The sequence below is a fragment of the Nakamurella sp. GG22 genome (assembly GCF_052976845.2).
The window spans coordinates 1-57421 of the sequence record NZ_JBRIIO020000006.1; the positions used below are offsets into that span (position 1 = coordinate 1).

Annotated in this window: 50 protein-coding genes and 1 pseudogene (1 of these 51 cut by a window edge); 21 read left to right on the forward strand and 30 right to left on the reverse strand. The window is 68.4% G+C overall.

Annotated features, from left to right (window positions below; genetic code table 11):
• A pseudogene (locus ACVBEQ_RS08505) lies at positions 1-196 on the forward strand (hypothetical protein); the annotation flags it as partial.
• Complete coding sequence (locus tag ACVBEQ_RS08510; protein WP_447152504.1) at positions 193-912, forward strand: CPBP family intramembrane glutamic endopeptidase; 720 nt, start codon at positions 193-195, stop codon at positions 910-912. The pseudogene ACVBEQ_RS08505 and the gene ACVBEQ_RS08510, both read left to right, overlap by 4 nt.
• A 104-nt stretch (positions 913-1016) precedes the next feature.
• Here ACVBEQ_RS08510 and ACVBEQ_RS08515 read toward each other — a convergent pair whose 3' ends face one another.
• Together ACVBEQ_RS08515 and ACVBEQ_RS08520 are read right to left on the reverse strand one after the other, a co-directional pair.
• Positions 1017-1811 carry a hypothetical protein gene (locus ACVBEQ_RS08515; protein ID WP_447152505.1) on the reverse strand — a complete coding sequence of 265 codons (795 nt, stop codon included), beginning with the start codon at positions 1809-1811 and terminating at the stop codon, positions 1017-1019.
• A gap of 393 nt (positions 1812-2204) precedes the next feature.
• Entirely contained in the window at positions 2205-3134 is a 930-nt protein-coding gene (locus ACVBEQ_RS08520; protein ID WP_447152506.1) for a transglycosylase family protein, read from the reverse strand.
• A 759-nt stretch (positions 3135-3893) separates the two neighbouring features.
• Here ACVBEQ_RS08520 and ACVBEQ_RS08525 point away from each other — a divergent pair.
• Positions 3894-4883, forward strand: a complete 990-nt coding sequence (locus ACVBEQ_RS08525; RefSeq protein WP_447152507.1) for a DMT family transporter — start codon at positions 3894-3896, stop codon at positions 4881-4883.
• A gap of 69 nt (positions 4884-4952) precedes the next feature.
• On the opposite strand, the gene fbaA is transcribed toward ACVBEQ_RS08525, so the two are convergent.
• The 5 genes from fbaA to ACVBEQ_RS08550 form a co-directional block, all read right to left on the reverse strand.
• Complete coding sequence (gene fbaA, locus ACVBEQ_RS08530; RefSeq protein ID WP_447152508.1) at positions 4953-5987, reverse strand: class II fructose-bisphosphate aldolase; 1035 nt, start codon at positions 5985-5987, stop codon at positions 4953-4955.
• 194 nt (positions 5988-6181) lie between these two features.
• On the reverse strand, positions 6182-7333 hold the full coding sequence (locus tag ACVBEQ_RS08535) for a LacI family DNA-binding transcriptional regulator (RefSeq protein ID WP_447152509.1): 1152 nt from the start codon (positions 7331-7333) through the stop codon (positions 6182-6184).
• Between the two features lie 25 nt (positions 7334-7358).
• Complete coding sequence (locus tag ACVBEQ_RS08540) at positions 7359-8303, reverse strand: carbohydrate ABC transporter permease (protein ID WP_447152510.1); 945 nt, start codon at positions 8301-8303, stop codon at positions 7359-7361.
• Complete coding sequence (locus ACVBEQ_RS08545) at positions 8300-9343, reverse strand: carbohydrate ABC transporter permease (protein ID WP_447152511.1); 1044 nt, start codon at positions 9341-9343, stop codon at positions 8300-8302. Before ACVBEQ_RS08545 ends, ACVBEQ_RS08540 begins: the two co-directional genes overlap by 4 nt.
• Positions 9344-9451: 108 nt before the next feature.
• The gene (locus ACVBEQ_RS08550; RefSeq protein WP_447152512.1) at positions 9452-10630 is read right to left on the reverse strand and encodes an ABC transporter substrate-binding protein; all 1179 of its coding nucleotides are present in this window, start codon (positions 10628-10630) and stop codon (positions 9452-9454) included.
• A 43-nt stretch (positions 10631-10673) separates the two neighbouring features.
• Between ACVBEQ_RS08550 and ACVBEQ_RS08555 the strand changes: the two genes are divergently transcribed.
• From ACVBEQ_RS08555 to ACVBEQ_RS08575, 5 genes are all read left to right on the forward strand, one after another.
• Entirely contained in the window at positions 10674-10934 is a 261-nt protein-coding gene (locus ACVBEQ_RS08555) for a hypothetical protein (RefSeq protein ID WP_447152513.1), read from the forward strand.
• A gap of 333 nt (positions 10935-11267) precedes the next feature.
• A complete protein-coding gene (locus ACVBEQ_RS08560) occupies positions 11268-11861 on the forward strand; it encodes a SigE family RNA polymerase sigma factor (RefSeq protein ID WP_447152514.1) in 594 nt (197 codons plus the stop codon).
• Positions 11858-12187 carry a hypothetical protein gene (locus tag ACVBEQ_RS08565; protein WP_447152515.1) on the forward strand — a complete coding sequence of 110 codons (330 nt, stop codon included), beginning with the start codon at positions 11858-11860 and terminating at the stop codon, positions 12185-12187. The genes ACVBEQ_RS08560 and ACVBEQ_RS08565 overlap by 4 nt, the downstream gene beginning before the upstream one ends.
• A gap of 138 nt (positions 12188-12325) precedes the next feature.
• Complete coding sequence (locus ACVBEQ_RS08570; RefSeq protein WP_447152516.1) at positions 12326-13300, forward strand: hypothetical protein; 975 nt, start codon at positions 12326-12328, stop codon at positions 13298-13300.
• Positions 13301-13595: 295 nt separating this feature from the next.
• Positions 13596-14285, forward strand: a complete 690-nt coding sequence (locus tag ACVBEQ_RS08575) for a DedA family protein (RefSeq protein ID WP_447152517.1) — start codon at positions 13596-13598, stop codon at positions 14283-14285.
• A gap of 88 nt (positions 14286-14373) precedes the next feature.
• Here ACVBEQ_RS08575 and ACVBEQ_RS08580 read toward each other — a convergent pair whose 3' ends face one another.
• The 4 genes from ACVBEQ_RS08580 to ACVBEQ_RS08595 all read right to left on the reverse strand — a co-directional run bounded on the left by ACVBEQ_RS08580 (position 14374) and on the right by ACVBEQ_RS08595 (position 16432).
• The gene (locus ACVBEQ_RS08580; protein ID WP_447152518.1) at positions 14374-14646 is read right to left on the reverse strand and encodes a hypothetical protein; all 273 of its coding nucleotides are present in this window, start codon (positions 14644-14646) and stop codon (positions 14374-14376) included.
• Positions 14647-14844: 198 nt separating this feature from the next.
• Positions 14845-15486, reverse strand: coding sequence for a TrmH family RNA methyltransferase (locus ACVBEQ_RS08585; RefSeq protein ID WP_447152691.1), 642 nt, complete (start codon positions 15484-15486; stop codon positions 14845-14847).
• 92 nt (positions 15487-15578) lie between these two features.
• Positions 15579-16127 (reverse strand): orotate phosphoribosyltransferase, encoded by a 549-nt coding sequence (pyrE, locus tag ACVBEQ_RS08590; RefSeq protein WP_447152692.1) that lies wholly within the window; start codon positions 16125-16127, stop codon positions 15579-15581.
• Between the two features lie 161 nt (positions 16128-16288).
• Positions 16289-16432, reverse strand: a complete 144-nt coding sequence (locus ACVBEQ_RS08595; protein WP_447152519.1) for a GPGG-motif small membrane protein — start codon at positions 16430-16432, stop codon at positions 16289-16291.
• Between the two features lie 168 nt (positions 16433-16600).
• On the opposite strand from ACVBEQ_RS08595, the gene ACVBEQ_RS08600 reads away from it, so the two are divergent.
• Complete coding sequence (locus ACVBEQ_RS08600; RefSeq protein ID WP_447152520.1) at positions 16601-16786, forward strand: CsbD family protein; 186 nt, start codon at positions 16601-16603, stop codon at positions 16784-16786.
• Positions 16787-16915: 129 nt separating this feature from the next.
• On the opposite strand, the gene ACVBEQ_RS08605 is transcribed toward ACVBEQ_RS08600, so the two are convergent.
• Positions 16916-17479 (reverse strand): TetR/AcrR family transcriptional regulator, encoded by a 564-nt coding sequence (locus ACVBEQ_RS08605; protein ID WP_447152521.1) that lies wholly within the window; start codon positions 17477-17479, stop codon positions 16916-16918.
• A gap of 138 nt (positions 17480-17617) precedes the next feature.
• Between ACVBEQ_RS08605 and ACVBEQ_RS08610 the strand changes: the two genes are divergently transcribed.
• On the forward strand, positions 17618-18661 hold the full coding sequence (locus ACVBEQ_RS08610; RefSeq protein WP_447152522.1) for a medium chain dehydrogenase/reductase family protein: 1044 nt from the start codon (positions 17618-17620) through the stop codon (positions 18659-18661).
• A gap of 10 nt (positions 18662-18671) precedes the next feature.
• Here ACVBEQ_RS08610 and ACVBEQ_RS08615 read toward each other — a convergent pair whose 3' ends face one another.
• Positions 18672-19451 (reverse strand): SDR family NAD(P)-dependent oxidoreductase, encoded by a 780-nt coding sequence (locus tag ACVBEQ_RS08615; protein WP_447152523.1) that lies wholly within the window; start codon positions 19449-19451, stop codon positions 18672-18674.
• Between the two features lie 109 nt (positions 19452-19560).
• The gene (locus ACVBEQ_RS08620) at positions 19561-20391 is read right to left on the reverse strand and encodes a hypothetical protein (protein ID WP_447152524.1); all 831 of its coding nucleotides are present in this window, start codon (positions 20389-20391) and stop codon (positions 19561-19563) included.
• A gap of 165 nt (positions 20392-20556) precedes the next feature.
• Here ACVBEQ_RS08620 and ACVBEQ_RS08625 point away from each other — a divergent pair, with 165 nt between their 5' ends.
• From ACVBEQ_RS08625 to ACVBEQ_RS08635, 3 genes are all read left to right on the forward strand, one after another.
• Positions 20557-22104, forward strand: coding sequence for a cellulase family glycosylhydrolase (locus ACVBEQ_RS08625; RefSeq protein WP_447152693.1), 1548 nt, complete (start codon positions 20557-20559; stop codon positions 22102-22104).
• Between the two features lie 114 nt (positions 22105-22218).
• Positions 22219-22710 carry an RNA polymerase sigma factor gene (locus ACVBEQ_RS08630; RefSeq protein WP_447152525.1) on the forward strand — a complete coding sequence of 164 codons (492 nt, stop codon included), beginning with the start codon at positions 22219-22221 and terminating at the stop codon, positions 22708-22710.
• A gap of 14 nt (positions 22711-22724) precedes the next feature.
• Positions 22725-23339, forward strand: coding sequence for a methylated-DNA--[protein]-cysteine S-methyltransferase (locus ACVBEQ_RS08635; protein WP_447152694.1), 615 nt, complete (start codon positions 22725-22727; stop codon positions 23337-23339).
• A gap of 6 nt (positions 23340-23345) precedes the next feature.
• Here the strand turns inward: ACVBEQ_RS08635 and ACVBEQ_RS08640 are convergent, their stop codons facing one another.
• From ACVBEQ_RS08640 to ACVBEQ_RS08665, 6 genes are all read right to left on the reverse strand, one after another.
• Positions 23346-24164: a hypothetical protein gene (locus tag ACVBEQ_RS08640; RefSeq protein ID WP_447152526.1), complete on the reverse strand. Its 819-nt coding sequence runs from the start codon at positions 24162-24164 to the stop codon at positions 23346-23348.
• 213 nt (positions 24165-24377) lie between these two features.
• Positions 24378-24824, reverse strand: coding sequence for a pyridoxamine 5'-phosphate oxidase family protein (locus ACVBEQ_RS08645; protein WP_447152527.1), 447 nt, complete (start codon positions 24822-24824; stop codon positions 24378-24380).
• 125 nt (positions 24825-24949) lie between these two features.
• On the reverse strand, positions 24950-26728 hold the full coding sequence (locus ACVBEQ_RS08650; RefSeq protein WP_447152528.1) for a GAF domain-containing sensor histidine kinase: 1779 nt from the start codon (positions 26726-26728) through the stop codon (positions 24950-24952).
• 177 nt (positions 26729-26905) lie between these two features.
• Positions 26906-29611, reverse strand: coding sequence for a GNAT family N-acetyltransferase (locus ACVBEQ_RS08655; protein WP_447152529.1), 2706 nt, complete (start codon positions 29609-29611; stop codon positions 26906-26908).
• Between the two features lie 14 nt (positions 29612-29625).
• A complete protein-coding gene (locus ACVBEQ_RS08660) occupies positions 29626-30138 on the reverse strand; it encodes a flavodoxin domain-containing protein (RefSeq protein WP_447152530.1) in 513 nt (170 codons plus the stop codon).
• A 160-nt stretch (positions 30139-30298) separates the two neighbouring features.
• Positions 30299-31153 (reverse strand): CPBP family intramembrane glutamic endopeptidase, encoded by an 855-nt coding sequence (locus ACVBEQ_RS08665; protein ID WP_447152531.1) that lies wholly within the window; start codon positions 31151-31153, stop codon positions 30299-30301.
• A 300-nt stretch (positions 31154-31453) separates the two neighbouring features.
• Between ACVBEQ_RS08665 and ACVBEQ_RS08670 the strand changes: the two genes are divergently transcribed.
• From ACVBEQ_RS08670 to ACVBEQ_RS08680, 3 genes are all read left to right on the forward strand, one after another.
• Positions 31454-33061 (forward strand): AMP-binding protein, encoded by a 1608-nt coding sequence (locus ACVBEQ_RS08670; protein WP_447152532.1) that lies wholly within the window; start codon positions 31454-31456, stop codon positions 33059-33061.
• The gene (locus tag ACVBEQ_RS08675) at positions 33061-34338 is read left to right on the forward strand and encodes an acyl-CoA dehydrogenase family protein (protein ID WP_447152533.1); all 1278 of its coding nucleotides are present in this window, start codon (positions 33061-33063) and stop codon (positions 34336-34338) included. The genes ACVBEQ_RS08670 and ACVBEQ_RS08675 overlap by 1 nt, the downstream gene beginning before the upstream one ends.
• Before the next feature lie 108 nt (positions 34339-34446).
• Entirely contained in the window at positions 34447-35139 is a 693-nt protein-coding gene (locus tag ACVBEQ_RS08680; RefSeq protein WP_447152534.1) for an acetate uptake transporter, read from the forward strand.
• A gap of 145 nt (positions 35140-35284) precedes the next feature.
• Here the strand turns inward: ACVBEQ_RS08680 and scpA are convergent, their stop codons facing one another.
• The gene (gene scpA / locus ACVBEQ_RS08685; protein WP_447152535.1) at positions 35285-37480 is read right to left on the reverse strand and encodes a methylmalonyl-CoA mutase; all 2196 of its coding nucleotides are present in this window, start codon (positions 37478-37480) and stop codon (positions 35285-35287) included.
• On the reverse strand, positions 37477-39330 hold the full coding sequence (locus ACVBEQ_RS08690) for a methylmalonyl-CoA mutase family protein (protein ID WP_447152536.1): 1854 nt from the start codon (positions 39328-39330) through the stop codon (positions 37477-37479). The genes scpA and ACVBEQ_RS08690 overlap by 4 nt, the downstream gene beginning before the upstream one ends.
• A 216-nt stretch (positions 39331-39546) precedes the next feature.
• On the opposite strand from ACVBEQ_RS08690, the gene ACVBEQ_RS08695 reads away from it, so the two are divergent.
• Entirely contained in the window at positions 39547-39759 is a 213-nt protein-coding gene (locus ACVBEQ_RS08695) for a hypothetical protein (protein WP_447152537.1), read from the forward strand.
• On the opposite strand, the gene ACVBEQ_RS08700 is transcribed toward ACVBEQ_RS08695, so the two are convergent.
• On the reverse strand, positions 39753-40538 hold the full coding sequence (locus tag ACVBEQ_RS08700; protein WP_447152538.1) for a maleylpyruvate isomerase family mycothiol-dependent enzyme: 786 nt from the start codon (positions 40536-40538) through the stop codon (positions 39753-39755). The genes ACVBEQ_RS08695 and ACVBEQ_RS08700 overlap by 7 nt on opposite strands.
• Positions 40539-40703: 165 nt before the next feature.
• Between ACVBEQ_RS08700 and ACVBEQ_RS08705 the strand changes: the two genes are divergently transcribed.
• Together ACVBEQ_RS08705 and ACVBEQ_RS08710 are read left to right on the forward strand one after the other, a co-directional pair.
• Positions 40704-42920 (forward strand): MMPL family transporter, encoded by a 2217-nt coding sequence (locus tag ACVBEQ_RS08705; protein ID WP_447152539.1) that lies wholly within the window; start codon positions 40704-40706, stop codon positions 42918-42920.
• 441 nt (positions 42921-43361) lie between these two features.
• Positions 43362-44651: an Ig-like domain-containing protein gene (locus ACVBEQ_RS08710; protein WP_447152540.1), complete on the forward strand. Its 1290-nt coding sequence runs from the start codon at positions 43362-43364 to the stop codon at positions 44649-44651.
• 48 nt (positions 44652-44699) lie between these two features.
• Here the strand turns inward: ACVBEQ_RS08710 and ACVBEQ_RS08715 are convergent, their stop codons facing one another.
• The 3 genes from ACVBEQ_RS08715 to ACVBEQ_RS08725 all read right to left on the reverse strand — a co-directional run bounded on the left by ACVBEQ_RS08715 (position 44700) and on the right by ACVBEQ_RS08725 (position 50048).
• On the reverse strand, positions 44700-46223 hold the full coding sequence (locus ACVBEQ_RS08715; RefSeq protein WP_447152541.1) for a LysM peptidoglycan-binding domain-containing protein: 1524 nt from the start codon (positions 46221-46223) through the stop codon (positions 44700-44702).
• Between the two features lie 385 nt (positions 46224-46608).
• Positions 46609-47514 carry a universal stress protein gene (locus ACVBEQ_RS08720; RefSeq protein WP_447152542.1) on the reverse strand — a complete coding sequence of 302 codons (906 nt, stop codon included), beginning with the start codon at positions 47512-47514 and terminating at the stop codon, positions 46609-46611.
• A gap of 140 nt (positions 47515-47654) precedes the next feature.
• Entirely contained in the window at positions 47655-50048 is a 2394-nt protein-coding gene (locus ACVBEQ_RS08725; RefSeq protein ID WP_447152543.1) for an MMPL family transporter, read from the reverse strand.
• A 213-nt stretch (positions 50049-50261) separates the two neighbouring features.
• Here ACVBEQ_RS08725 and ACVBEQ_RS08730 point away from each other — a divergent pair, with 213 nt between their 5' ends.
• Complete coding sequence (locus ACVBEQ_RS08730) at positions 50262-50741, forward strand: MarR family winged helix-turn-helix transcriptional regulator (protein ID WP_447152544.1); 480 nt, start codon at positions 50262-50264, stop codon at positions 50739-50741.
• Positions 50742-50766: 25 nt separating this feature from the next.
• Here the strand turns inward: ACVBEQ_RS08730 and ACVBEQ_RS08735 are convergent, their stop codons facing one another.
• The 3 genes from ACVBEQ_RS08735 to ACVBEQ_RS08745 form a co-directional block, all read right to left on the reverse strand.
• The gene (locus ACVBEQ_RS08735) at positions 50767-51234 is read right to left on the reverse strand and encodes an RDD family protein (protein ID WP_447152545.1); all 468 of its coding nucleotides are present in this window, start codon (positions 51232-51234) and stop codon (positions 50767-50769) included.
• A complete protein-coding gene (locus ACVBEQ_RS08740) occupies positions 51231-52235 on the reverse strand; it encodes a hypothetical protein (protein ID WP_447152546.1) in 1005 nt (334 codons plus the stop codon). Before ACVBEQ_RS08740 ends, ACVBEQ_RS08735 begins: the two co-directional genes overlap by 4 nt.
• Positions 52236-52600: 365 nt before the next feature.
• Positions 52601-54265, reverse strand: a complete 1665-nt coding sequence (locus tag ACVBEQ_RS08745) for a S1C family serine protease (RefSeq protein ID WP_447152547.1) — start codon at positions 54263-54265, stop codon at positions 52601-52603.
• A 213-nt stretch (positions 54266-54478) separates the two neighbouring features.
• Between ACVBEQ_RS08745 and ACVBEQ_RS08750 the strand changes: the two genes are divergently transcribed.
• A complete protein-coding gene (locus ACVBEQ_RS08750; RefSeq protein WP_447152548.1) occupies positions 54479-54790 on the forward strand; it encodes a YciI family protein in 312 nt (103 codons plus the stop codon).
• Positions 54791-54877: 87 nt separating this feature from the next.
• Here ACVBEQ_RS08750 and clpB read toward each other — a convergent pair whose 3' ends face one another.
• On the reverse strand, positions 54878-57421 hold the 3' portion of the coding sequence (gene clpB, locus ACVBEQ_RS08755) for an ATP-dependent chaperone ClpB (protein ID WP_447152695.1). The gene runs 93 nt beyond the window's last position; 2544 of the gene's 2637 nt are visible here — the last part of the coding sequence; the start codon falls outside the window, past its right edge; the stop codon is at positions 54878-54880.

Below are 57421 nucleotides of genomic sequence, written 5' to 3' on the forward strand. Positions count from 1 at the left end.
GGCACAGCATTCCGACAAGGCACAGCCCGCGGGCGGGCACTCAGAAGGCGCGGTGCCTAAGAACGGCGCGGCGGCTGAGAACGGTGCGGTGCCTGAGAACGGTGCGGCGTCTGAGAACGGCACGGCTTCCGGCAACGGCTTTGACCACCACCAGGGGGCGGATCCCCGACCCGGACAGGACATTCCGCACCGATGAGGATCTGGCCCGAGCGCTTGGAGAGCGCGCTGCGCCCGGTGCTGGTCGACAAGGTAGAACGCGACCATCGACAGAGCGATGCCGAATTCCTGCGCCGGCGGATCGTCGTCGGCGTCACCCTGGTGGTCGGGGCGACGCTGCTGGGCGTCTCGCTCAACGTGCCGCCGGGCAGCCAGTGGTTCTACCCGCTGACCATCGCGCTCGCCTTCACCTGGGTGATCGGCGGTTTCGCATCGGGTCCCCTGCACCTGGGACGAATCAATTTCCGGGGCGAACTGCGCCGTCCCATCCTGATCCCGATCCTCTTCGGGCTGGCCACGGCCGCCGTCTTCATCGTCGGGTCTGTCATCGTCCGGGAGATCGAGCCACTGCGGGACCTCACCGAGAACGTGCTCGCTTTCGCGCGGTACGGCTCGCTGCCGCTGGTCGCGCTGGTCACGTTGATGAACGGCATCGCGGAGGAGATCTTCTTCCGGGGCGCACTCTTCGCGGCGATCGGCACGCGCCATCCGGTTGCGATCTCGACCGCGATCTATGCTTTGACCACCCTCGCCACCGGCAACCCGATGCTGGTGTTCGCCGCCGTCATGCTGGGGGTGCTGCTCGGACTGCAACGTCGGGCGACGGGTGGAATTCTAGGGCCCATCCTCACCCACTGCACCTGGTCGATGACGATGCTGCTGGTGCTGCCATCGGTCTTCGCCGCGGCGGGTTGACGGCAGGCTGAGCGACTCCCGGTCAGATCTCTCCTGCTCCGGACCGCGGCCGGCCAGGTCGCTCGAGCTCTCCATGGTTCCCACGCCCCGCGCTCCCTGACTCGTCAGGGCTGGTACCGATCGATCCGGACGAAGTCGATGTTGATCTTCACGGAGCACGTCGCGCAGGGCGCCGTCCACGACGCGGACCCGGTCTGGATCACCTGGTGCAGGCTCGCGGTCGGAACGTTGACACCGCTGGTCGCGCCGTAGCGCTTGCCGTCCATCCACATCTCCAGCGTGGTCGGGGTCCAGACCACCATCGTCTCGTGCCAGACGTTCAGCCAGGGTTGAAAGGTGTTGACGTTGATGCCGCACTTCTCCCACGGCTCCCGGCCCGTCGCGGCTACACAGTGGTTGTAGCCCAGGACATTCGGCGACGTTCCGCCGTAGATCTCCGGCCAGTCGACTTCCCCGTCGGCCCAGTCGTTGGAGTCGGGCCACAGCAACGAGGCCCACCCCCATCCCTGGGCGCCGGCGCTGTACGGGACCGCCTTCCACTTCATCACCCACCGGCCGTACGACTGGGACACGTGACCACCGCTCCGCTGCGGCATGAGGGCGGCGGAATAGGCCTGGCCGGCGACGGTTCGCAGATCGATGGTCAGGTAGCCGTTGGCGACCGAGACGGTCCGGTCGGCGTCGTACTTAGCGATCTTGTGGATGTCACCGAAGCCGTCCCGGTCGGTGTGCCAAGCCCGCCACGTGGTGCCGTACGCAGCACCCGGGAACTGTCCCTTCGGCACCGCGGTGACGAAGTTGTCGTAGAAGACGGTGCGCCATCCGGCCGCTGACACACCGGTGGCCGGCGCCACCAACCCCGCGATCACCAGCAGGACCACGAGCAGGTGTCTTCTCATGACCGCAGCACCCTTCGAATGCAGAGCGTCGCGAACAGCACCCGCGTTGGCCTCCGACGCAACCCCGATGTCTCGATCTCCCCGATCAGGCCACCTGGCATGACCGACGGTGAGGACATTGTCGTCCGCGGCGACCGGATCGGTACGCGCCGGCGGGAGATGTGACCACCCCGACACATCCCGCCGACAAGTGGGCCGGACATGCAGAGAGGCCCGGAGCGGCATGCTCCGGGCCTCTCTGTGCACCGCCCCACACGTGCATCGCGCGGGGCGGGCGCGGGCGGAACCGATCAAGTTCCTATCGATGACGTCGTCGCCCGCGCCGAACGTGTTACAGATCTCATTCGACTTGGGGAAAGCGTTACCTAACGTGCCGTCGATGGTCCCAACGGGCTACTTTCCTTCCCATGCGGCCACCCACGTCCGCGCGCCCACGATTCCCGACGGATTGATGCCGTTGCGCTTCTGGAGTTTCACGACGGCGGCCTTGGTGGCGGGACCGTAGAAACCGGTCCCCACGAGGCCGTAGCCCCTGCTGCCGAGCTGCTTCTGGAAGCACTGCAGTTTCGCGTCGGTGTCGCCCTCGACGAACTGCCGCGCCGGCAAGGCGGGTGCCGTGGCACGGCCCACCCCGCAGGACTGGTTGGTCGCCGGGGCAGCCGGTTTGGGTGCAGCAGGTTTCGGTGCCGGTTTCGGTGCCGGGGTGGAGGGCTTGGCGCTGGAGGACCACGCTGCCGCCCAGGTCTTCGGCCCGATGTAGCCGACGACGTTCAGACCCGCCTTGGCCTGCAGATCAAGGACGGCCGCCTTGGTCTTCGGCCCGAAGAAGCCGGTCCCGGTCAGCCCGTACCCGCGCTTGCCCATCTGCTTCTGCCAGGCCTTCAGGGCTTCCGACGAGTCTCCTTCGGCGAACTGACGGCCGGGGTAGGCCGGCGCGCCGCCGGACGGGGCCGGCGCGGGAGTTCCCTCGTCACCACCGGGGCGTCCCTGATTGCCCGGCACCGGCGGGGCGACCCGACTGCGGGCGTCGGAGTCCTCGCTCAGCCCGACCAGGCGCGCGCAGACCCAAGGTCCCCAACCGCGGTTGCGGTAGAGGATCAGCGCCCGGTAGTCCTGTTCCGCGGCCGACGCCTGATGCGGGTATCCGTTGCCGCCGACCGAACGCCAGGTGGACAGATCGAACTGATAGGCGCCGTAGTAGCCGTTCCCGGTGTTGATGTTGTAGCGATTCGTCGACTCACACATCCGGAGCCGGTACCAGTCGTTGGACGAGGGATCGGCCGCCGCTGAACCGGCGAACAACAGAATCCCAGAGGTGAACATGGTCGCGATGGTGGCCGCGATGGCCAGAGCACGCCGCACAGGCGCCCTTCCCCGGTCGACGTCACAGCGCGCGCGCCACCAAGGGCGTGCGTGCGATGCCGGCGGCGGGCATGCCGAAGCCGGTATCGGTTGCGATGCCTCTTCCCCTTGCACGACATCGCGACCAGTTGCGCCCCGCTCGACCATTGCTCGCGTGCGCACGCCGGACTGGAGCGGAGCGGGGAGCCACGCCGTCAGGCGGGCCTCGATGGACGGGACCCGAGCTCACCGTAGTTCACGAGTCACAACTGTCACAAGAGTCCCAGCACATACATACTGTCCCTCTGATGTTCACTGGTAGCGCCGACACGCCGAGTGAGTCACGGATCGGCCGACGTTCGGCCGGACGTTCGGCCCCACAACCGCCCCGATCGACGTCCCCACCGACGCCAGCCGCACGACACGAACCGGCCCGGAACCCGCCCCACCTCGGGGAAGGATCAGCCGAACTGCACGTTCCCGTGCAGAACTTCTCGCCGGTTGCGATCGCTGTGGCGGAAGCGGCCGCCGCAGCACGGTGTTCGAATGAGGCAGTGTTTGACCGCGGTAAGGGCTTGAAAGAGGCAGTGCTTGAACCAGGCCGTGTTTGAACGAGCCGGTTTGAACGAGCCGGTTTGAACGAGCCGTGTTTGAACGAAGCAGGGCCTGAGCGATGCGAACCGGCGGGAACTCCGGTCTGCACGACGACGGCGACGAGCAGAGCACGAAGGACGGGGACACATGACGAGACGTGGTTGGGTGCTGTTCTCCGCGCTCAGCGTGATCTGGGGTATCCCGTATCTGCTGATCAAGGTCGCGGCGACGGACGTCGACCCACTGATCGTCGCGTTCGGTCGCACCTTCATCGCGTCCGTGCTGCTGCTGCCGATCGTGCTCTACCGGCGCCAGTTGATGCCGGTCTTCCGCCGGTGGAAGTGGCTGCTGCTGTACACGGTGATCGAGATCAGCGGTCCCTGGCTGCTTCTCGGGCACGCTGAGACGCGGTTGAACAGTTCCACGGCGGGGCTGCTCATCGCGGTGGTCCCGATGATCGCGGCGATCGTGCTGACGCTCTCCGGCCAGGACCGGCTCGACGGCCGCCGGATCACCGGGCTGGCGATCGGGTTCGCCGGGGTGGCCGCGCTGGTCGGACTGGACATCCAGGTCGACGATCTGGCGGCGGCCGGCGCCCTGCTGCTGGTCGCGGTCGGCTACGCGATCGGGCCGATCATCATCAACCGCAAGCTGGCGGACCTTCCCCCGATGGGCGTCATCGCCGCGTCGCTGATCGTGGCCACCGTGATCTATGCGCCGTTCAGCGTGCCCGTGTGGCCGGACAGCATCACCGCCCCCGCGGTGTGGTCCATCGTCGGACTCGCCGTCGTCTGTACGGCCGTGGCGTTCGTGGTGTTCTTCGCGCTCATCGCGGAGGCCGGGCCGGCGCGGGCGACCGTCATCACCTACATCAACCCCGCTGTGGCCATCACCCTTGGTGTGTTGTTGCTCGACGAGCCGCTGACCATCGGCATGGCGGTCGGTTTCCCGCTGGTGATCATCGGCTCGGTGCTGGCGACCTCGCGACGGCGTGCCCGGTCAACGGTGGAGCCGGCCAGCGCGGCGACCGCCGCCGTACCCGCAGCACCCGCCGTCCCGACGGCACCCGCCGTGCCGGCAGCGCCCGCCGTCCCGGCTGCGCATCGAACCGCCGACGCCGACGGTGCCCGGCCGTGACCTGGCCGGGCGCCGTCGAGGTGGTGTCGTGACCCCGTCACCGGCGTTGGAGCCGGGGACGGGTGGGGATCAGGCAGAAAGCGACTTGCCGGCCGAACCCAACTGCTGGCACGCCTCGACAACCCGGTCGCCCATGGCGATCTCGCCGAGCTTGTTGTACGCGCGGGGATCGTAGGCCTTCTTGTTGCCGACCTCGCCGTCGATCTTCAGCACACCGTCGTAGTGCTTGAAGAAGTGGTCGGCGAGCGGCCGGGTGAAGGCGTACTGGGTGTCGGTGTCGACGTTCATCTTGATCACGCCGTAGGACACCGCCTCCGCGATCTCCTCCGCCGACGAACCGGAGCCGCCGTGGAACACCAGCGAGAACGGCTTCGAACCGGCTGCGAGACCCAGCTTTTCGGCGAGCGCCGCCTGGCCCTCCTTGAGCACCTTCGGCCGGAGCGTCACGCCGCCCGGCTTGTACACACCGTGCACGTTGCCGAAGGTTGCGGCGACGATGTAGGAGTTGTTCTCCGGCAGGCCCAGGGCGTCGAGGGTTGCGATGAAGTCCGCGGGGGTCGTGTACAGCTTCTCGTTGATCTCTGCGACGACGCCGTCCTCCTCGCCGCCGACCACGCCCACCTCGATCTCGAGGATGATGTTCGCCGCCTTGGTCAGCTCCAGCAGCTCCTGGGCGATCTTCAGGTTCTCGTCCAGCGGCACAGCCGAGCCGTCCCACATGTGCGACTGGAACAGCGGCAGGCCGCCGGCCTTGACCCTCTCGGTCGAGATCGCGATGAGCGGCTTGACGTAGGTGTCGAGCTTGTCCTTCGGGCAGTGATCGGTGTGCAGGGCCACGGTGATGCCGTACTTGTCGGCCACCACCTTGGTGTATTCGGCCAGTGCGACCGCACCGGTGACCATGTCCTTGACCTTGGTTCCGGAGGCGAACTCGGCTCCGCCGGTCGATGCCTGGATGATGCCGTCGCTGCCTGCCTCGGCGAAGCCGCGCAGAGCGGCGTTGATGGTGATCGAGGAGGTGATGTTGATCGCCGGGTAGGCGAAGCCGCCCTCCTTCGCGCGATCGAGCATCGCTGCGTAGGTCTCCGGGGTTGCGAGGGGCATGTCTGTTGGTCCTTCCACTGACGTTGATCCGGCGGTGCGGCCGGCTGTCCAATACCGATGTGGCGGCGTCCGGGCCCGGTACCCGCAGAAACGGACCAGCCCGCGGCACAGTATTCCGCATGGCGCAGTTTTGCGGTGGTTTAGGCCGGTCCTGCCTGCACAGCCGGAGAGCTCGCGCGAGAAGCCATGCAAGGTCAGGGATTTGCCCGGACGACGTGCTCGTTCATCTCCCGTTCACCCTCGTCTTCGACGACGACGGGTTTCGGCGGCCGTTTGCCGGTCGATTTGGCCGCCGGTCGGGTGACAACCCGGACCGGTCCGGTCGTACCCCGCCGGATCAGCCCCGAGCCGACAGAGACGACCGACGGCGGGCGCGGCGGAGTGGTGTTGACCTGCTCGAGCAGTAACCGGGCGGCAATCCGCCCCTGGTCACGCACCGGCTGGCTGATCGTCGTCAGGTCGAACAGGTAGGCGAAATCATGCCCGTCCACGCCGATCACCGACAGGTCCCGCGGGATCTTGAGCCCGTGCTCGCGGGCGGCGTACAGGACGCCCATCGCCACCTCGTCGCTGACGGCGAAGATGGCGGTCGGCAGCTCCCGGCCGTTGCGATGGTCGCCGAACAGGCGGTGCACCGCGGCCTCGCCGCCGTCGGTGGAGAAACCCGTGCGTTCGACGAGGGACGGGTCGGGCTCGATGCCGGCGTTCTGCAGCGTCAGGTCGTACCCCCGGTGCCGGTCGACGGCGGCGGTGAAGCCGTGCAGTTCGTCCAAGTCGTCGCCGAAGAACGCGATGCGTCGGTGGCCGAGGTCGAGCAGATGCTGGGTCGCGAGCCGGCCGACCTCGACGTTGTCGACCAGCACCCCGGACATGCCCTCGACGGCGGTGCCGACGGTGACCACCGGAACGCGCAGATCACGGATCGAGACGATCGATTTGTCGGCGAGCGGGACGTTCAGGGCGAGCAGGCCGTCGACCCGCTTGTTCAGGGATCGGGTGTCCAACCCGCCGGCGCGCCGGCCGCCTGCGACACCGATGGGATACAGCAGCAGGTCGTAGCCCTGGGCACTGAGCACCTCCTGGGCGCCTTCGACCACAGCCGAGAAGAACCAGCGGGACACCCACGGGGCGATGACGCCGATCGCGTTCGTCCGGCCGGTGGTCAGCGCCGCCGCGGATGGCGAGGGGAAGTAACCGAGGGCACTCGCGGCCTGCTCGACGGCAAGCCGTGTCGTCGCGGACACCCCGGGGAGTCCCCGGAGTGCCCGCGACACGGTTGCGGGCGAGAATCCCGACAACGCCGCAACCTCGACGATGCCGGCGGGCTCGACACCGGGACCGGACACCGAATTCACTCCGATCCGGCCGACATCAGCCCTTCACGCCTCCGGCCAGGAGGCCACGGACGAAGTAGCGCTGGAGGCCGATGAAGACTGCCAACGGCACCACGATGGAGATGAAGGCGCCGGCCGAGAGCAGCTCCCACTGGGAGCCCTTCGTGCCGGACAGTTCGGCGACAGCGGCCGTGATGGGTCGCAGGTTGGGTGACGGCGCGAACACCGTCGCGACCAGGAGGTCGTTCCAGACCCACAGGAACTGGAAGATCCCGAACGCGGCGATGGCCGGGACGAGCAGCGGCATGAGCACGACGAAGAAGATCTTGACGTGCCCGGCGCCGTCCACCCTGGCCGCCTCCACGATGGAAGCCGGAACTTCCTTCATGAAGTTGTGCAGCAGGAAGATCGCCAGCGGGAGCCCGAAGATCGTGTGCGAGATCCACACCGGCCAGAACGAGTTCTGCAGGCCGAAGCTGACGAAGATCGTCTGCAGCGGGATCAGGGTGACCTGGATCGGGACGATCTGCAGGGCGAACACCGCGACGAACAAGGCGTTCCTGAACGGGAACTCCACCCAGGCGAAGCAGTACGCCGCGAGCAGCGCCAGGCTGATCGGGATGATCACCGCGGGGAAGACGATCACGAACGAGTTGATGAAGAAGTTGCCCAGGCCGCCGGCTGAGTTCGACCAGGCGTTGGTGTAGTTCTCGAACGTGATGCCGGGGTTGGCGAAGAAGGTCCACCACCCGGAGGTCTGGATCTCCGAGACCGGTCGGAACGAGGTCACGAACAGGCCGAAGGTGGGGATCGTCCACAGGATGGCGAGGATGATCGCGATGCCGGACGCCCACGGCGACGACAGTTTCGTCTTCGCGTCCTGCAGCCGGAGCTGCTTCTTCAGCTGTCTCGGAGTGAGCCGTTCCTCCGGAGTCGCATCCGTGGTGATCGGCAGCTCGACAGCACTACCCGACATGCTCATCGCATTTCCTCCGAAAGCCGCATCTGCCGAACGTTGTAGACGATCACCGGGACGATGATGATGAACAGGATCACCGCGAGAGCGGCACCGACCCCGACACCGGCTTCGCCCTGGCGGAACGACTGGGTGTAGAACTCGTTCGCCACGACCGAGGTGCCGAAGTTACCGCCGGTCATCGTCCGGACGATGTCGAACGCCTTGAGCGAGCCCATCGCGATGGTGGTCAGCACGACCACCACGGCGGGACGGATGGTGGGCACGGTGACCTTGCGGAACAGCTTGAATCCGGTGGCACCGTCGATCTGCGCGGCCTCGACGATGTCGTCGGGGACCGACTTGATGGCGGCGGACAGCACGGTCATCGCGAAGCCGGCGTTGATCCAGATCATCACGGCGATCAGGAAGAACGTGTTCCACGGCTCGGTGATGATGAATTGATAGGGGTCCAGTCCGACCCACACCAATATCTGGTTGAGCAGGCCGATCTGCGGGGAGCCTTCCTGCCGGTACTCGTACATGAACTTCCAGATGATGGAAGCGCCGACCATCGAGATCGCCATCGGCAGGAAGACCAGCGCCTTGGCGAGCTTCTCACCGCGGGTGCGGTCCACCAGAACGGCGTAGATCAGCCCGAAGCCGGTGGCAACGACAGGAACCAGGATCACCCACCACACGGTGTTGATGAGGACCTTCTGGAATCCGGGGTCGGTGAAGACCTTGCTGTAGTTGGCGAGGCTGAAGACGAGCTCGCTGGATCTTTGACCTGTCTGCGGGTTGATGACGGGTTTGCCGTCAGGCCCGACCGCCGCCTGCGAGACCTGGAACGACCGGTACGCCGTACTCAGCGCCGGATAGAACAGGCCGATCGCCAACGCAATGGTCACCGGTCCCAAGAACCCGACGACCACCAACCAGTTCGGCACATTCGGCCGGTCGATGATCCAGAGGATCAGCGACATGATCGCGACGAACAGCACGATCGCCACGATCATCACGAGGAACTTGTCGAAGATCGACTCAGGCCTCAGAAACCAGTCCACTGCAGCTCCCTTTCCTGCGTTCTGGCGCTGCCCCCGCGGTAGGCGCGGCAGACCGGCCGGAGCCGGTCGACCGCGCCACCACGGGGTCAGACGTCGAGGGTCATACCGTCAGCTTGCGGGCCAGGCGGCATCGATGTTGGCCAGGGTTGTTGCATCGTCCTGACCGGTGATCCATGCGGTGAACTGCTTCCATTCCGCGTCCGAACCGACCGCGGCCGGCATCAGATCGGAGGCGTCGAACCGGACCACCGTGTCCGGGTTCTGGAACACGGTCAGTGCGGTCTTCTGGATCGGGCTCGCCACGCTGGAGGCCTCCAGACCGAGGTTGGAGGAAATCCAGCTACCGGCCTGCGCGCGGGTGTTCGCGAAGTCCGGGGTTGCCAGGTAGTACATGAACGCGGCCACCTCGGGACGGTCGGCGAAGGCCGCCCAGAAGGTGCCGCCGCCGAGGACGACCTGACCGAAGTCGGTCGTGATCGGCGGGAAGTAGAACGCGTTGATGTCGCCGTCCGGACCGAGCTTCTTACCCTTGAAGTTCGAGTCGAAGTTCGCGGCCTGGCGGGACATCGTGCATTCCCCGTTGATCAGCAGCGGTGCCACGTCGTTGAACTCGGTCGAGGCGATCGTCGCCACGTCACCCAGGCCGGCGTTGACGTACTTCGGGTTCTTGATCAGCTCACCGACCTGCTTGAGGGCGTCGGCAATCTGCGGATCGCTGAACTTGACCTCGTGGCTGACCCACTGGTCGTAGACATCAGGTCCGGCAAGACGGAGGACGTACTCCTCCAGCCAGTCGGTGATCTGCCAGCCGGTGGCCTCACCGGACTTGATGCCGATGCACCACGGCTTCTCACCGGTCGCGCCGATCTTCTCGGTCAGCGCGGTCAATTCCTCCCAGTTCGTGGGAATCTCGTAGCCCTTTTCCTCGAAGGTCTTCGGCGAATACCACACCAGCGACTTGAAGTCCGCATTGTTCGGGATCGCGAACTGGATGTCGTTGACGGTGCCGTACGTCATCCAGTCTTCCGGGAAGTACTCGTTGCCCAGCGTCTTGGCATCCTCGGCGAGCGGTTTGACCGAGCCGGTCGAGTTGACGATCTGGCTGAGCAGGCCCGGCTGCGGGAAGATTGCGACGTCCGGCGGGTTACCGCTCTGGATGCGAACGATGACCTGGGCTTCGAACTCCTTGGAGCCCTCGTAGTTCACCGCCGCGCCGGTGCACTCGGTGAACGGCTTGAACGAGTCGACGTAGGGCTGGTCCTCGGGCGCGACGATGGTTGCGTACACCCCGACCGTCTTGCCGGTCAGGTCGCCGTAGGTGGACTTGAGGGTGTCGCACCATGGGATCGACGCCGGCTTGGCACTGCCGCCGGGGGCGGCGCTTCCGGAGGCTCCGGACGCTGCGCTGGATGCCGCGCTCGACGCACTCGACGGAGCACTGGAAGCCGCGGTATCGGCGGCGCTGCTGGCCGCCGGTGCCGCACTGCTACTGGACGTACCACTGTCAGAACTGCTACCGCACGCCGTCAGCACCAGCGCGATGGCGCTGACACCGACGATGGTCGCCGTGAACTTCTTTGCCGGTCTGTAGGTCACTCGGCCGACCTCCGTTTCTATGTGTAGACGTGTGAGGGCGCTCACACACCAAAGGAATGGAAGCGTTTTCAACGGTTTTTCGCAAGTGCAGAATGCGTCCCGGTCGTAACGATTGAGTAACCCACCTGTGACGCCCACGGAGCGACGACCAGAGCCATCCGGGGGATGCCTCCGTCCCGAACAGTCCATATGGTCCCTGCGCCACAGCTTCGCGCGGCGGCGGTCCCCGCCCCCGACCCGTCCGTGCCAGGATCGTGCGAAGGGTGTCACCCATGGGTGGCATCGCCACCCAGCCATCGCCTGGCCCGACGAACGGAGCGACCGCAGGATGACGGAACGGGTCGAACCGGAGTCCGAGGTCGAGCGGACGCTCGGCACTCTCGCGAGCCTCAACCCCGCGTACGTCACCGATCACAGCGACGAACCCGCCCCCGCGCCGATCACCATCGACGACCTGTACCGCACGCACCGCATGCAGATGGTCCGGCTGGCCATCCTGCTGGTGGATGACATGGCCAGTGCCGAGGACGTCGTGCAGGAGGCCTTCGCGGGCCTGTACAGGAACTGGGGTGGTCTGCGGGACCGGAACGCGGCCATCGGTTACCTGCGCACCGCGGTCGTCAACGGATCGCGGTCGATGCTCCGCCGCCGGCGGACCGCCCGGGCGTACGTTCCGCCGGACCCCGGCACCGCACGGTCGGCGGAATCGCTCGCCATGCTGTCGACCGAGCACCAGGCGGTCGTGACGGCGCTGGGCGATCTCGCCCCGCGGCAACGCGAGGTACTGGTGCTGCGGTACTACGGCGGCCTGTCCGAGGCCGAGATCGCCGAAGCGACAGGACTTTCCAAGGGCACGGTAAAATCAACCGCGAGCCGTGCGGTCGCCAAGCTGGGCGACATCATGCGGACAACGCATTCGTGAGCGACGACCCCGCCGGCGCCCGGGGCAGCGCCGGTCAGCCTGAAGCCTCCGCCGGTCGGAAGGCTCAGGAAAGCGCCTCCGAGGACTCGCACGCCGAGCAGGTGCTGTCCCAGGCGTTGCGGCTGATGGCCGGCGGAGAGGCCGGCCGTTCGGGGACGCCGGGCATTGAGTTGGGCGCTGCGCCCGGCTCGCCGTCCGCCGCCTCGTCCTCCGCTCCGTCCGCCGACTCACGCCGGAGGCTCAGCACCGGGCAGTTGCTCCTGCTGGCGGCGATCCTGGGGCTCTTGGTCGGGATCGCAGCAGGTTTCGTCTCCCTGCTGCTCTGACTCCGGGCTGCTGTGATCCGGGCTGCTCCGATCGCGGGCCGCTGTGATCCCGGGCTGCTCTGATCCCGGGCCGCTGTGATCCCGGGCTGCTCTGATTCCGGGCTGCTCTGATTCCAGTCCGGGGCCTACCTTGGTTGCATGGATCGGCGGCTCATCGGAGCGCTGTTGGTCGTCATCGTGCTCTGCGGGGCGATGACTGTCCCTGTGATGGGCGGACTCCGGACCCCGGGATCGGCGGCGGCTGCCCCACCGCAGCCCGCTCCGCACCTCGGCGATTGCCTGCGCGAGCGGCCCGCCGCTCTCAACGCCGCACCCATCGGCCTGCGCCCGACAGCACCCGCCGAACCCGAGTCGGAACGCGCGCCGGCCCTCGGCCCATTGGGACCCACTGTCGTGTCGTGCGGAAGCGGATCGGTTGCCAGCGAGGTGATCCTGACCATCATTGCGGACGGCGAACCGGCCGATCTCGAGGGCGCCGTGGACGACAGCGGCATCAATTGCAGGTTGTCGGCGCTGGCGTATGCCGGTCTGCGGTCGGCCGGGTCCTCGGCGGAGGCCACGCTGCCGTTGAGCATGCCGGACAGCGGCGCCGACGGTCCGGTGACCTGGAAGATGACGGTCAACGTGCGCACCACCTGGGTCTACCCCTCGACGCTGCAACGAGCTGACGGCCAACGATGGGCAGCCTGCGTCGCGGCACCGCCCGTCGACCGTCGGTACGCGGGCTCGCTGGCCGGGGCGCTGAGCGGCGGCCGCCTCCCGCACAACTTCGGCACCTGCTGGTACGCCGCGGTCGTCACCCCTGCCGTCGAGTCGGTCGACTGCGGCCGGCCGCATCTGTCCGAACTGCTCTCGGCGGGGATCATCCGGGAGAACACCACGGTGACCACCGGCGAATTGCGGGATTCCTGCACCCGGCTGGCCGTTGCCGCCACCGGACGCGCCGACCCCACCGACGGCGGCCGCCTGCTGATCCAGACCTCGCCGGAGCGGATGTACGACTCGAAGCTCGACCGCTCGGTCAGCGTGCTCTGCTACCTCACCAGCGCCGACCAGCCCCTGACCGGCTCGCTGATCGGCCTTCACGACCTCCCGGTTCCGTTCGCGAAATAGCCCGCGGGATTTGTCGGGCATCGCCGCGGACCGTGTTGCAGGTACTCGACCCCACTCGCGCCCGACCACACCCGCCCGCCGAGCGTCGAGTGACGTTTCAGCAGGGAAAACGGGGCCGCCGGGGCCGGTTATCCCTGCTGTCATGGCACTGGACGGCGGGTCGCGGTGTGGCGACCATCGAGCGGGACGAGCACCGGGATCGGCCGGCCGACGAAGGTTGTCTGCGGGTGCGAACTGTCTCATCGCCGCCCGATCACACCGGAAGTGGAGAATCCACCCGATACCCTTGGAACCCGTGACCACTCAGTTAGCGCTCCTGCCCGGATGGCTCGACCCGTCGAACCTGATCAACGCCATGGGCACGTGGGCCGTGCTGGGCATCATGTTGATCATCTTCGCTGAGTGCGGCATCCTCCTCGGCTTCTTCCTGCCCGGCGACACGCTGCTGTTCGTGTCCGGGTTGTTCATCGCGACCGGCGCCATCGACGCCAACCTGTGGGTCTTCATCGCGCTCGTCTCGCTGGCCGCGTTCGTCGGCAACATGGTGGGCTTCGCCATCGGTTGGAAGATCGGACCGCCGGTCTTCTCCCGGCCGAATGCCAAGTTCCTCAAGCACGAGTACATCGAGAAGTCCGAGGCGTTCTTCGCCAAGTACGGCAAGATCACGATCGTGCTGGCGCGCTTCGTGCCGGTCGTCCGCACGGTGGCGACGGTCATGGCCGGCGCCTCGCGGATGAACCCAAGGATCTACACCCTGTACTCCGCCATCGGCGGCGTGCTGTGGGTCGGCACTGTCACCATCGCCGGCTACTACCTCGGCCAGATCGACTTCATCGCCAAGAACGTCGACCTGATCGTGCTCGCCGCTGTCGTCATCGTCGTCCTCTTCAGCGCTGTTCCGGCGATCGCACACTGGATGCACCGCCGCCGCAGCGGGCCGGCCGGAACCTCCGCTTCCGGCGCGACCGAAACCGCCCTCGACTGACGCTCCCGCGCTGACCTCCGTCCAGCCCGGGCGGGTCGGCCGGTCGATCAACAGGTCGCGGCGAGCCGACGCAAGCACAGACTGGCGGTCAGGCCGGTTCGCACCAGGAATCCGGCAGCGAGACCTCGACCCCGACGAAGGTCGTCGACGTCGAACAGGTGGAGTCCTTGACGCCGTTCGCGAAGTCGATGACCTTCTGACGCTGCTGCCAACCGATGAAGATCAACACGGCCGCCAGGACCAGGGCGATGATCTTGCCGACGATCTTCTTGATGATGATCGCGGCCACGATCCCGATGACGCCGATGGCGATGAGCACCCAGGGCGCCGTGCTCTGGATGGTCTGCAGGTCCACGGTCACCGGGGCAATCTACCGAAACAGCACAGAGCCCGACCCGCCTGAGCGGGCCGGGCTCTGTGTAGTCCCCCTTACTCACCCTGTCGTCGGGGGTCTCCACATCGTTACGGGGCCAATCCGGTGATATTTCACCCGGGTAAGTACCGGACGATGCAGTGATGTTGCACACGGAGAGAAGACCTGCCCGCTCGCGTTCCCCATTCAGCTGGTTCGGGCCGCGGATGGATGCCAAGCCGCTCCCAGGTCGGCGTGCTGCCGGATCCAGGTGTGCATGGCAATTCCGGCGGCGACCCCGGCGTTGATCGACCGGGTGGAGCCGAATTGCGCGATGGACACCGTCAGGGCAGAACCGGTGCGGGCCGCGTCCGTCAGCCCGGCCGATTCCTGCCCGAACAGCAGCAGGCAGTCGGCTGGGAGTTGTGTGGTCTCGATCGGCACCGCCCCCGGCAGGTTGTCCACCGCGACGACGGTCAGTCCGGCGGCCGCGGCGAAGGCCATCACCGACGCGACGTCCGGGTGGTGCTCGATGTGCTGGTAGCGGTCGGTCACCATGGCGCCGCGCCGGTTCCACCGACGTCGGCCGACGATGTGCACGGCGGCGACCGCGAAAGCGTTGGCCGTCCGCACCACCGTGCCGATGTTGAGGTCGTGCCCGAAGTTCTCGATCGCGACATGCAAACGATGACGGCGGGTGTCGAGGTCGGCCACGATTGCTTCCCGGCGCCAGTACCGGTACTCGTCGACGACGTTGCGGGTGTCGCCCCCGGCCAGCAGGTCGGGGTCGTAGCGCTCGTCCTGGGGCCAGGGCAACGGGTGCGGGCCGACGCCGACGGCGGGCCGCATCGACGGCCATTCGGTCGGGCCCGGTTCGGCCACCCCGTCGGCCTGGCCGTCGGCCCTGCCGGAGGAGGGTCCGTCGGGCGGCGGTCCCGTCGTCACATCGGCGGCAGACCCAGGTCTGCCAATCCGAGCAGGTATCTGTACGTCAGCCCGGCGTCGGCGAGCACCCGATCCGCCCCGGTCCCGCGGTCGACGATCGTCGCGACGCCCACGACGTCCGCCCCGGCCTCGCGCAGAGCCTGGACCGCTGCCAGCGGGGAAGCACCCGTTGTCGTGGTGTCCTCCACGACCAGGACCCGGCGGCCCGACACGTCCGGGCCTTCGATCCGGCGCTGCAGGCCGTGCGCCTTGGCTTCCTTGCGGACGACGAAAGCGTCCAACGGCGGCCCTGGAGCATGCATCATCGCTGTCGCGACCGGATCGGCACCGAGCGTCAGACCGCCGGCGGCCGCAAAGGACCAGTCGGACGTCAACTGCCGCAACAGAATCCCGATCAACGGACCCGCCTCATGGTGCAGGGTCGCCCGTCGGAGGTCCACGTAGTAATCGGCAAGCCGCCCTGACGAGAGCGTCACCCGCCCGTGGACGACCGCCAACTGGTTGACCAGCTCGGCGAGCCGGGTCCGGGCGGTGCCGTCGGGCACCGGTGGGTCATCCGGACTTGGCTGCTCGGACTCATCGTTCTGTGTCACGCCGGTCAGCGTGGCACATCACGCTCGTGTGCTGCACCAACCCGTCCCACGCCCGGGAAGGCCCCGCTGCCAGGGTGCGCGCCGGCGGTGCGCTCAGCGGTCCCGGGCGCCGGTCAGGTGAAGATGCTCACGCCACCCGGCCCGACGAGCAGGCCGACGACGATCAACACGATCCCCCAGATCAACTGCTTCCGCACGATCGCGAAGATCCCGGCAATCACCAGGACAACCGCGATGATCCACAGCAGGGTGGCCATGTGACGCCTCCTCCGAAAGGGCCGCGGTACGGCCCGCTTCGGAGCCATCTGTACCCAGCCCGCGCTGAGCAAAACAACTGGTGTTTGGGACCGCTTCTGACGGGAACCTCAACAGTGGCGCTTGCCATGTCGGGTTGGCGTCCCGAAGACGATCAGGAGGGACACATCATGACCATGGGCGACAAGATCAAGCACGCAGGCGAGGAAGCTGTCGGCAAGGTGAAGGAAGCCACCGGCAAGGCGACCGACAACGAGAGCCTCGAGGCTCGCGGCCAGGCCGACCAGGCCAAGGCCAACGTGAAGCAGTCGGGCGACCACGCCAAGGACGCCGCCAAGGATGTCTTCGGCAGCTGATTGCAGCCTGACGCCGCCGTCCCGACCGCCATCGGCAGGTCGGACCGGCGGCGTTGCTGTCTTCCGGGACGGCGGCGAACGACGCATGAGCCGCGCCCTCGAGTCGGCCAGGCGCACCACGGGACCGCCTTACCCGGGAGTGGCCACCGCCGAACGGATTTCATCGTCGTACAGCGTGCCCGCGTCGACGGGCATCCCGACGAAATGACCCGCCAGTTCCAGGCTCAGGACGCCGTGCAGCCGTGTCCAAAAGGTCATCGATCGCCGGAACGGTGACATCGCCAGGTCTTCGCGGTCACTGGCCGCCAATTCGAAGGCCGCCACGATGGGGGCAAAGATCCGGCGGGCCAACTCGGTGGCGGCGTCCGGGGCGTGATACCCGGGCACGGGCGTTCCGTAGAGCAACAGATACCGCTGCGGGTGGGTCGTCGCCCATCGGCGCATGGCCCCGGCGATGCCGGTCAGCCGGTCGGCCGGGCTGTGGCTGTCGCCGGTCGCACCCTCGACACAGTGCGCCAGATCCTCATACCCGCTGAGGATCAACTCGGTGAGCAGCGCGTCCCGGCTGTCGTAGTAGCGATAGAGCGCCGGCGCTGTCATCCCCATCTCGGTCGCAATCGCCTTCAGCGACAGAGCGGACACACCGTCGCGCTCGATCTGCTCCCATGCCCTCACCTGAACTTCGGCACGCACCTGCTTGCGATACCGGGCGCGCGGTCCTTCTGTCGGCTGATTCAACGTCCACATCCCTGCCGCTTTGGTAAAAGCAGTGTACTACTGTTATAGTCTGTAACAGTGGTTAGCTTCATTCACTCAGCGACAGGAGTCCCCATGACAACCGCCACCGAAGGCGTCACAGCAACCGAAGTGGTGCTACCCGGGATCGTGGAGCCGACCGAACTACAGATCCGCCGTCGACAACTCCCACCGCCCACGGCGGGCCAGGCACTGGTTCGGGTGAACGCCACCGGGGTCTCCTTCGCCGAACAGGGCATGCGCCGCGGCCGTTATCCCGGTCAACCCAAGTTTCCGTTCGTGCTCGGTTACGACCTGGTGGGCACCGTGGTCGCCGTCGGTGACGACAGCGATGCCGCGCTGGTCGGAACCCGGGTCGCCGCGGCCACCAAGACCGGCGGCTGGGCGACCTACGCCCTTGTGAAGGCGGCGGACCTGGTACCCGTCCCGGCCGGTCTCGATGTCGCCGACGTGGAAGCCCTTGTCGTCAACGGGATCACGGCGTATCAGATGCTGCATCGCAGCGCCCGGGTGCGGCGCGGGCAGACCATCCTGGTCCATGGCGCCAGTGGCGGAGTGGGGACCATCCTCGCCCAACTGGCCGTCCACGAGGGCATCCGGGTGATCGGTACGGCTGCTCCCAGACATCATGCGAGCCTGCGTGCACTCGGGGTCGAGCCGGTCGACTACCGCGACCCCGAGATGCCACTGCGGGTTCGTGAGCTCGCCCCCGCCGGCGTGGACGCCGTTTTCGACCACCTCGGACCGGACAGCTTCCGCACATCGTTCGAGTTGCTCGCGCCCGGCGGCACTCTCGTCGGTTACGGCAGCGCTTCCAGGCTCGACGACGACAACTCGATGGCCGTCATGTTTCTCGGCATGCTCGCCCGGCTCTACAGCTGGAACGTGCTACCGAACCGGCGTCATGCGAACTTCTACAACTTCTGGGCCGGACACCTGATCTCGATCGGGTCGTTCCGCCGTCGCCAGCACGCCGACCTGACGGCCGTTCTGCAGCTGCTGAAGGATGGCGTGCTGAAGCCGAAGATCGCTGCGACGTTCCCTCTCACCGAAGCGGTGGCGGCTTTCCAACTGGCCGAGTCGCACACGGCCACGGGCAAGATCATCCTGCTGCCCTGACCGATCCGGGTCAGGTGCGGCCGCGGGCGTTGACCTTCGACGCTGCGGAGCGGATCAGGCTCCGCGGCGCGACCTTGGTCAGCACGTAGATCGTCTTGTACAGCGCACCGGGAATCGACAGCGGACGGTTCGCCTGCAGGTCCGCCAGTGAGTCGGCGACGAGTTTGTCGTCGTCGACGTAGGCCCACCCCGGGGTCTTGGACATGTCGATGTTCGCCCGTTGATGGAACTCCGTGCGGACGAAACCGGGGCACAGGGCCTGGACCCGGACACCGCTTCCCCGCAGGGAGGTCGCCAGCGCCTCGCTCATCGAGATGACGAACGCCTTCGTCGCCCCATAGGTGGAGCCGCGACCGGGGACCAGGCCGGCGGTGGACGCGACGTTGATGATCCCGCCGTGACCACGGGCGAGCATGCCCGGCAGCGCGGCATGGGTCAGCGACATCACCGCCACCGCATTGAGTTCCACCTGATTGATCAGGTCTGCCTCGGAGGCCTGCAGGAACTCGACGCCCAGGGTGCCGCCGGCGTTGTTGATCAGGAGGTCGACCGGGTCGGCGCCGGGATCCTGGAGCCGCTCCGCGACCCGCTGCCGCTGCTGCCGGTCGGTCAGATCGGCAACGATGACCTCGATCTCGGGCGCACCGAGCGAGCCGAGCTCCACCCGCCGGTGCTCGAGCCGCTCCGTGTCCCGGGCCACGAGCACCAGGCGGTGTCCGGATCTGGCCAGTGCACGGGCGAAGGCGTAACCGATTCCGGAGGTCGCTCCGGTGACGAGGGCTGTCGGCATGACGGCACCGTAGCCGAACCCGTCGAGCGTCCGGTCGGCCCGGGGCGGTCAGACCATCCGCGGGCCAGGACCATCCGCGGGCCAGGACCATCCGCGGGCAGGACGCCGGTCAGCCGCTCGTCGGTGCCGGGCCCGTTGTTCCCGCCGTCGAGGGCGGGGTGGGTTCTTCCGTCGATGCCAACTGGGGAGCCCCCTGCGCGACGGTCACCGTGTCCTGGACCACCCGCAGGTGGTAGCCGCGGTCGCCCGCGTTCTTCACCAGCACCCGGTAGGTGAAGGTGAGCCGATTGCCGTTCACCCCGGCGTCGACGAGCCCCTGTTCGGTGAGCGGCTGGTCGCCGGCCAGCGCCCGCCATCGATCGAGCAGGGCGGTGCTGTATCCCTCGATCGGCAGGACCGCGTCGAACGGAAAGTCCTTCGTGATCAGGTAACCGGGGAGCGACGGGGAACGGTCGGAACTTTCCGCGATCGGCAGGCCGTCCAGCCCGGGCATGGCCGCTGTCAGGGTCGCGACCGCTCCGAAGCCGCCGATCAGCACCTCCGGTGCCGCGGATCCGTCGCCCGTCGGCTTCAGGTGAACCGACAGGTTGACCGACTTCGGCTGCAGCGTCTGCCACGTCGCCGCGTCATAGGAGGTCCAGTAATCGACGGTCAACCCGAAGGCCTCACCGGGCACCTCGAGCGGGTGGCTCACGCTGTTGTCGGCGAGATCGTTCGGGACGGCGGGGATCGTGCCCGTTGCGACCAGGACATCCGACGTGGCGGACGCCGGCGAGGTCTCGGACCCCGCCTGCTGGCCGGTGCAGGCGATGAGCAGCGAGGTCGACCCGATCAACGCGGCAAGTGCGACGCCGCGTCGAACCCTGCCAAGACCGCAGGTACCTCGCTGTGCGTCGAAAATGACGTCCCCCGTCAGCTGTTCACCGGCAGCGACCGGCAATTTTCTTTGTCACCGGGAAAAGCATAACCTGGGGCAATGAGAATGACGCCGCAATCGGGCGGTACGCTGCCCGCGGTCGTCGGCAGATTGCGCCGAGACACATTGCGACTCAAGTGGTCTGCGGCTCTAGTCGGAATACTGGCCGCCGTCCTCCTCGTCGTCGGAATGCCCGCATTTGCCGGACCCACGGACGCCGCCGCCCCGACCGATAATGCGTGGTTACACACGGACGGTTCCAGAATTGTCACTGAAACAGGTGACGAGGTCATCGTCAGGGCGGTGAATTGGTTCGGAATGGAAACGTCGAACTGCGCTCCGCACGGCTTGTGGCAGATCTCGCTCGATCAGGCGATGGATCAGATCGCGTCCTTCGGTTTCACGGCCATCAGGCTTCCGTACTCCTCGGAATGCCTCGCCGGGTCCGGATCATCGGTATCGGGGGTCGACAGCCGGGTGAACCCCGACCTGCAGCAGCTCAGCCCTCTGCAGATCATGGATCGGGTGGTCGACGCCGCTGCCGCACGGAACCTGCAGATCATCCTCGACCGGCATCGTCCGGACTCCGGATCCCAATCCGAGCTCTGGTACACCGACCGATTCCCGGAGCAGCAATGGATCTCGGACTGGGTGTCGTTGGCGGAGCGCTACCGCGACCGCCCGACCGTCATCGGCGCCGATCTGCACAACGAGCCGCATGGATCGGCCTGCTGGGGTTGCGGCGACCCGGCGACCGACTGGGCGGCCGCCGCCACCCGGGCCGGCGACGCCGTTCTCGCGGTCAACCCACACTGGCTGATCTTCGTCGAGGGCGTCGAACGGCAGCACACCGGCGGCTCGACCTGGTGGGGCGGCGGGCTCGCCGACGCCGCTGCGCACCCGATCGAGCTGGCCGTACCGCATCAACTGGTCTACTCGGCGCACGACTATCCGGCCAGCGTGTTCGCACAAACCTGGTTCGCGGCAACCGACTATCCCGGGAACCTGCCGGCGATGTGGGACCGCAACTGGGGTTACCTCCAACAGCAGGAGATCGCTCCGGTTCTGCTGGGTGAGTTCGGCACCAAGCTGGCAACCGAGTCCGACCGGGCCTGGCTGGACACCCTGGTCCGGTACATCGACGATCGGAAGGTCAGCTTCGCCTACTGGTCCTACAACCCCAACAGCGGCGACACGGGCGGACTGGTGGCCGACGATTGGCGCACACCACAGCAGGCCAAGCTCGATGCGCTTGCGCCGCTGCTCGAACCCCACGCGAGCCCGACACGTCCGCCTGCGACCACACCGCCCGCAACCACACCGGCCGCAACCACACCGACTGCAACCGTGCCGACGGCGACCACACCGACTGCAACCACACCGACTGCAACCACACCGACATCGACGGCTACCCCCACGACAGCGACGCCGCCTGCGGAGTCCGCGATCAGCGCGAGGTGGTCACTGCAGAACCAGTGGGCGACGGGATACGTCGCGGAGATCGTGCTCACCGCGGCGGATCGGCCGGTCCACGGCTGGACGCTGAGCTGGCCGGATCCGCACGCCGTCGCGGTGTCCTCGTCGTGGGGCATGACGTGTACAGCGGAGGATGACCGGGTGAGCTGCACCGGCACGGACTGGGCAGCAGAACTGGCGGCCGGCGGATCGGTGCGGGTCGGGCTGGTCGCCGCCGCGGACGGCGCCGCACCCGTCGCTCCGGTTCTCACCGCGGGATGAGGACGACAGCGCGCTGACGCCGATCCCGACCCGGGCGCACCCCGCAGGACAGCGGTCGGCAGGCTGTACCGATGTCCGATCTCACGTTCCTGGTTCCCGACGCGTCTTCCTGACGTGATCAAGGAGCCGTTCGAGCGCATCGTCGACCGCCACGGAGCAACCGTGCTGCGGGTCTGCCGTGCGGTGGTCGGCCCGGGGGATGCCGACGATGCGTGGTCGGAGACTTTCCTCGCCGCGCTCCGCGCCTACCCCGATCTGCCGGCCGACGCCAACGTCCAGGCGTGGCTGGTGACGATCGCGCATCGCAAGGCGATCGACCTCACCAGGGCCCGTGCGCGAGCGGCACTGCCGGTCGACCAGCCACCCGATCGGCAGTCCACGATGGGCCTCCCCGGCCGCGCAGACCCGCAGCTCTGGGCCGATGTGGCCGCTCTGCCCGACCGTCAGCGGCAGGCGGTCGCCTACCACTTCCTGGCCGGGCTACCCCACCGCGCGGTCGCCGAGATCATCGGCGGGACAACCGATGCCGCCCGCCGCGCCGCCGCTGACGGGGTCAAGTCGCTTCGCAGAAGCTATGCCCCGAACACCACTGGAGAACTTCGATGAGTGACCACGAACCGATGAACGTGCCCGACCTGCCCACCGATATGGCGGCCACCCTGCTGGACACGGACCCCGCCGCACTCAGCCGGCTCCGGGATTCACTGGTGGGCGCGGCGGCTGCCTCCGGGATGCTCGACATCGCCTACCGGACGCTCGAGACACCCGTCGGCACACTCCTTCTCGCCGCAACCGAGGCCGGGCTGGTCCGGGTGGCTTATGACCGGGAGGATCACGATGCCGTGCTGGTCGCGCTGGCCGGGAAGGTGAGTCCGCGCATCCTGCTGGCCCCCGGCAGGCTGGACCGGCCCGCACGTCAACTGTCGGAGTACTTCTCCGGAGCCCGAACGGCCTTCGACCTGCCGCTCGATCTGCGACTGGCGACCGGATTCCGCCGGAGCGTCCTGGCCCACCTGACGGAGATCGGATACGGGCGGACGGAGAGCTACACCGCCGTCGCCGCGGCCACCGGTCACCCGCGAGCCGTTCGTGCGGTGGGGACGGCGTGCGCGACGAACCCGCTGCCGGTCGTCGTGCCGTGTCACCGGGTCGTGCGGTCCGACGGCACGGCCGGCGGTTATGTCGGCGGCCCCGCGGCCAAGCGGACGCTGCTGGAACTGGAGTCCGCTGACTGAGCCGGGTCAGATCGCAGAGCTGTGCCGCAGGCTGACGGTCACGGCGACCCCGACCGGGCGGAACCGCTTGTTCCACCGGGGCGAGACCAGGACGTCGTACCAGCGGTTCCGGGTCGGCGAATGGCACGGAACCAGCACGGACAGCGGACCGGGGAGAGCTCCGGCAGCCGCCTGCCTGATGGCGGCCGCCACCTGGTCGGCGTACGGGTCGCCGACCGCGGCGTCGCACACGGACAGGTAGGACACGCCGACCCCGGTTCGGCTGCTGTTGCCGCCGTTGGCCGCGCTGAAGGCACGCCAGGCGTCGTTGACCGACACGATGACGCCGCAGCGATCCAGCATGGCCACCTCGACGTCGTTCGTGCGCTCGTCCGGCGACGGGAGGGCGCCGGTCGGCCGAACATGCTGACGCGGGAGGTTGCCGCCGAGCGGACCTCTCCGGACGATCGCCTCTGCGGTCAGGCCACCCAGACGGCCGTTGATGCACCGCCGTGCAACGTTGGCGAAGCCGTCTCCGTCGGGTTTCCGCCAGGCCAGCACCGCCTGGGCCAAACCGAGTTCGGCGACCTGTTCCGGGGTGGTTCCGACCACCGAGCCGGCCGTCGTACGGGCTGCCAGCGAGCGGGCCATCGGCAGGTACAGCCGGAACACGGCGTCCTCCGCTGCCGACACCGCGCCCGGAACGGCGGACTTCCGCGCGCGCGCCAGCGACTTCCACAGGTACCGCGCACGTTCGGCGTCGGGTTCGTCGGCGGCATCCCAGCCGGCGATCGGGCGTTCGGTGGCCACCGTGCGGGCCGGTGGGCGTCGTGCGGGACCAGTCATGGGTTGCCTCCAGATCCGGGGCAGGGAGCGCAGTCGCTCGGGTCGACCGTCCATACGGCTCGACCGGCCGCGGAGAAGTTGCGGCGCAACGCGTGTGAACGGCGTCGGGGTCCGGGACGACGTGCGTTATCCGGACCATAGACCCGCAGCCACCGGCCAACAACCTCTACCGGCCGTACCACTCGCTCACTCGTCCAGGCTGGAATGCCCGCCTCAGGCCGATCCGACGCTTGCCCGGTGCTGTCCGCTCACCAGCAACCGCCGCCCACTCAATCGCCAGAGCGGCACCGCGATGATCTGTGAACGGTGTTCCGCAGGGCCTCCGAGGTTGTCGGGACTGCTCAGCTCAGCGAGCCGCCTGGCACCCGACACCTCGTAGGCCCTGCCGACCCCGAGCACGCTCCAACCGGTGGCGGTCGCTTCCTCGAAATCGTCGGCCTGGAAGGCGACGACCGCGTTCCTCGCGGCAGTCGCCAGCCGACCGCCGGCCTCGGCACGGAAGATGATCTCCTCGCGATCGAGGACATAGCTGACCGGCTCTGCTGTCGGCAGCGCACCGTCGGTGCACACCACCCGCCCGATACCGCCCGCAGCGAGCAGGCGCAGGCACTCGAGGCGGTCGAGCGCGGTCAGGTCCATCAGCTCTGCAATGGCGGCCATAGCGATCTCCCCAGCGCATCGAGTGTGCGCAATTGTTGTGATTTCCTGCTCTCAGGATGCGCCTTCAGCACCAGGGGGCGGCAAGTGCCGAAGGTCCCGTAGGGGCCCGACCGGGACGGTCGTGACTACCGCGAAACAGGCACTGACCAGCGAAGTCTGGTCCCGGACGGCTCCACCGGGAGCAGGTCCATGGAACCACCGTGGCGCTCCGCGCGACGTCGGAGATTGGCCAATCCGCTGCGCCTCGTGCTCTTGCCCATTCCGTGACCGTTGTCCCGGACCTCGATCGTCAGGCGGTCGACCGTGGCGATGATGTCGGCCGCCACGGTGCTGGCGCCGGCGTGCCGGCCGACGTTGCTCATCGCCTCGTGCAGCACGGCCACCATGTCGTCGGAGAGCTCGCCGCCGGGGACATCCTCGATCGGTCCGGAGAATCTGACCGACGGCTCGAAGCCCAGTCCCGGTGTCACATCCGCAATGGCGTCGAGGACGCGGGACCGCAGGCTCGGCTCCCCGGTCTTCGGTGGTTGGCTCAGCTGGAAGATGGATGTCCGGATCTGCCGGATGGTGTCGTCCAGCCCATTGATGGTGGACAGGATGCGGTCGGTGGACGGCCCGGGATCGAGACGGCCGGCAACCGCCTGCAACGTCAGCCCCGCCGCGAACAACGATTGGATGACGTGATCGTGCAGGTCCGCTGCGATCCGCTCACGCTCATCGAGCATCGCCGCCCGCTGCTTCTCGTCCCGGGCATCCGCCAGTTCGACCGCGACGGCCGCTTGATTGGCGAAGCCGCTTGCCATGTCGAGGTCTTCCGCGGTGAAGGCGGGCTGGCCGGACACCCGGGCGACGGTCAGCACACCGTGCATCCGCACCGACCCGCCGAGCGGCACCACCAGCACCGGGCCGAGTTCCAGTTCAGCGGACAACGCCGTCGCCAGGCCCCGCTGGTTGCTCGGGCCCGACATCCGCAGCGCTTCGCCGGTCCTGAACACCTGTCCGGAGAGCGAGCCGTCGATCGGCAGGCGCAGCCCGACCAGCTGAGCCGCCCCGGTCCCCACGGCGACGTCGATCTTCAGGTCGACACCCTCTTTACCGGTGGGTCGGACCACCGTGACCAGGTCCGCCTGTGCGATCTCCCTGGTCCGCTCGGCGATCAACCGGAGAGGATCCCCCGGATCGTCGGACAGCAGTTGCCGGGTGATCGCGGCTGTCGCCTGCAACCACTCCTGCCGGGTCCGGGCCGCCTCGAACAAGCGGGCGTTCTCGATCGCGACGCCGGCGGTGGCCGCGAGCGACATGGCCAGCGCCTCGTCGTCCTTGGTGAACTCACCGCGCGTGCTCTCGGTCAGGTACAGGTTCCCGAAGACCTCGTCACGCACCAGGATGGGCACCCCGAGGAAGTTCGTCATCGGGGGGTGGTTCTTGGGGAAGCCGGACGAACGCGGATCGTCGGCGATGCAGTCCAACCTGATCGCCTGCGGCTCGTCGATGAGCGCGCCGAGGAGGCCCTTGCCCTGCGGCAGCCGGCCTATCTTCTCCACAGTGCCGGGTTCCATCCCGACGTGGATGAACTCGGACAGGTACCCATCCGGCGCGATGACGCCGAGCGCCGCGTACCTCGCTCCGATGAGTTCACGGGCAGCCTCGGCGATGCGACGCAGCACCACGGGAAGCGCCAAGTGCCCGACGATCATCTGGTTGGCGTGCAGGAGGCCACGTAGCCGGCCCTGGGTCCCCATCACCTCGTTCGCCCGGTCGATGAGCTGGCTCAACAGCTGGTCCAGCTCCAGCCGGGGCAGATCGGGGAAGGTGAGAGGCGCCGCCTCGCTCGAATCGTTCAGTGATCCCACATGGTCGGCCGTTGACTCATCGACCGGTTGTAGACCCGGATCCTCCGTCATGGGCGCCTCACTAGTCTTCGCAGCCTATTTCGCGACGTAAACAGTCAATTCCCCGTACGTCTCAACCACCAAGGATGCGTTGATCCAGTCGAGTCAACCACACCGGTGAACGACGGTATACCGCCTAAAGTCGTGCTCCACCGCATTGCCGGGCGCAAGGAAGGGTCCCTGGCTGCGCTAGCGCAGCTGCCGCAAGCTCGGATCGGGCTTCACCGGAGCGGCCGCCACCCTGATCCTGGCGTCCACGACCACGAGCTGATCGCCACGGCAGATCACCGGGTTGAGATCCAGCTCGGCAACCTCGGAGAGGTCATCTGCCAGCGCACCCACCCTCACCAGCAGGTCGGCGAGTGCGGACCGGGAGACGGTCGGCGCCCCGCGATACCCGTCGAACAGCTTGGCGGAGCGGAGGGCACCGATCATGCCCGTGGCGTCAGCACTGGTCAGCGGGGCCAGCCGGAAGGCACGATCGGCGATCAGGTCCGCCAGCACGCCGCCCGCGCCGATCATCACAGCGGGTCCGAACAGCTCGTCCTGGATGGCGCCGACGATCACCTCGGTGGCGGCAGACTGCATCGGCTGCAACAGGATCGACGGACTGCCGGGGCACAGCAGCGCCAGCTCGGCGAATGCCTGCCGGACGTCGGCTTCGCTCTCCAATCCCAGGCGGACACCGCCGACATCGGTCTTGTGGATGCCACCGACCGCGACCTTGACCGCGAGCGGGTAGCCGAATTCTGCGGCCGCGGACGCCGCCGCGTCGGGGGTGCTGACGACACGCTGCGGGCAGAGCGGAAGGCCGTAGTACCCGAGCAGCCGGGCAATGTCGTCGGCGCCGAGCCAGGTATCCCCCGCCGCGAGGGCGCGGGTGACCAACCTGCGGGCGGCCGTGGCATCGATGCCGGCGGGGCGGACGATCGGGAACTGCTCCGCGGACCGCATCCCGGCGTACCGGACGGTCAGCGCGAGGGCTGCCGCAGCCGGCTCGGGGAAGGTGAAGACCGGCAGGGACTGCGTCGAACCGGCGATCGGGAAGGAGGCCGGAGCCGCGCCGACCCTGGTCGCCACGACCGGTTTGCCGGACGCCGCCGCGGCGGCACCGATCTGTTCGAGGAGTTGCTCGGAGTCGGTCACCGGGATGTCGGTGAACACGGTCATCACGGCGTCGACATCGGGTTGCGCGAGCACCAGTCGCACCGCCCGGCCGACGCCGTCGACGGTCGCTCCGGCGCCGAGATCGACCGGGTTCTGGCAGGAAGCCGCGGTCGGCACCGCCTCCTTCAGCAGCCGGGCAGTGTCCGGCCCCAGCGGAACCAGCGTCAGGCCGGCACTTTCGGCGGCGTCAGCGGCGAGAATGCCCGGGCCACCGGAGTTGCCGATCACGACCACCCGCGGCCCGCGCGGCAGCGGTTGGTCGCTGAGCACCCTGGCGACGTCGAGCATCTGCTGCATGGTGTCCACCCTGAGCACACCTGCCTGGGTGAATAACGCGTCGACCACCACATCGGAGGAGGCGGCGGCCGCCGTGTGGGACTGCCCTGCCAGCCGCCCCGCGGCAGACCGGCCCGCCTTGATGGCGATGATCGGCTTGCGGATCGAGACGGACCTGGCGATCCGGGCGAACTTGCGCGGGTTGCCGAACGACTCCAAGTACAGCGCGATGACCTGGGTCCGTTCGTCGTCCTGCCAGTCCAGGAGCAGATCGTTGCTGCTGACGTCGGACTTGTTTCCGACCGAGACGAACTGGGAGATGCCTGTTCCCCAGCGGGCGGCGGCGGCGATGACCGCGATCCCGAGCGCCCCGGACTGCGAGATCAGGCCGAGCGGCCCCTCGAGCCCGGGCAGTGCGGCAAAGGTCGCATTGAGTCGCACCGCCGGATCGGTGTTCTGCACGCCGAGGCAGTTGGGCCCGACCAGCCGCATGCCGTACCGGCGGGCGATCCCGACCACCTCGCGCTGCCGTGCCCGACCGGCCTCGCCGGTTTCGCTGTACCCGGAGGTCAGCAGCAGCAGACCGCTGACGCCGCGCTCACCGCAGTCCCGCACCACGTCGGGCACGTACTTCGGCGCCACGGCGACGACCGCGAGGTCGACCGCCTCCGGCAGTTGCCGGGCGGTCGGCACGCACGGCACCCCGAGAATGGAGTGGTGGTGAGGGTTGACGGCGTAGACCGTGCCGGTGAAACCGCCCTCGACGACGTTCCGCAGCACCTGATGCCCGACACCTCCGCGGCGTTCGCCGGCGCCGATCACGGCCACCGATGACGGGGCCAGGATGTGCCGAAGGCTGGCCCCGCCTGCTGCCTGCTCCCTGATGTCCATGGCCTGCATGGCGCGGTCGTCGGGAGCCAGGTCCATCACGATGAGCTCGGTCGAGCCCTCCATCCGGAGCCCGACGTGGAAGCCGAGATCGTGCAGAACCTGTACTGCCGGACCGTTCTCGGCCAGCACCTCGGCGTCGAACTCCCGGATCCCGACCCTGCGGGCAGCGGCGGCGAGGTGCTCCAGCAGCAGCGTGCCGATGCCCTGGTGGTGGTGCTCGTCGGCCACCAGCAGCGCCACTTCCGCCGTGGAGTCGGTGATCCGTTCGAACGCCGCCACCCCGACGAGTTGCCCGTCGATCCAGGCGCAGAGCGCCATGTGCTGATCGCTCGCGGGCTGGACCAACAGCTTGACGTAGGCGATCGCCGATGTCCGGCTGAAGGAGAAGAACCGCAGGTACCGCGATCGCTCGGACACCCCGGTGTGCAGGTCGAGCAGCGCGTCGAGGTCGCCCGGCTCGACCGGCCGGATGTGGACCAGACCACCGTCGGTGCGGACGGCGTCGATACCGCCGGCCGCGTAGGGCTGAACGGGCGGCTTTACCCCGGATGTGATGGTCATGGCAGTTCAGGTCCTCAAATGTCGACGGCTTCTACCGACTTCAGTTCGGTAGCAATGGTTCTGGCGTACTGACGGATGCGGTCGAAATCGCGGAAGTCCCCCGCTATCGGTCCTTCGGCCATCTTCTTCGCCAGGAAACCGCGCGCCGTTGCGGGTTCCAGGCGCCCGCCGAAGGTCACCGGCAGGCCTACACCGGCCGCGTCGGCCAGCTTGCCGACCCGCTTGGGAGCGGGCACCTGCTGGGTTCGCGCGTCCGGACCGCACGGGCCCGACTGGAACAGGAAGACCCGGATAGGACGACGAAGCGAGGTCACATTCTCGAGCAGGCGCACCGCCTCGGGACGCCATCGGCCGGTGTACAGGGCGCTGCCGATCACGACGGCATCGAACCCGTCGAGGTCGAACACCTCCCGCGCATCACCGACGTGCACGGTCAGGCCCACTGAATGCAGCTCTTCGCCGATCGCGATGCCGATCTCCCTGGTGCCGCCCATCTTGCCGGCAAAGGCGACGAGAACCGTGGTCATCGCGCGCCTCCACTCCTGCCGGGTCACCTTCCACCTTCAGCGCGCGCCGCCGACCAGCCAAGGGCCCAAGGTCCCGACACCGCGTTGCCGTCGGGAAGATCACATCGCCGCCTTCGCCGAGGGCCCACTCCCCTCACTTCGGGCGTACGTGGGCGCTGTCTCAGCGCGGGCCGAGGACGGAGGGCCGCCCCCGCCTGCGGCTGATCACCTCGGCGGCGACCAGCCCTGCGGCGAGCATCATCACCGCGGTTGTCGTGACGGCGGCGAGCGCTCCGGTGGCGGCCGCGGTTCCGCTGACCATGTTGAAGCCGGCGTGCCAGATGGCAACCAGCACAACGCTTCCGCCGGATCTGTTGTACAGCCAGCCCAGCACGATGGATCCCGCCAGCAGGCCGAGGAACCAGCCGACCACGGTGCCGGCGCCGAACGTCCGAAAATTGCCGACGACGAAGAACATCGGCAGGTGCCAGCCCGCCCAAAGAACCGCCACGATCGACATCGCGGCCAGCGGCGAGTGCCGCCGCTGCAGCTGAGGCAGGGCGAAGCCGCGCCAGCCGGTCTCCTCCCCGAATCCGTTGACCAGCAGCACCAGCGCAGTCACCGCCACCACCCCGAGCGCGGCGGGCAGGCCGCTCATCTCGGCAAACCCTGATGCCTGCGGAAGGTCCGTCCCCACGACCGCGAGAAGGGCCCATACACCGCACCCGACGAGCACCGGGCTGAGCGCGAACGCCCACCAGCGCAACGGAACCCGGACCATGGTCATGCTGCGCAGCAGTCGCGGCAGGTCACCTGTCCGCCAGGCAACCAGCACGGCCGCCAGCATCGGTCCCAGCAGCGCGGGGAAATGGCTCGGCTCTCCGCTCCCCTGCACGACAACGGATCCAGCGACGGCCATCGGGATCAGCCACGCCCAGCTCAGGCCGTAGGCGAGCAGCGAGTAGGCGGCCAGCGCGTGCGTGCGTGTTCCTGCGCGGTCGGCCTGGCGAGCAGGTCCGGCGGCGGATGGCGACATCCGGCACCTCCTGAGGTCCGCACCTCAGCGTGCCGCTCCGCTGCCGGGTCCGGCAGGGCCGAAGGTCCCAGCGCACGCGTCGCGACCTCACCGAATCCCTCGATGGGCAGATTTGCATCAATTCCGGCGAAACGTCGGGAAACAAGAGTAACGGTGTGGCAACATTTGTCAACTCGAAAAGACAGTTCTTTCGACTGTTGCGCATTCCTGTCCGAGCGTTTCTCGTTTTGAGCTTTGCTAACAGCGTACGTTCGGCTCAGGCGCCACATTGACGTCGCAAATCGAGGTGGCCGAGAAATTATGAAGAATTCTCTCACACCGCTGCGTTTTCTGCAGCGCGCATCATCAGTTCATCCGGATCGAACCGCGATCATCGACGGTCCCCGTTCCTTCACCTACGCGGCGATGGCAGCGCAGACCGTCCGGCTCGCCAACGCGCTCACATCCAGAGGGCTCCGGCCCGGCGACCGGGTCGCCTACCTCGCGCCGAACTGCGCCGAGGTCCTGGTCGGTCACTTCGCCGTGCCACTGGCGGGCGGCGTGCTCGTCACGATCAACACGCGACTCTCACCCGAGGAGATCGCGGCGATCATCGAGCACTCGGGCGCGGTGTTCCTGCTCGCCGACGCGCCCCTGGTCGAACCGGCCCGCGAGAAGCTGGCGGCCATCACGACTCTGCGCGAGGTCATCACGCTTCCCGCGGAAAGCGGGCGGGACGTCGAGCTGGCGTTCACGACCGGGTACCTCGAGCTGCTCGCCGCCGGCAGCGACGCACCGATCGACCATGCGGTCGCCGACGAGGACGCCGCCATCAGCCTGAACTACACATCAGGGACGACGGGCAAGCCGAAGGGCGTCGTCTACACGCACCGTGGCGCATACCTCAACTCCCTCGGCGAGGTCATCCACCAGGGCTTCGTCGACGGTTCCAAATACCTGTGGACCTTGCCGATGTTCCACTGCAACGGGTGGTGCACGACGTGGGCGTTGACCGCCGTCGCGGGCACCCACGTCTGCCTCCGGGCGGTCAAGGCCGACGACATCTGGCGTGCCATCGACCGCGCCGGTGTCACCCATATGGCCGGAGCGCCAACCGTTCTCATGATGATGAAGGAATCAACCCTCTCGCATCCGCTGCGCCAGGCACTGACGGTCACCACCGCCGGTGCACCGCCCAGCCCGTCGATCATCGCGGACTTCGCCGAGCTCAACGTGACCGTCGTACACGTCTACGGACTGACCGAAACCTATGGCCCGTACACCGTGTGTGAGCCGCAGGACTCCTGGCACGACCTCGGTGTCGCCGAACGCTCGAGGCTGATGGCCCGTCAGGGTGTCGGGATGATCACCGCCGACGACGCACGCGTCGTGCTGTCGTACGGACACTCCGACGAGCTGGTGGACGTCCCGTCCGACGGCGTCACCATGGGCGAGATCGTGATGCGCGGCAACACTGTCATGAAGGAGTACTTCCGCGACCCGGAGGGGACCGCGACCGCGTTCAAGGGCGGCTGGTTCCACTCGGGCGACCTCGGCGTCCGCTACCCCGACGGCTACATCCGGCTGCTCGACCGTGCCAAGGACATCGTGATCTCGGGCGGCGAGAACATCTCCACCGTCGAGGTGGAGCACGCCCTGGCCACCCACCCCGCGGTGGCCGACGTCGCGGTGATCGCGATCCCGGACGAGCGGTGGGGCGAACGGCCGAAGGCCTTCGTGGTGCTGGCCGCCGGCCATCTCGCGGGTCAGGACGAATTGATCGGTCACGTGAAGGAACACATCGCGAAATTCAAGGCACCCAAGACAGTGGATTTCGTTGTCGAACTGCCCAGGACGTCGACGGGCAAGATCCGTAAGGATCTGCTCCGCCAGGCCGAGTGGGCCGGACATGAAAGCAGGATTCAGTGATGACCGGCACGATGACGGAAAGCGGCCTCGAAATGCCATCGATGGACGCAGCTGCAGATTCGGGGAACGAATTCCCGAACGGCGACGACCTTGCTCTTTCCCGGGGTACTGATTTCTACAGCCTCGATGAACTGCTCACCGACCGGGAGCGGGAGATACGCGACAACGTGCGGCTCTGGTGCGACACCGTCGTTTCCCCGGCTGCGGCCGACTACTGGGAGCGCGCCGAGTTCCCGGTCGAACTGGTTCCCGGGTATGCAGCGCTCGGCATCGCCGGCGCGTCGATCGTCGGCGACGGCTGTCCCGGGCTGTCCTTCCTGGCCGAAGGGGTGATCGCAGCCGAACTCGCCCGCGGTGACGGCAGCATCGCCACCCTCAACGCCGTGCATTCCGGGCTTGCGATGACGACCATCGCGATGGTCGGGTCCGAGGAGCAGCGTGCGCAGTACCTGCCGAGGATGGCGCGCTGCGAGGTGCTCGGCGCGTTCGCGCTGACCGAGCCGCGGCACGGCTCCGATGTGGTCGCACTCGAGACCCGCGCCCACCGGGACGGCGACGAGTGGGTTCTCACCGGTGAGAAGCGCTGGATCGGCAACGGGACTGTGGCGGGCATCGTCATCGTCTGGGCCCGTGACGACGACGGCCAGGTTGGCGCATTCGTCGTCGAGCATCCGGACGGCGCGGAGCACCCGGTGCCGGGCTATCACGCCCGGAAGATCGTCGGGAAGGCTGCCAACCGAGGGGTGTGGCAGGCGCAGATCCGGCTGGACGGGGTTCGGGTGCCGGTGGGGGCACGACTGGCCAAGGCCCGCAGCTGGGACGACACCAACTACGTGCTGGCCAAGTCGCGGCAGACCGTCGCCTGGGAAGCGCTGGGTCACGCTGTAGCCGCGTACGAAGCCGCACTGACCTACTCGCTGCGGCGGGAGCAGTTCGGCCGGCCGCTCGCCCGATTCCAGCTCATCCAGGACAAGCTCTCGCACATGCTCAGCGACATCACCGGAATGCAGCTGATGTGCACCCGGATGTCGCAGCTGCAGGCGGAGGGACGGGTCTCGATCGAGCATGCGGCCCTGGCCAAGTTGAACACCGGTGACGCCGCCCGCCGGGTGTGTGCGATGGCGCGGGACATCCTGGGCGGCAACGGCATTCTGCTGGACCACCACGTCGCCCGGCACCACGCCGACATCGAGGCTGTCTACACCTACGAGGGCACCGACTCCATCCAGTCGTTGATCGTCGGGAGGGCCATCACCGGCATCAACGCCTTCCGCTGAGCACACCCGAGAGTTCCCAGCACCCCAACAGTTCCAGCACCCCCAACAGTTCCAGCACCCCAACAGTTCCAGCACCCCAACCTCACCACCACAAGAAATGAGCACAGCATGACCACCACGATCCGAGAACCCGCAGCACCCGATGTCGTCGTCCTGGACGTCCTGGCCGACACCGGTGACCCCACCGCCGGCGCGGTCGCCGTATCCCGTGAGCTCGCGTCCCAGCAGATCCGCATTATCGCCGATCCGGCGCCGCTCGGCCTCGCGGCGTTCGCCCTGACCACGTTCCTGCTGAGCCTGGTCAACGCCGGCGTCCTCCCGAAGGACACCGAACCCGTCATGCTCGGCGTCGCGCTCGCCTACGGCGGCGTCGCCCAACTGCTCGCCGGCATGTGGGAGTTCAAGAAGGGCAACGTCTTCGGCGCAACGGTGTTCAGCTCGTACGGCGCATTCTGGCTGTCGTTCTGGGCCTACCTGACCTTCTTCGCCGAGGGCATCCCGAAAGAACATCACGGTGTGGCGGCCGGCTGGTATCTGATCGCCTGGGCCATCTTCACCACGCTGATGCTCGCCGCGGCGCTGCGCACCACGGCCGTGCTCGCCGGGCTGTTCGCCGTCGTCGCGGTTGTCTTCGTGCTGCTCGCCGCCGGAGCGATGGCCGCCAGCACCGCACTGACCACCGCCGGCGGGGTCCTCGGCCTGGTGGCCGCCGCGATGGCCTGGTACCTGTGTGTCGCGGGCGTCATGGCGTCGACCTTCGGCCGACCGATGCTGCCGAACAAGGCGTTGTTCCGCAGCTGACCCCAACAGTGCTCCGTGATGCCCGGCGTCGATCCGACGCCGGGCATTCCCGTGCTCAGTGCTGCAGCGTCGCTCGGTACTGCCGTGTCGCTCGGTACTGCCGTGTCGCTCGGTGCTGCGGTGTGGCTCAGTGCTGCAGCGTCGCTCAGTGCTGCAGCGTCGCGGACAGCTCCCGGAGCAGATCCAGGGCGGCCTCGGCGATCACCGTGCCGGGCCCGAACACCGCGGCCGCGCCTGCCTCCCGCAGTTCCGGGATGTCACCGGGCGGGATGACGCCGCCCACCACGATCATGATGTCCGGACGACCCAGGTCAGCCAGCGCCGCCTTCAGCGCGGGCACCAGGGTGAGATGTCCGGCAGCCAGCGAGTTCACCCCGACGACGTGCACGTCGGCGTCCACCGCCTGCTGGGCGACCTCCTCGGGGGTGGAGAACAACGGGCCGACATCGACGTCGAACCCGAGGTCCGAGAACGCACTGACGATCACCTTCTGCCCGCGGTCGTGCCCGTCCTGGCCCATCTTGGCCACCAGGATCCGTGGCCGCCGGCCCTCCGCCTCGGCGAAGGCATCGGTCGCCTCGAGAACCTGCTTGATCAACGGTGACTCGCCCGCCTCTGCCCGGTACACGCCAGAGATCGTACGGATCACCGCAGTGTGCCGGCCGAAGACCTTCTCCAGGGCGTCGGAGATCTCCCCGACCGTCGCCTTCGCCCGTGCGGCGTCGACCGCCAGCGCCAGCAGGTTGTTCGACAGGTCGCCACCGGTGGTGGTGTCACCCGCAGCCGCTCCGGCAGCGGTCAGCGCGTCCAGCGCCCGGCTGACGGCGGCCGGATCGCGCTCGCTGCGCAGCTGCTCGAGCTTCGCGATCTGCGCTGCCCGGACGGCCCGGTTGTCGACCTTGAGCACCTCGAGTTCGTCGGCGTCATCGGTGCGGTAGGAGTTGATCCCGATCACGGCCTGGCTGCCGGAATCGATCCGGGCCTGGGTACGGGCCGCCGCTTCCTCGATCCGCAGCTTCGGGATGCCGGCTTCGATGGCCTTGGCCATCCCGCCGGCGGCCTCCACCTCCTGGATGTGCTGCCAGGCCCGTCCGGCCAGGTCGTGGGTGAGCTTCTCCACAAAGTACGAGCCGCCCCACGGGTCGATGATCGCGGTGGTGCCGGACTCCTGCTGCAGCAGCAGCTGGGTGTTCCTGGCGATCCGGGCGGAGAAGTCGGTCGGCAGAGCGATCGCCTCGTCCAGGGCATTGGTGTGCAGCGACTGGGTGTGCCCCTGGGTCGCGGCCATCGCCTCGATGCAGGTCCGGGCGACGTTGTTGAACGGGTCCTGCGCCGTCAGCGACCATCCCGACGTCTGTGAATGTGTGCGCAGGGACAGTGATTTCGGGTTCTTCGCGCCCTGATTGCCGACCAGCCGGGCCCAGATCGCCCGCGCGGCCCGCATCTTCGCGACCTCCATGAAGAAGTTCATGCCGATCGCCCAGAAGAAGCTCAACCGCGGCGCGAAGGCATCGATGTCAAGGCCGGCGGCGGCACCCGCCCGCAGGTACTCCAGCCCGTCCGCCAGTGTGTAGGCGAGCTCCAGGTCGGCGGTCGCCCCGGCCTCCTGGATGTGGTACCCCGAGATCGAGATCGAGTTAAACTTGGGCATTCTCGCCGCGGTGAACGAGAAGATGTCGGAGATGATCCGCATCGACGGCAGCGGCGGGTAGATGTAGGTGTTGCGCACCATGAATTCTTTGAGGATGTCGTTCTGGATGGTGCCGGCAAGCTTCTCCGGCGGAACGCCCTGCTCCTCGGCGGCCACGATGTACAGGGCCAGCACCGGCAGCACAGCGCCGTTCATCGTCATCGAGACACTGATGGAATCGAGTGGGATGTGCTCGAACAGCTGCCGCATGTCGTAGATGGAGTCGATCGCCACCCCGGCCATCCCGACGTCCCCCGACACCCGCGGGTGGTCGGAGTCGTAGCCGCGGTGGGTCGGCAGGTCGAACGCGACCGAGAGCCCCTTCTGCCCCGCCGCGAGGTTGCGCCGGTAGAAAGCGTTCGACTCCTGCGCCGTGGAGAAACCCGCGTACTGCCGGATGGTCCACGGCTGCGTGGTGTACATCGTCGGGTACGGCCCGCGCAGGAACGGCGTCAGACCGGGATAGGTGTCGAGGGCGTCCAAGCCGTCGAGGTCACCGCCGGTGTACACCGGTTGCACCGCAATGCCTTCCGGCGCCTGCCACGGTTCACCTCTGGGTACGGACGAGTCCGCCGCGGCCCTGTCGGGTGCGGCCCCGTCCGAAGCGGCGTCGTGCAGCGGGAAGTCGGCGAAACTGCGCGGAACGCTCATCGGCCCACCTGTGCTTCCTCGAGATGCCCGCGGGTCCGCCGGAGGAACTCCAGGACGTCATCGCCCGCCGCGACATGATCATCAACGCTCTCGCCCACGGCGCCCTTGGGCCGTCCCGCGAGCACCACCCATTTCGCGCCCGCGGCGCGCAGCGCCTCCGCGACCGCAACGCCGCGGTCCGCGTAGGCCTTGTCCGATCCCGCGAGACAGGCGACGGGACCACCGGTTTCGCGGAACGCCGCGACGACGTCGTCGACACCCTCGGTGCGGCCGGCCGTCACGGTCTCCACCCCGCCTGCGGCGAACAGGTTCGCCGCGAACCCGGCCCGTGCGGCATGCTCGGCGACACTGCCCAGGGTGGCGAGGAAGACCGGTACCGCCGCCGGTGCGTCCCGCATCGACTCGAACGGTTCCGCCCAGGAGGCCCCGCCCGCATCGTCGAGATCGGTGGACCGCCGCACCGGAAGGGTCTCCCGCAGATGCGGGAATTCGCTGACGCCGGTGATGGCGGTCCGGCGGGTGGCGATGCGGGAGGCGCGTTCGGCGGCGGTCGCCGACCACCGCTCCTGCACCGACCCGTCGGCCAGCGCGGCCAGTACGCCGCCGGCCCGCTCGATGCTCTGGAACTCGGCCCACGCGGCCGCCGCGATCTCCGCCGTGAGGATCTCGACCGCGTACGAACCGGCCGCGGGATCGGCGACGGCGGCGACATGCGATTCGGAGATGAGCAACGAAGAGGTGTTCCTCGCCATCCGGCGGCCGAGGTTGTCGGGCACCCCGAGCCGGGTGTCGAACGGCAGCACGGTGATGGCGTCCGCCCCGCCGACGCCGGCCGCGAAGGCGGCCACCGTGGTCCGCAGCAGATTCACCCACGGGTCGTAGCGGGTCAGCATCGGGAATGACGTCACGGCGTGCTGGAACTGCCGTGCCGCAGCGACCCCGGACAGTTCCGCGACCCGCTGCCAGAGCCCGCGTGCGGCACGGAACTTCGCGATCGTCGGGAACTGCTCGTCGGTCGCTGCGAGCCGGAACTCGATCAGCTCGATCGCGGTCGCAACGGGCACGTCCGCTGCTTCCAGCGCCCGGAGGTATTCGGCGCCGACCGCGAGGCAGTACCCCACCTCCGCTGCGTCACCCGCTCCTGCTCCGTGCGCCGCGGTGCCGTCGACGGCCAGCGCACGCACTCCCAGACCCGTCGCGAGAGGAACGATCTCGGCGATCGCGATATCCAGATCGGCGCCGGCGGTTGCCACCTCGCCGGAGCGCACCGAGCGGCCGACCGGATCGGCACCCAGGCAACTCCCCGGATCCGGACGGACCCCGCGTCGCCGGTACAACTCGGCCAGTTCGATGGCGGCCTGCAGGTCGGTCACGTCGCCCGCAGCGGACAGCACGATGGGCACCATCTCGAGGAAGACACCGTCCAGGGCCGCGGGCAGATCCGCCGGGGATGTGCCGGGTCCGCCGACCGTCAGCCACAGTGACGTGGCGCCGTTCTCCAGGTCGGCGAGCGCGGACGCTGCGGCCTGGGCAGGGTCGGGGTCGGCAAGCAGCGAGCGGATGTCCCAGCCCGCCTCGACGTTGGCGGCGCGGTTGCGCGGCAGTACTGCCGAGGCCGGAAACGGTGGTCCACCACGGTCGGCAAGCCGTCCGGCGGTGCCCAGCGGGGGAACCGTCAGGCCCTCGACGGTAGTGACCGCCAGTGTCTCCCAAGCCGCGCTGGGCACAGCGTCATCGGGCAGTCGACGGGCCCGCCGCAACACAGCGGCGGCCGCGGCCTCCCAATCGTGTTCGGTCACTGCTGTGGCGCCGGCGAGCCGCACCGGACCCTCGTCGTCGAGTGTGCCCATCGGGGGATCATAGGACGGCCCGGCCGGCCGGCGATCGGCGTGATCCCACAAACGTGAGGGACTGCACCATTTGTCCACACCCGCGTTGTCCGCGGTCTCAGCGTGGGAGCGCCAGTGATCCGGCTCTGCGCTGCCCGACACCCTCCCGGGTGTGCCTCGCCGGCGGCGGAGGGGCACGATCGTCGTGTACTGCCCGGACACCGGAAAGGTTCTGCCATGACTGCCAGCGACGACCGCGGCCTCGAGACACCCGACGCGGATCGGCTCGAACAACTGCTCCCGGTCGACGGTGACCAGCCTGACGATCAGGACGGCACCGACACCGCCCGCATCGCCGGTTCGGTGGTGGACAACATCGACGCCGATGAGGCCGACGTCCTGGAGCAGGCGATCCCGGTACCGGCCGAGGAGGACTACCGGGATCAGTAACCCGGGAACACCGTGCGCAGCTCGTCCAGCGAGATATCACCCGAAACCTGGACGGCGGCGGGGGTGTGGTCGGCGTCCAGTCGACCGGCGACCAGCCGCAACCAGCTCTCGGCGGGCAGCGTCAGCTGGGCGTCGGATCCGGTGACGTCGGTCAGGCTGACCGCGTCAGGGGTGATCTCGAGGCCGAGCTGACGGTCCGGTTCGGTGGTCCGCACCGCCACTCGCACCGTTCGGCCCAGCACGGGCTTGCTGATCCAGCCGAACATGAACGACGAGACGTCCAGCAAATTCTCGACCGCCTCGGGGGCCACCGTCGCCTTCGGGTCGCGGATCACCCTGACGTCCCAGGAGTGCAGGGCGAACTCGTTGAGCCGGAAGGCCGCGGCACCCGCGACGTCGATCGGCTGCGGGAGAAAGCCGATGTCGATACGCAGATCGCGGCGCGCCTGATCGCCGAGCGCCTCGTAACTGCTGACCAGCACCTCGTTCGACCGCAGGAAGCCGTCGGCCTGCTCCTGCGGCGTCATCGCGTTCCACCGGTCCCAGACGCCCTGGTTGAAGTCCGGCCCGCGGCTGTCGGTGCCGCTCACTGCCGTTTCCACGGCAGCGAGATGGATCTCCGCGCCGCTGCCCAGGTGACTGAGCACCTGGGCGATCGTCCACTCCGAGGCGGCCGACGGGCCGTCGAGTTCGATCGGTGAAAGTTCTTCGACGAGCGCGTCGAGTTCGTTGTGTCCGCTGCGCAGGGCAGCGATCGGGGTATCGGCGGTGCTGACCATGGTTGTCCTTCTGACGTCGAGGGGACCTACTGGAGATCTCGAACCGGGCCAGCGTAGACAGCCGGTCGGCCGGCTCTGCGCAGACGGGCGACCGTCAGGAAGGGCTTCGCTGCGTGATCGCACCCCCGCTCAGTCGTGGGAACCGATCTGCGTCACCATCAGCGGGTGCTGCGTGCGCTGGGGCGAGCCATCGCCGCCCGACCGGGCCTGATCGTGCTGGTGTGGATCGTCCTCACCATCGCGGGCTTTGCCGCGGCCACCGGCACCTTCGGGGAGGGACTGTTCGCCCGGCTGAACGCGGGTGAGGCCACGGTCTCCAGCGAATCCTCGACGGGCCGGGAGATCCTCAACGCCGCCAGCACGACGGGGCCTTCCGTGAGCCTCCTGGTGAAGGGCGCCGAAGTCACCGATCCGCTGCTCGCCGACCCGCTGACGGCCGCCCGCACCGACCTCCTCGCCATCCCCGGGGTCGCGCAGGTGGTGGATCCGCTGGCCGTTCCCGGCGGGCCGTCGTCGCCGGCCGGCGCCGCGCTGGTGGCCAAGGACGGCAACGGGTTTCTCGTGTCGGTCACCCTGGAGCCCGACCTCCCAGGAGATGTCGAAGACTCCTCCCTGACGGCGGTCCAGGACCGGCTCGCGGCACTGTCTGCCGAGATCAGCGGCCTGGTGCCCGGCGCGACCGGTCAGGTCGGCGGCGGCACGTTGCTGTTCGACGCGATCACCGGGCAGGTCGAGAAGGACCTGGTCCGCGGCGAGCTGATCGCTCTCCCGGTCAGCCTGCTGGTGATGGTGCTGGTTTTCGGCGGATTCATGGCGGCCGGCATGCCGATCATGGGCGCGATCGCCTCGATCGGCGGCGCGCTGGCCGCCCTGTTGGCGTTCTCGTACCTGATCGACCTCGATGCCGCCGTGGTCAACGTGGTCACCGTGCTCGGGCTCGGACTGTGTATCGACTACGGGTTGCTGATCGTCTCCCGGTACCGGGAGGAATTACGCGAAAAGCTGGCGGCGAACACCACCCGCTCGACGAAGGCCGCCCGCACCGAGGCGCTGGTCGGGACCATGGTCACCGCCGGCAGGACAGTGCTGTTCTCCGGCGTCACCGTAGCCATCAGCCTGTCCGGCCTGCTGCTGTTCGAGGCCCGGATCCTGCGCGCGGTCGGCGCCGCCGGGGTGAGTGTCGTCGTCATCGCGTTGCTCGTCGCCATGACGTTGGTACCGGCCTTGCTGGCACTCTCCGGCACCCGGATGGTCAAGCCGGGATTGCTCAGCCGCATCCCCGGATTGCGGTCGCTGACGAAACGTTTCGGTGACGTGGCCCCCGAAGTGGGTTTCTTCTCCGGGCTGGCCACCTGGACCCAACGCCGGCCGTGGCTGGTGGTGGGCGGGGTGCTGCTCGTGCTGGGCATCCTCGCGGCGCCCGTGCTGCGGCTGGAATTGCGCAGTTCGGGAGCGCAGTTGCTGCCGCCGTCCGCGCCGGACCGGCAGTTCTTCGACACCCTTGGCGAGCAGTACCCGGCGTCGGGCATCCCGACCATCCAGGTCGTCGGAGAGGCCACGGCCGAGCAGATGGCACCGCTGGCCGAGGAGATCGCCGGGATGGACGGCGTCGAACTCGTCGCCCCGCCCCGGCCCGTCGGTGAGACGCACGCAGTGGTCAACGTGTTCATGGCCGACCCCGACCCGGGCAGCGCGCAAGCCAAGGCCGTCGTTGCCGACATCCGGGACAGCAGACCCGACTATCCGATCTGGGTCACCGGCCAGACTGCCGCGCTGATCGACTTCACCCATGCGTTGGCGACCCAGGCACCGAGGGCGATGGCGGTCGTCATCCTGGCCACGTTTGTCCTGCTCTTCCTGCTGACCGGTTCGATCCTGGTGCCGATCAAGGCCCTGCTGATCAACATCGTGTCGCTCGGCGCGTCCCTCGGGGTGCTGGTGTGGGTGTTCCAGGACGGCAACGGCGAGGCGCTGCTCGGATTTCAGTCAACCGGCGGCATCGAGACCATCATTCCCATCCTGGTGATCGCGCTGGGCTTCGGTCTGGCCATGGATTACGAGGTCTTCCTGCTGAGCCGGATCAAGGAGTTCCGGGACAAGGGGATGAACAACAACGAGGCCGTCGTCGCCGGCCTGCAGCGATCGGGCCGGATCATCACCTCCGCCGCGCTCATCGTCGTGCTGGTGTTCTCCGGCTTCGTGGCGGGTGAACTGCTGGTGATCAAGCAGACCGGTGTCGCGCTCGCCGTCGCGGTCGCGGTCGACGCGACCCTGGTCCGCTGCCTGCTGGTGCCGGCGACCATGACGCTGCTGGGCGAATGGAACTGGTGGGCTCCCGCGCCGCTGCGCCGCCTGCACGACCGGCTGGGCCTGCGGCACTGAGCCCGGCCCCGCGGGGTTGTCGGGGTGGATCCGGCCGACAGTGGGGTTCCTGCGATGCTGGGCCCGGAAGGTTGTTGCGCGTCGAGTGACCTTTGTGCAGGGAAAATCGGCCGTCAGGCTGCCGTTTCCCCTGCTGAAACGACACTCGGCCCCGTGGCCGGTGTGCCTTCCCGCCGATCGGCCCGGCGCGGTTGCTGCGCTCCGTGCGAGCTCCGGGGCACCGGCGGGCGGGCCTTTCACCTCCGCCCGCGGCCCGGATACGCCCGGCATCGGCGCTCACGGGCATTCGACAGGAGCGACGGTCGGGCGAGGAGGTAGCGTCCGTATCACCGGGCAGGCCGTAGGGCACCTGCTGCGGGCAGGGAACGCACCGGCGCGCCGCACGTCACAGGAGCACAGGTCCTGCGTCCGGCGGCCTGCGTTGAGGATGGGGGCCAGCTGATGTCTGCCAGACGGTGGCGCACGGGCGCCGGCGGCATTGCCGCTGCAGCACTGTGTGTTGTTCTTGCCGCGTGTGGTCCCGCGGACGGCGGCGGCGCTGCCGGACTGCAATCCGTCGGCCAGGTCGTCGGCAGCACGGCGACGAGCAGCACGGCGACGACCATCGCGGCGCCGACGACCGCCCCATCGCCGACTGCGGTTCGTGCGCCCGCCGTGACGACGAAGGCGCCCGCGAAGTCAACCCCCGCGTCCAAGTCGCCGACACCTCGCCCGACCGCCAGCTCAACGGCCAAGCCGGCCGCACCCGCCAAGGCAGCCGCAACCGTGACCGCCTCGGTCGGTGCGGGCTCGATCCGCTACGGCGACCAGTCGTCCTTCACCGTGACCCTGAAGTCCCCGAAAGCCGGCGTCGACCTCGCCGGGCATGTCGCCGTGCTGGACGGCAGCGCCGTCCTCGTCGAGGGCGACACCGACGCAGCCGGGACCGTCTCGCTCGGCTTCCTGAACACCGCCGACCCCGGCAGCAAGACCTACACCGTCCGTTACGACGGCAACGCGAAGGTCGGTGCGGCGAAGGTCGACGTGCCGGTCACGACGACCAAGACGAACGTCGACATTGCGATCGACTGGACGGACGGTCTGCTCCCCGGCGCGGACGCCACGATCACTGTCGATGTGATCGGCACCCCGCAGAGCCCTGGCGGCAAGGCCTCCATCAGCGTCGACGGGACGGCGATCGCCGACGCCGCGCTCAGCGAGGACGGTCTCATCACCGGCACGGTGAAGGCGGTCACCGCCGGAGATCATCAGGTCGAGGTCGCCTACGCCGGCGACGTGCGCTTCGACCCCAACACAGCGGCCGCAACGATGACGGTCACGGCGCCGCCGGTGAACCCGAATCAGGCCGGGGCGGCCGCCGCCCAGGCGAACAACCCGTGCCCCGCCGCGGCCTCCGCGTGCGTCGACCTGACGAACGAGCAGGCCTGGCTGCAGTCGGCCGGGAAGATCACCTACGGGCCGGTTCCGATGACGTCAGGCATGGAGGGCCACCGGACGGGCACCGGCATGTTCTCCGTTTTCTGGCTGGACAAGGACCACAAGTCGAGCATCTTCAACGACGCCCCGATGCCCAACTCGGTGTTCTTCGACAACGGGATCGCCTTCCATGAAGGCAGCCTCTCCGACCAGTCACACGGCTGCATCCACCTGTCCTGGGACGCATCGGAGACCTTCTTCGACACCCTGTCGGTGGGCGACGGCGTGTACGTCTGGGGAACCCCGCCGTACTGACCCGAACTGAGCCGACCTGAGCCGAACTGAGCGCAGGCACCACGGGCACTACTGGAGCGTCATCACCGGCTCGCCGCGGCTGGTCAGCCCGTCTCCTGACCGGACGCAGGTGCCGCCGCTCGGAGTACCGCCGTCGTATACCTGCCGCAGGCACGAGCGGGCGGCCAGTTGCGCCCAGTAGTTCGGGTGCAGTGATTCCTGCTGGAAGTACGGCCCGTCGACGGTGTCGAGATGGATCTGGTTGGCCCACTCGCTGACGTCGACCGCGCCGGCACTCTGCCAGGTCGACGCACCGCCGGTTGATCCGACCAGGGACGTCGTCGTCGAGCAGAGCTTCCGGTCATCGAGCCAGCTGCCGAGGTCGAGCAGTACCGACCGGGGGATGCCGGCCGCCTGGACCGCCTCCTGCTGGGCGTGCCGAACCGCCCCGATGAATGTCGTCCCCGCCCAGTTGGCGTCGGTGTCGTAGACGCCGCACCCGCCGGTGTCCTGCCGGCTCAGGTGCTCGCCGTACCGGAAGCCGTCGCCCAGCACGAGTGGGTCGGGGTTGAGGTTGAAGACCAGGGTCCAGGAATCGTCGCTCCGACCGGCGACCCGCATCGCCTGGCGGACGTTGCCCAGCGCCGTGGTGATCTTGTCCGAGACGGCCTTGATGTTCGCCGGGTCGGCGCGGTCGGTCACCTTGGAGTCCTGCGAGCAGTAACTGAAATACACCAGGAAGTCCTCGACGCAGGTCTGGATGACGGTCCCGAAACCGAAGTCGTTGCCGCCGATGGAGACGACAACCATCCGGACGTCCTTAAGCTTGGCGAACTCCTGCAGCATGAACGCCTGACCCTGCTGGCCGGGACCTTCGTTGTAGAAGTCGATGCCCGGCTTGAAGGCCCCGGACTCGGTGAAGGTTCCGGTCTGCGCGCCAGAACAGGCGAGGTTGAGGCTGTTCACGGGGTCGCCGGTTGTCATCGGTGTTCCGTCGTCAGCGATGTGGATCATCGCGGACGTGGACCGGTGGCAGAGCGGGATGAGCTCACCCGTTTCGGCGGGGTCGTCGTCGTAGGCCGTGGGTCCCAGCGCATCGGTGGCCGAGGAGTCCCCGTCGGTGTTGCCCGCCCAGCGGCCCGCCTCGCCGGAGATGAAGGAGTCACCCAGGCTGACCACCCACGGCGCGCCCGGCGCTGCGTCCGGGAACGAGTCCGGCAGGGGCTTCGGCGCCAGTTGATCCGCCGGCAGGTCCGGAATCGACGGATTCACCAGCGGTCCCGGCGAGCCGTCGGCGCGACGCGGGACCGATGCGGTGACCGCAATCCGCTGGCCTGCGTAGATGTGGTCGGCGTCGGTCAGGACGTCGTCGTTCAGGTCGTACAAACGGGGGTGCCCGCCCGCAATGCCGTTGTCGAGGGCGATCTGACTGAGCGTGTCTCCGGGCTGAACGACATAGTCGCCACCCTGTTTGTCGTCCTGCCCGCCGCCGGGAACACCGCTGGCTGACGCAACGGTGGCAGCGGCCGGCTGCAGGGCCAGCGTCAGGACGAGCGCCAGGACTACCGCCGGGCCGGACAACCGAACGCGCACGCCAGGTCCTCTCGCCGAAGTCAGACCATGATCACCGATCGGCGGAGAATTCGCAGCGTCTGCGACGTCTGGGCCTTTCGACGCGCGGACGTCGCCCGTTGGTGGGCTGCGCGAGAAAAAACTGTCGCACGGTACCCATCCGTGTCGCAGCGTGGTCCGAACCCCTGATGCGGTCGCTGAGTCCTTGTCGGTGGCCGTTGGTGGCGGCGCCCGACGGGGCGGTCGCGGGCCAGAGCGATCCCGGCGCCGGGTGAGGGGTGTGGCGTGCGGGCTGTCATTCGTCGCCGGTCGTCCCTGATCGGCGGCAGCGGTAATCGACGCGCCCCCGACCACCGTCGGGGGCGCGTCATCCTGCTGGTCTTCAGTGGTGCCGAACCGGCACCGGTCAGGCGAAGGTGTCCTTCCGGACGACGGCCACCGGCCACTGCGAGTGGCAGATCAATCGTTGGCTGGTCGACCCCAGCAGCAGGCCGGTCAGGCCGCCTCTGCCGCGGCTGCCGACGACGAACAGTTGCGGCTGTGCATCGTCGGGCAGGTCGGCGCCGTACTGCAGCATCGCCTCAGCGGGCTTGCCGCGTACGACGACCTGCCGCACCTCGACGTCCGGGTACTTCTCCCGCCAGCCGGAGAGTTGCTCGGCGAGGACCACATGCTCCTCGTCGTCCTCCATGCTGATCAGCTCTGGTTCGGCCCGGGCGAAGCCGCGCATCGCCAGGTCGTCCCACGACAGCACCGCGTCGAGCCGGGTGTGCCGGACGGCGGCCTCGTCGAAGGCGAAGGCCACCGCTTCCTCACTGTTGCCCGATCCGCTCACCCCGAGGATGACGGGGCCACTCAACTGTGGCGGCGTCTTCGGCGAGATGACGACCACCGGCGACCGTCCGTGCGCGGCGACGTGCAGCGCGACCGAACCGAGCACGACCTCCGGTATCCGGCCGCCACCGCTGCGTCCGACGACGGTCAGCGTCGCGGTGCGGGATGCCTCGACCAGCGCGGACCGCGGATCGGACTTCACCAGCTCCGCGGTGAAACCGATCTCGGGATGGGTCTTCTCGATCTCGGTGACGGCGTTGGCCAGCGCGTCGCTGCCGGCCTCCATCAGCCCCTCGTTGAGGTCGGACGGCACGCCGTACGCGGGCACTCCGATGAGCGGCGCGGTGCTGTAGGCGTGCAGCAGACGCAGCGTCAGCTGACGCCGGGCCGCCTCGTCAGCGGCCCACCGCGCGGCCACCATCGATTCGATCGAACCGTCGATCCCGACGACAACGATGGGCTGCCGAATGCCGGTCATGTGCTGACTCCTCTGGTGACCTTTTCCTCGAGGTCCTGGTACCAGAGTCTGGCCCACGCCCGGACCCTGGCCAGAGGCGAAGGTCCCTGCGGGCAAGGGTCGGTCGGAGCCGGCAGGTGCTGCTGCGCAGAGCTGTCCGGTCAGACCCTGGTGGGGATCTTCGCCGGCCCGCGGTGCTCGAGTTGGTGCTTGGTCGGCCGCGGACGGATCGGCCACCAGGTGAACCAGCCCATGTCGATGGCCGCCGCCGGCACCAGCAACGTGCGGACGACGAACGTGTCCAGCAGGACGCCGAACGCCACGATGAACGCGATCTGGGCCAGGAAGAGGATCGGCAACACGGCCAGCGCCGCGAACGTCGCCGCGAGAACGATGCCCGCACTGGTGATCACCCCACCGGTCAGCCGCAGACCGCGCATGACGCCGTCGTGCGGGCCGTAGAAGGCGACCTCCTCCCTGGCCCGTGTCATCAGGAAGATCGAGTAGTCGATGCCGAGCGCGACCAGGAAGACGAAGGCGAACAACGGCACCGCCGGGTCCGCTCCGGGGAAGTCGAAGATGTTGTTGAAGACGAAGGCCGACACGCCCAGCGCCGCCCCGAAGGACAGCACCGTCGCCGCCACCAGCAACAACGCTGCGATCAGCGACCGCAGGAGCAGGATCAGCACCAGCAGCACGGCACCCAGGATCACCGGGATGATCAGCCGCAGGTCGCTCGCCGACGTGTCGACGGTGTCGATCTGGATGGCGGTGTTGCCCCCGACCAGGATGCTGTCGCCGTACTCGGGGATCGCGTGCACCGCGTCCCGAACGGCGCGGACGGTGTTCTCCGCCGCCTCGCTGTCGGCTGCCGCGTCGAGCGTCGCCTGGATCTGGACCTCGCCGTTGACCACCAGCGGCGGTGCGCCGGCGGCCTGCGGGCCGGCGCCGGCCTCGGTGACGACGGTCGGCTCACCGGAGATGCCGTCGACGCCGGCGATGGTGCTGACCACCTGCTCGGCCGCGGCTTCCGGCGCGATGATCACCACCGGGTTGCCCGAGCCGCCGGGGAAGTGATCGGACAGCGCCTGCTGGCCCGCGATGGAATCGACTTCGGTCAGGAACACGTCGGTCTGCGCTGTTCCCGAGGCCTTGAGCGTCGGCACGAGCAGGCAGGCCAGCGCCAACGCAACGGCGGTGATCGCCCAGGTCCGGCGCGGGCGGCGGGCGACCAGCACGGAGATGCGCTCCCACAGGCCGGCCTTGCCCTTGGTCCGCATCGCGTGTCCTTCTGCGTCGTGCTCGACCACGTGCGGGATGCGCGGCCAGAACAGCCACCGGCCGGCCATCAGCAGTGCCGGGAGCAGCGTCATCGCCGCGATGAAGGCAGCGGCGATGCCGATGGCGCCCACCGGGCCGAGGGAGCGGTTGGAGTTGAGGTTGGACAGCAGCAGGCAGAGCAGGCCGATGATCACGGTTCCGGCGCTGGCCGCGATCGGCTCGAGGCACGCACGCCAGGCACGCACCATGGCGGTCCATTTGGACTCGACCCTGGTGAGTTCCTCGCGATAGCGGGAGACCAGCAGCAACCCGTAATCCGTTGCCGCACCGACGACGAGGATGAACAGGATGCCCTGGCTCTGCCCGTTGAGCGGCAGCACGTCGTTCTTGGCCAGCAGGTAGACCACGCCACCGGCCAGTGCCAACGCGCTGACGGAGGTGAACAGCACCACGAACGGCAGCGCGATCGCCCGGTACACCAGCACCAGGATGACCAGCACCGCGGACAGCGTGACGATGAGCAGCAGGCCGTCGATACCCGCGAAGGCAGCGCCCAGGTCCGCGATCAGGCCGGCCGGCCCGGCGATGTGCACGGTCCCGCCGGCGGCGGACGATTCGGCGGCCGCCCGGATCCCGTCGATGACGGAGCCCAGCGGGTTCTCGCCCTGCGAGTCCACGGCCGTCACCTTGTCGGCCGAGAGCGGAACCAGCACCAGCGCGGCCTGCCCGTCCTGAGACGGGATGAACGGCACCGGAACCGGTTGGCCCGGAGCCGGACTGTCGACGTAGTAGTCGCCGATGACGCCGAGGGCGGCGTCGTCGGGGTCGACCGGCTGCCCGGCCAGGGACTGGGTGAATGCCTGCCAGGACGCCAGTTGCTCGGGAGTCGCCGGTTCACCGGCGGTCTCGAAGATCACGAATGCCGGCAACTCGCCCGAGTCGTCGAACTGTGCGGCGGCATTGGACGCCTTGACCGACTCGGCGCCGTCCGGAAGGAACGTCTCCTGATCGTTGGACTGCACCGTCGACAGTGAGCCGACCGCCGGCCCGCCGACGCCCGCGATGCCCAACCAGGCGAACACGACAGCCAGGATGGCGACGGCACGGAGCACGGCGGTCCGCCGGGACGGCTTCGGGGCAACCGTCGGATGGGCCGCCGTGTCCTCGGCTCGATGGGCCCCGCCGGCGTGCGGTGTCGGCGCGCCGGGGGGGCTCTGATCGGTGGGACTCGACTCGATGGGGCTGTCCGTGGTGTCGTTCGACCCGATGGGCATGACGGGTTCCGTTCTGTCGTGATCGGTTGTTCTGTGCTACGTCCCCGCCGGGTGACAGCGTGACGTCAAGGACTACTGCCATAGCGGGCGAATCGGATGCTCAGCATGCTGAGCATTTCGCTATCGTGCCACAGGTACCGTCGACTCCGACCGACTGTCCGCACACCTCGCCGGAAGCGCGCGCGGGATCGATGGTTCAGCGGAGGGAGGCGCATGGCACCCGAGACCGACCGGGACGAGTGGGTGACGGGCCGGCTGCTGGGCACCGCCGCCCGTCTGGTCGAGCACGCCTGGAACACCAGGCTGCGCGAGCATGGAGTCAGTCACGCCGGTCTGATCGTGCTGACCACCCTGGGCCGCGGGCCGACCAGTCAACGCGACCTGGCCGGAGATCAGCACGTCACCGAGCAGACGATCGGCCGCACCATCGCGCACCTTGAGTCCACCGGCCACGTCCTCCGACGCTCGGACCCGACCGACCGGCGGCGCCGGGTCGTCGAATTGACCGAGACCGGGGCGGGCCTGCTGGGCGAGATGTTCGATACCGGCGAACGGCTCACCGACGACATCCTCGACGCCGCCGGCGTCGACATCGTCGAGTTCCGCAGGACGTTGACGCTGCTGATCAGGGCGCTGGACCCAACCGGACAGCGCACCGGGCCGCGACCGCCGGGGGCTGCAGACGGAGGGTGAACGGCCCCCTGGTCGGCTCGGTTGACTACTCGGCTCCGCGCCAGTCGTAGACGACGACCGTCCGGAGTACGACGTCCTGGATCGACCGCCGCTCCGGGCTCAGGGCGACCCAGAACAACCCGACCGGGAAGAACGTGCAGAAGACGGCACGCAGAAAGGACAGCGTCCAGCCCGGTATCTGCCCGAATCGCGACAACACCCGAAGGCCGAGCAACGAGTCGCCGTAGCTGCGTCCGGTCATCGCCCAGCAGAACGTCAGGTACACGACGGCGATGCAGAACTGCACCGTCAGGGTCAGGAAGAACGGCATATCCGGCCAGGTGAAGGTGGTCGGCGACCAGATGAACCTGGCGCCGGCGATGGTGAGATAAAGGATCGAACCGATCACCAGCACCATGGCGGTGTCGATACCCATCGCGGCGGCTCGGGTCACGATGCCGGCCGGCCGGTGGTGGCGGTCGGTGAGATCGGGGGCTGACGTCGGCTTGGTCATTCCGTTGGCAATCCGTCGATCGTGTGGGCCTTGCGTCGGAACACCCGGCCGACGAGCTGACCGACCGCGTCGTCCGCGAGCTGACCCTGCACCCGGACACCGTGCACCGCCTCGGAGGCCAGCGATCCGGTGGAATCCCGGATGATGCCCGGCAGGTTGATGCCGTCGACCACCTGCTGGGCGATCCCGATCATGTCGATCTTCGCCAGCGCGGCGTCGAAGTCCACCCGGGCGACGACCGGATCCGGGTCGACAAGCGCGACGATGGCGGCGACGTCGATCCGGTCGATCACCGCCTGCAGATCCACCCCGGCAACGATCCCGTCGATGTCGATCCGGTCGATCACCGCCTGCAGATCCACCCCCGCAACGATCCCGTCGATATCGATCCGATCGATGATCCGGTCCAACGCCACCCGCGCCACCGCCGCATCAAGATCGACCCGGGACACCACCCGATCCAGATCGACCCGATCGATCACCGCCTCCACGTTCAACCTGGCCGCGATCGCATCCAGATCGACGCGGTCTATCACCGCCTCCACGTTCAACCTGGCCGCGATCGCGTCCAGGTCGACCCGGTTCACCACCGCGTCGACGTCGACCCGTTCGACCACCGCCTGCACGTCGAGCTTCGCGGCGACCGCGTCGAGATCGACGTACTGCAGGACGAGCTGCGTGACGTCGAGCTCGGTGAGTGCGACGTCGACGACGCGGACCACCAGCGGCCGCAGGACCGCGCGGATCAGCGGCTCGACCGGACCTTTGGTCGCCGGCCCGGCGGCAGGCGGGTTGGTCAGCAGCGGCCGACCGCGCCGGGTGATCTCGGCGACCGCGGCGTCGGCCGCGCGCAGGGCCACCCGGCCCCCGAACCTGATCGGCCCGGTCGCCCACCATGCGGTGCCGACCGCCCAGGAGAACGCCGCGCGCAACGGCTCACGGCGCCCGCCGTGGTCGTCGAACGCCATGGAGGAATCGGTGACGTCGCGGACGACGACCATCACACCTCCCGGCTCGATGTCCCATACCCGCCGATCGCGGCCCGTCGCTCCCTACCAGCCGCGCGGACCACTCAACACCGTTCATCTTGCTGATCAGATGCGATTTGTGCCATCACTACGCGTTGTCCATTTTGCGGGCGGCGGGTCAGAAGGGCCTCATCCCGCGGGGGTGAGGTCGGCATCGGCCTCAGATCGCCACCTGATCGCCGGCGGTCACGGCGTCGTCGGTGGTCCACGGCGTCATGGTCAGAGCGTCGCATCACAGGGGCCGAACGCGTTAGTGCCGGGTGGACGCAGGGTCCACCCGGCACCGCTGGGATGAAGTGTGGGGGCCGGGCTCGCACCGCCGGCCGACGGATGGCCGCTCAGTCCGACGAGGAACCGAGTGTGACGGTGACGGTCGCGGTGTCCGACCCCCGCGTGTAGGTGATCGCCACCGTCCCGTTCGGCGCCTGGGACCGGATGGCCGCCACCAGCGCGTCCGACGACTCCACCTGTTGCTCACCGACCTTCGTGATGACGTCACCGACCTGGAGTCCGGCGGCTTCCGCCCCGCCCCCTGAGGTGAGCTGGCTGATCTTCGCCCCCGAGGTGAGCAGGGCGTTGCCGTTGACGGTGGCGTCCGCGACCGATGCGCCGAGGACGGCGTGCGAGGCCTTGCCGGTCTTAATGATCTCGTCCGCGATCCGTTTGGCCTGGTCGATCGGGATGGCGAACCCGACGCCGATCGAACCCGACTCGCCGCTGCCCGACGACAGCGACGCGATGGCGGAGTTGATTCCGATGACCTTGCCGCTCATGTCGACCAGCGGGCCTCCGGAATTACCCGGATTGATCGCCGCATCCGTCTGGATCGCATTGATGACGGTCGCCTGGGTCGCCGTCTGCGATTGCTGCTGCTGGTCCTGACCGAACCCCGGGAGCTGCTGCGGTTGCTGTTGCTGGGCGTCCGAGGTGGCGACCGGCCGGTTCAGTGCGGACACGATGCCCGAGGTGACTGTTGCGGACAGCCCGAGTGGTGAGCCGACGGCGACGACCTCCTGGCCGACCTGCAGATCGGCGGAGGATCCGAGCGTCGCGGGCGTCAGCCCGGACACCCCTTCGGCTTTGATCACGGCGAGATCGTCGACGGTGTCCGCGCCGACCACCGTTGCCTTCGCGGTGGTTCCGTCGTTGAACTGCACCTGCAGATCGGTGGCGCCGCTGATGACGTGGTTGTTCGTCAGGACCAGCCCGTCGGCGGACAGGACTATTCCCGAACCCTCGCCCTCCGAACTGGACGACCTCGAGAGCACAGACAGCACCGAGGGAAGGATCGCGTCCGCCACCTGCTCGACCGTGCCCGACGCTGCCGGCTTCACCGTCGAGACGACCGATGAGGTTCCCGTGGTTGCCAACGCGCTCGCCACCGTGCCCGACGAGTTGTCGTTCAGGCTGGATGCGAGCGCGCCGCCGCCGAATCCAGCCACCAGCGCGAGGGCGATGGTCGACGCCGCGATGAGCGAGGTCTTGCGGCGCTTCGGCGGCACGACCGGCATGGTCGCCGTCGCGCTCTGCCGGGCGGCGAAGGGCTGCCCCGGATACGGCGGCTGACTCGCGCCGGACTGCTGACCGGAATACGGCCACTGACCGGTGGTGGACTGCTGACCGGTGAAGGGCTGGCCCGGGTACGGCTGCTGACCGGCAAAGGTCTGCCCGGTGTGGTCCGGCTGACCGGCGTGGGCCGGCGGACCGGCCTGGCCGGCGCCGAGCCCCGACGGGTCCGGCTGCTGCGACGACGGCAACCACCAGAGGTGCTCAGCGGTGGTCGGCTCCTGGCTGGCAGGCTGCTGATCTCGCGGCTGCTGGTCTGGGGACACGTGACCAGCGGGCTGCTCACTTGCGGGCTGCTCACTTGCGGGCTGCTCACCGCCGAGCTGCTGACCGGCGGGCAACTGATCTTGGAACTGCTGGCCGGTCGACTCCTGGTCGGCCGGCGGAACTGCTGCGGGTTCGGGGTTTCCCGCGGAACGAAGGTTGTCCTGGCTCATGAATCTCACGGTCATCCGCGGAGCTGTGCCGATGCTGTGTGTTCGACGGGACCGCGACGGGCAGCGGCTGTCAACAGGTCGACGTCAGCCGCGGGGTCCAGGATAGAAATCTCTCGAGCGGCTGTCGATTTCGTCCGCCGGGCTCCGTCTGGGTGGTGTCAGACCAGCAGACCGGCCACATTCCGATGGCCGGCAGACTTAAGGGAGCACCTGATGGCGAAGTTCGTGTACCTCTACACCGGCGGCACCATGGCCCAGACCCCGCAGGAGCAGGAACAGGTGATGCAGGCTTGGGGCGCCTGGTTCGGCGAGCTCGGCAGCGCACTGGTCGAAGGCGGAAATCCGTTCGGCGCCTCCGCTGCGGTCGGCGCGGACGGCGCGGTGTCCGGAACCGCGAGTTCGGCCATCACCGGATACAGCGTCGTCGGGGCCGATTCCCTGGACGCCGCAACAGCGCTCGCCAAGGGCTGCCCGGTGCTGACCTCGGGCGGCGCCGTCGAGGTCTACGAAGCCATCGAGATGTGACCTACGCGCTGCCGGAGTAAAGCAACGGCAACACAGCGAACGGCCCGTTCAGCAAGGTGCTGAACGGGCCGTTCGGCCGTGCCTGACTCAGACCGTCAGCGGCGTGGGCGCGGATGCATCGGCGTCCGCGGGCCGCACCGTGAGCGCGGCCGGGTCGTCGTCGTTGACGTCGACCAGGACGGTCTGGCCGTCCCTGATCCGCCCGGCGAGCAACTCCTTGGCGAGCTGGTCACCGATGGCGGACTGGATCAGCCGGCGCAACGGGCGGGCGCCGTACAGCGGATCGAAACCGCCGATGGCCAGCCAGTCCCGCGCTTCCGCGGACACCTCCAGGGTGAGCCTGCGAGCTGCCAACCGGCGGCTGAGGGCCTGGATCTGGATGTCGACGATGGCACCGAGTTGCTCGGTGTCCAGCGCGTGGAAGAACACGATGTCGTCGAGCCGGTTGAGGAACTCGGGCTTGAATGCCACCCGCACGACCGACATGACGGTGTTCTTGCGCTGCTCCTCCGACATGCTCTGATCCATCAGCGCCTGGCTTCCCAGGTTGGACGTCAGGATCAGCAGGGTGTTCCGGAAGTCGACCGTGCGCCCCTGCCCGTCGGTCAGCCGTCCGTCGTCGAGGACCTGCAGCAGGATGTCGAAGACATCGGGATGCGCCTTCTCCACCTCGTCGAGCAGGATCACCGAGTACGGCCGCCGGCGGACCGCCTCCGTCAGCTGGCCGCCCTCGTCATACCCGACGTAGCCGGGAGGCGCGCCGACAAGCCTTGCGACGGAATGCTTCTCCGAATACTCGCTCATGTCGATCCGGACCATGGCCCTCGGGTCGTCGAACAGGAAGTCGGCCAGCGCCTTCGCCAGTTCGGTCTTGCCGACACCGGTCGGGCCGATGAACAGGAAGGAACCGGTCGGCCGGTCGGGGTCGGCGATCCCGGCACGCGAACGGCGCACGGCGTCGCTGACGGCCGCGACGGCCTCCCGCTGACCGATGACCCGCCTGCCGAGCTCGAACTCCATCCGGAGCAGCTTCTCGGTCTCGCCCTCGAGCAGTCGACCGGCGGGAATGCCGGTCCACGCGGCGATGACCGTCGCGATGTCGTCGGGTCCGACCTCCTCGCTGACCATCGGGGCCTCCTGCACGTCGGCCTCGCGCTCGGCCGAAATGGCCTGCGAGAGTTCGCGTTCCAGCGCAGGAATCCGCGCGTACAGCAGCTCCGAGGCCTTCGCCAGGTCACCCTCGCGCTGGAACCTCTCGGCCTGCATCCGCAGTTCGTCGAGCTCCTTCTTCATCTCACCGACCCGGTTCAGGCCCGACTTCTCCTGCTCCCAGCGGGCGGTCAGCGCGGACAGCTGCTCGCTCTTGTCGGCGAGGTCGCGGCGCAGCCGGCCCAACCGCTCGATCGATGCGGGATCCGACTCCTTCTCCAGCGCAAGCTCTTCCATCGTCAGGCGGTCGACAACCCTCTGCAGCTCGTCGATCTCGACGGGGCGGGAGTCGATCTCCATCCGGAGCCGGGACGCGGCCTCGTCGATCAGGTCGATGGCCTTGTCCGGCAGGAACCGGCTGGTGATGTAGCGGTCGGACAGCGTCGCGGCGGCGACCAGCGCGGAGTCCGCGATCCGGACACCGTGATGGGCCTCGTAACGCTCCTTGATGCCGCGCAGGATGCCGACCGTGTCCTCGACACTGGGCTCGCCGACGAAAACCTGCTGGAAGCGTCGCTCGAGGGCGGCGTCCTTCTCGATGTGCTTGCGGTACTCCTCGAGAGTGGTGGCACCGACCATCCGCAGCTCACCGCGGGCCAGCATCGGCTTGAGCATGTTGGACGCGTCCATCGCACCCTCGCCGGTGGCGCCGGCACCGACGACGGTGTGCAGCTCGTCGATGAACGTGACGACCTGTCCGTCGGAGCCCTTGATCTCCTCGAGGACGGCCTTGAGCCGCTCCTCGAACTCGCCGCGGTACTTCGCGCCGGCGAGCATGGAGCCCATGTCGAGCGAGATCAGCCGCTTGTTCCTGAGCGACTCGGGGACGTCACCGGCGACCATCCGCTGCGCGAGACCCTCGACGACAGCGGTCTTCCCGACGCCCGGCTCGCCGATCAGCACCGGGTTGTTCTTGGTCCGGCGGGACAAGACTTGGACTACTCGCCGTATTTCTGAGTCCCGCCCGATGACGGGGTCGATCTTGCCCTCGCGGGCACGCTCGGTGAGGTCGACGCCGTACTTCTCCAGCGCCTGGTAGCTGCCCTCCGGGTCCGGGGAGGTCACCTTGCGGTCACCGCCGCGCACGACGGGAAAGGCCTCGATCAGCGCTTCGGAAGTCGCACCGAGCCCGGTGAGCAGGTCGCCGACGTCGGTGCCCGGGCGGGCCAGTGCGGCGAGCAGGTGCTCGGTCGAGATGTACTCGTCACCGGCGGAGGACATGATCTGCTCCGCGCCGGTGATCACGTTGACGACGGCGCGCGAGAGGCCGGGCTGGGCGACGGTGCTGCCACTGACCCGCGGCAGGCGCGCCAGGATGGCGTCGGACCGTTGCCGGACGACAGCGGGGTCGGCGCCGACGGCCCTCAGCAGGCCGGGCGCCGTCGAGCCCTGGGTAACGAGCGAAGCGGTCAGCAGGTGGGC

Bases quoted from the DNA above. Each gene is read 5' to 3' on its own strand.
- ACVBEQ_RS08510 (WP_447152504.1), top strand. From the start codon at position 193: ATGAGGATCTGGCCCGAGCGCTTGGAGAGCGCGCTGCGCCCGGTGCTG.
- ACVBEQ_RS08515 (WP_447152505.1), bottom strand. From the start codon at position 1,811: ATGAGAAGACACCTGCTCGTGGTCCTGCTGGTGATCGCGGGGTTGGTG.
- ACVBEQ_RS08520 (WP_447152506.1), bottom strand. From the start codon at position 3,134: ATGTTCACCTCTGGGATTCTGTTGTTCGCCGGTTCAGCGGCGGCCGAT.
- ACVBEQ_RS08525 (WP_447152507.1), top strand. From the start codon at position 3,894: ATGACGAGACGTGGTTGGGTGCTGTTCTCCGCGCTCAGCGTGATCTGG.
- fbaA (WP_447152508.1), bottom strand. From the start codon at position 5,987: ATGCCCCTCGCAACCCCGGAGACCTACGCAGCGATGCTCGATCGCGCG.
- ACVBEQ_RS08540 (WP_447152510.1), bottom strand. From the start codon at position 8,303: ATGAGCATGTCGGGTAGTGCTGTCGAGCTGCCGATCACCACGGATGCG.
- ACVBEQ_RS08560 (WP_447152514.1), top strand. From the start codon at position 11,268: ATGACGGAACGGGTCGAACCGGAGTCCGAGGTCGAGCGGACGCTCGGC.
- ACVBEQ_RS08570 (WP_447152516.1), top strand. From the start codon at position 12,326: ATGGATCGGCGGCTCATCGGAGCGCTGTTGGTCGTCATCGTGCTCTGC.
- ACVBEQ_RS08585 (WP_447152691.1), bottom strand. From the start codon at position 15,486: ATGCGGCCCGCCGTCGGCGTCGGCCCGCACCCGTTGCCCTGGCCCCAG.
- ACVBEQ_RS08595 (WP_447152519.1), bottom strand. From the start codon at position 16,432: ATGGCCACCCTGCTGTGGATCATCGCGGTTGTCCTGGTGATTGCCGGG.
- ACVBEQ_RS08600 (WP_447152520.1), top strand. From the start codon at position 16,601: ATGACCATGGGCGACAAGATCAAGCACGCAGGCGAGGAAGCTGTCGGC.
- ACVBEQ_RS08610 (WP_447152522.1), top strand. From the start codon at position 17,618: ATGACAACCGCCACCGAAGGCGTCACAGCAACCGAAGTGGTGCTACCC.
- ACVBEQ_RS08615 (WP_447152523.1), bottom strand. From the start codon at position 19,451: ATGCCGACAGCCCTCGTCACCGGAGCGACCTCCGGAATCGGTTACGCC.
- ACVBEQ_RS08625 (WP_447152693.1), top strand. From the start codon at position 20,557: ATGCCCGCATTTGCCGGACCCACGGACGCCGCCGCCCCGACCGATAAT.
- ACVBEQ_RS08635 (WP_447152694.1), top strand. From the start codon at position 22,725: ATGAACGTGCCCGACCTGCCCACCGATATGGCGGCCACCCTGCTGGAC.
- ACVBEQ_RS08640 (WP_447152526.1), bottom strand. From the start codon at position 24,164: ATGACTGGTCCCGCACGACGCCCACCGGCCCGCACGGTGGCCACCGAA.
- ACVBEQ_RS08645 (WP_447152527.1), bottom strand. From the start codon at position 24,824: ATGGCCGCCATTGCAGAGCTGATGGACCTGACCGCGCTCGACCGCCTC.
- ACVBEQ_RS08650 (WP_447152528.1), bottom strand. From the start codon at position 26,728: ATGACGGAGGATCCGGGTCTACAACCGGTCGATGAGTCAACGGCCGAC.
- ACVBEQ_RS08655 (WP_447152529.1), bottom strand. From the start codon at position 29,611: ATGACCATCACATCCGGGGTAAAGCCGCCCGTTCAGCCCTACGCGGCC.
- ACVBEQ_RS08660 (WP_447152530.1), bottom strand. From the start codon at position 30,138: ATGACCACGGTTCTCGTCGCCTTTGCCGGCAAGATGGGCGGCACCAGG.
- ACVBEQ_RS08665 (WP_447152531.1), bottom strand. From the start codon at position 31,153: ATGTCGCCATCCGCCGCCGGACCTGCTCGCCAGGCCGACCGCGCAGGA.
- ACVBEQ_RS08670 (WP_447152532.1), top strand. From the start codon at position 31,454: ATGAAGAATTCTCTCACACCGCTGCGTTTTCTGCAGCGCGCATCATCA.
- ACVBEQ_RS08675 (WP_447152533.1), top strand. From the start codon at position 33,061: ATGACCGGCACGATGACGGAAAGCGGCCTCGAAATGCCATCGATGGAC.
- ACVBEQ_RS08680 (WP_447152534.1), top strand. From the start codon at position 34,447: ATGACCACCACGATCCGAGAACCCGCAGCACCCGATGTCGTCGTCCTG.
- scpA (WP_447152535.1), bottom strand. From the start codon at position 37,480: ATGAGCGTTCCGCGCAGTTTCGCCGACTTCCCGCTGCACGACGCCGCT.
- ACVBEQ_RS08690 (WP_447152536.1), bottom strand. From the start codon at position 39,330: ATGGGCACACTCGACGACGAGGGTCCGGTGCGGCTCGCCGGCGCCACA.
- ACVBEQ_RS08695 (WP_447152537.1), top strand. From the start codon at position 39,547: ATGACTGCCAGCGACGACCGCGGCCTCGAGACACCCGACGCGGATCGG.
- ACVBEQ_RS08700 (WP_447152538.1), bottom strand. From the start codon at position 40,538: ATGGTCAGCACCGCCGATACCCCGATCGCTGCCCTGCGCAGCGGACAC.
- ACVBEQ_RS08710 (WP_447152540.1), top strand. From the start codon at position 43,362: ATGTCTGCCAGACGGTGGCGCACGGGCGCCGGCGGCATTGCCGCTGCA.
- ACVBEQ_RS08720 (WP_447152542.1), bottom strand. From the start codon at position 47,514: ATGACCGGCATTCGGCAGCCCATCGTTGTCGTCGGGATCGACGGTTCG.
- ACVBEQ_RS08725 (WP_447152543.1), bottom strand. From the start codon at position 50,048: ATGCCCATCGGGTCGAACGACACCACGGACAGCCCCATCGAGTCGAGT.
- ACVBEQ_RS08730 (WP_447152544.1), top strand. From the start codon at position 50,262: ATGGCACCCGAGACCGACCGGGACGAGTGGGTGACGGGCCGGCTGCTG.
- ACVBEQ_RS08735 (WP_447152545.1), bottom strand. From the start codon at position 51,234: ATGACCAAGCCGACGTCAGCCCCCGATCTCACCGACCGCCACCACCGG.
- ACVBEQ_RS08740 (WP_447152546.1), bottom strand. From the start codon at position 52,235: ATGGTCGTCGTCCGCGACGTCACCGATTCCTCCATGGCGTTCGACGAC.
- ACVBEQ_RS08745 (WP_447152547.1), bottom strand. From the start codon at position 54,265: ATGAGCCAGGACAACCTTCGTTCCGCGGGAAACCCCGAACCCGCAGCA.
- ACVBEQ_RS08750 (WP_447152548.1), top strand. From the start codon at position 54,479: ATGGCGAAGTTCGTGTACCTCTACACCGGCGGCACCATGGCCCAGACC.